Source organism: Mesorhizobium sp. P2_C4 (assembly GCF_056404575.1).
This window is the reverse complement of the sequence record NZ_JBFUDT010000004.1, coordinates 622,499-677,953: the sequence shown is the minus strand read 5'-3', so window position 1 is coordinate 677,953 and position 55,455 is coordinate 622,499. Positions and strand designations below refer to the sequence as shown.

Below are 55,455 nucleotides of genomic sequence, written 5' to 3'. Positions count from 1 at the left end.
GCATTCCTGGCCCCGTGCGAGCGTTGTCTGCCGTATGGACCTGATTGGCTTGGAACGGTTGTTGTCCTCGTAAGATATCTCGACCAGTCGATCGACGACACCTTCGGTGACGAAGGTGCGACTGAATTTCAGAAAATCGTCCACGATCAGAGTTTTGATCTTCACCAATCCCTGGTCAATCGCGGGCGGTGCGATCTTTCCGGCTTCGAGACTGAGTTGTTCGCGTATGCCGATTGATGTCAGAGCCCAACCGCAGAAGAAAAAGACGGGGGCCGCGGCATAGGCAGGCCTGCCGCGAGCAGCTTGCAAGATCAGAAAAACAGCCACGCCGAGCGGCAGAGCAGCGCTGACGAACATGCCAACGCCGCCGAAAATTCCCAGCGTGAAAGCTGTAAGATATATCCCACTGTAAATGCCTATCCAGCAGGCGGCTGCCAGGAGAACGATTCCGATAGCAATTTGAGCGATCCATTTCATGTGAAACGCCTACACTGGAAATAGTTTCAGCTGCGCTAATCGGCTTGGAGCACGTTTAGGGGCATTCGCTTCAGCAGCGCTTCGAGCGTATTTTGCCGGCGCCGGCCATGACAGCCGCGACGACCTCTTGGAGCTTTGGCTATACTCACAGAAGTGCCTAAACAAGACGCGCTTCGGGCACGGCAAAGCACTCCATCGCAATCTTCAATGGCCTGCGGCTGCCTCGGCCTGCTTGCGGCGGCGCGAGGGTGCACCGACGCGCAGCCGGCGGTCCATCAGCGACATCGCGGCACCGGCCATCATCACTAGGCCGCCGCCCCAGATCAACGTCACCAGTGGCTTCCACCACAGGCGCACGACGACGGAGCCGTCGGTGCCCTCGTCGCCAAGCGACAGATAAAGCTGGCTGAACCAGATCGTTTTGATGCCGGACTCGGTCGTCGTCATCTGGCGCACGGGGTAGAAGCGCTTAGCCGAGGTGATTTCGGCCGCGCTGCTGCCGTCGGCGCCGATCAGGACGAAGCGGCCGCGATCCTCGCTGTAGTTAGGCCCTTGCGCCGGATAGAGGCCTTCGAAGCGCAGCGTGTGACCGGACAGTTCCACGGTCTCGCCGGCATGCATCGACAGGATCTTCTCGGTGCCGAAGCACAGCGTGCCGACGATGCCGAGTGTCGTCAGCCCGAGCCCGAGATGGGCGAGCGTGGTGCCGAAGACCGAGCGCGGCAGGCCGGCAAAGCGCCGCAGCATGATGCCGGGCGCGACACTGCCGAAGCCGGATTTGACGGCAAGATCGGTGAGCGCACCGCAGATCAGCCAGAAAGCAAGGCCGGCGCCAAGGGCAGCAAACACCGACGCGCCGTCGATGAACAACCCCGTCACCAGCACGGCCAGGAAGGCTGCCGCGAAAGCCGCCATCAGGCGCTGGGCGACGGCGAGAATATCACCGCGCTTCCACGCCAGCAGCGGCCCGAAGGGAACCATGACCAGAAGCGGCACCATCAGCGGGCCGAAGGTCAGGTTGAAGAACGGCGCACCGACGGAGATCTTGTCGGCAGAAAGGGCTTCGACGACCAGTGGATAGAGCGTGCCTATCAGCACGGTCGCCGCGGCCGTGGTCAGGAACAGATTGTTGAGGACCAGCGCGCCTTCGCGCGAGATCGGATGGAACAGGCCGCCGGCCGTCAGCCGCGAGGCGCGCAAGGCAAACAGCGCCAGCGAGCCGCCGATGAACAGCGTCAGGATGCAAAGGATGAAGACGCCACGCGTCGGATCGGTGGCGAAGGCATGCACCGAGGTCAGCACGCCGGAGCGCACCAGGAAGGTGCCGAGCAGCGACAGCGAGAAGGTCAGGATGGCCAGCAACAGCGTCCAGATCTTCAGCGCCGAGCGCTTTTCCATGACGATCGCCGAATGCAGCAGCGCGGTGCCCGCCAGCCACGGCATGAAGGAGGCATTCTCGACCGGATCCCAGAACCAGAAACCGCCCCAGCCAAGTTCGTAGTAGGCCCAGTAGGAGCCCATGGCGATGCCGCCGGTGAGGAACATCCAGGCGACCAAAGTCCATGGCCGTACCCAGCGCGCCCATGACGCATCGATGCGGCCCTCAATGAGGGCGGCGACCGAGAAGGAAAAGCAGATCGAGAATCCGACATAGCCGAGATAGAGCAGCGGCGGATGGATGGCGAGGCCGAGGTCCTGCAGGATCGGATTGAGATCGCGGCCCTCGATGGGCGCAGGATTGAGCCTGATGAACGGATTGGACGTGGTCAGGATGAACAGGAAGAAGGTGGCGCCGATGGCGCCCTGCACGGCCAGCACATTGGCCCGCAGGCTCGCCGGAAGATTGGCGCCGAAGACGGCGACCAGCGCGCCGAAGAAAGTCAGGATCAGCACCCAGAGCAGCATCGAGCCTTCGTGATTGCCCCAGGTGCCGGTGATCTTGTAGATAAGCGGCTGCAGCGAATGCGAGTTTTCCCATACGCTCGCCACCGAGAAGTCTGAGCTTGCATAGGCTGTCGCCAGCGCGGCGAAGGACAGCGCGGTCAGGGCAAAGCCTGATACAGCGGCCGGGCCGCCGACAGCCATCATCTTCTGGTTACCGGTGCGGGCGCCAAACAGCGGCACCAGCGTCTGCACCAACGAAAGAGCGAACGCCAGGACCAGGGCGAAGTGTCCGGTTTCAACCATTGTTGCGGCACCCGCTATTCACTCTTGCTCTCCTGCCACACGCCCTTGGCCTTGAGGCCGTCGGCCACTTCCTTGGGCATGTAGTTTTCGTCATGCTTGGCCAGCACGCTGTCGGCGACAAAGGTGCCGTCCGGGCCGAAGGCGCCTTCGGTGATGACGCCCTGCTCTTCACGGAACAAATCGGGCAGGATGCCGGTGTAGGTGACCTTGACCGATTTCTGCTTGTCGGTGACGGAAAAGGCAACGGTCGCGCCCTGGCCACGCTCGATCGTGCCCTTTTCGACGAGGCCGCCGAGCCTGATCCGCTGTCCCGGCTGCAGGCTGGCGGTGGTCAGATCGGCGGGCATGTAGAAATAGGAGGCCTTCTGCCCGAGCGCATAGAAGGTGAGACCGGTGGCGGCAGCGAGAAACGCCAGCCCACCGGCGATCACCGACAGTCGTTTCTGCTTGCGCGTCATGGTCTACTCCGTCGCCGTCACGCCGAGCGAAGCGGCAAAGGCGGTGAACTTCTTCGCTTCGTCACTGTCGGCGCCAAACACGGCGATACCGCGATTGAGCGCATCGCGCGCCTGGTCGGCCTTGCCCAGCACGACATAGGAACGAACGAGCTTCATCCATCCTTCCGCGTCGCGTGGATTTTGTTTCAGTTTCTCGTCGAGGCCGGCGACCATGGTGTTGATCATCGCCTCCCTGTCCTGCGGCGACATCGAGGAAGCGGCATCGACATCCGCAGCGTCAGGGCCCTTCGCCGGCTGTCCGGATGCCACGGCACGATTGCCGGATTCCGCCAAGGCCTGCTGCACCGCGCCGCGCCATGGGGAGTCCGGCGGCAGCATGGCGAGCATGGTTTGCCAGGCCGCTATGGCCTTGTCGGTCTGGCCTTCCTGCGCCAGCGCCATTGCCAGATAAAAAGCCGCCTTCGGATTTGCCGGATCGAGCTTCAGCGCCGCCTCGAAAGCACCTTGCGCATCGGCCGAGACGATGCCGCCGGCGGCGTTGGCGATCGCCTCGCCGAGACCGGCCTGGCGGGCGGCGCTGTCGCCGTCAAGGCGAATGGCATTGCGATAGGCCGTCACCGCGTCGGCGAACCGCTGCATGCGCAGATAGACCGGCGCCAGCACGTCCCAGCCGCGGCCATCGCTGGGGTTGGCGGCAAGGTGCGCCTCGGCACGCGCCACCAGCTCGTCCACCGAGCTGTCGGCCGGGTTTTTGGCCAGCCGCTCGCTGAGCGGTTGCGACGGCAGATCGGGCGAGCCTATCTGGCTGTAGAGACCCCAGCTGACCAGGGGAACCACCAGCACGGCAGCGGTTGCGACCAGCCGTGTCATCATTGACGGCTGCCGCGTCGCCGCCTTGTCGGCCGGGCCTATACTGTCCAGGCGAAGGATGCGGCGGGCGATTTCAGCGCGCGCCTCTTCGGCTTCCGCCGGCTGGATCAGGCCGCGCGCCGCATCGCGGTCAAGTTCGGCCAATTGGTCGCGATAGACTTCCAGATCGTGATCGCTGCTGGTCGATGCACCCTTGGCGCCGCCGGCCAGCGGCAGCAGCACCGCCAGGCTTGCGCCCAGCGTGAGGATTGCGGCTATGACCCAGAACAGCATGCTTCATCCAATAGCGGCAGCGCCCTGCCCTGCCAACACAGGCGTACTGCGACGCTTTGACGGCAGGCGCGCCGCACGTCCTTGATCGACATCAACCCGACCCGATCTCAAGCAGAGCCGGCCCGATCCTTCTTCGATGCATCTCGTTGTCCCAAAACCGCTGCGCGTTTTTGGGCGACATGCATCGATCAAGTCAGCGGCGTCCAGCTGCCATCGGCGTTACGGCAGGCGGTTCCGCGCGCGGTGGCGCCGGCGGTGCCGGTAAAAACGGTGTGCGTGTACTGTCGGCAGTCCTGCGAACCGACGCGATAAGGCTGGGCGGCGACGACTTCGCCGTAGTGGGCGGTCCGGTCGCTCTTCCACGTCACCTTCTGGCCGCTCGCCGTATATTCAAGCGCCTTGTATTCCGCCTCCAGCGCGCTGCGCTTTTCGGCGTCGCTCAAGCCTGAGCCGATCGATCCGCCGACCAGGCCGCCGGCCATGGCCGAGATGATCGTCGCCGTGACCTTGGCGCCGGACGGAGGGTTCGTAGCCGGCGGCTCGGTGACCGTGATGTCCGGGCCACCGCCCTTGCTCAACGTCCCGCAGCCGGAAACGGCAAGCAGGGCGGAAACGAGCGCGACGCGAATCTTCATGCCAACAACCAGTTTTTCTTGAGGATGAGCTGGGGGCCGCGTCATCGAGAAAGTCGACGTGGCCATAGTATTGATATTTGTCGGAAATTTGGCCGTGGCCTGTATCACTGAAGGCTCCGCAATCGAACCACCGCCTTCAATCCGCCCATGGCGGAGCGTTCCAGCGCCAGAACGCCTCCATACTCGTTGACGAGGTCGGCGACAATGGCAAGTCCCAACCCCGTCCCCGGCTTTGTCTCGTCGAGGCGCCGGCCGCGCTTCAGCGCCTCGCGCGCTTTGTCTTCGGGAATGCCCGGACCGTCATCGTCAATATCGATCTCGAACAGGTTGGCCGCGCCGTCCTTGCCGGCGACCGGCCTGACGGTAATGGCGACGGTGCTTTTTGCCCATTTCATCGCGTTTTCGAGTAGGTTGCCGAGCAATTCCTCCAGATCCTCGCGCTCGCCGGCAAAGACGATGTCGGCGGCCGGCAGCGACAGCGACAGGCTGGTCTGCGGGTTGAGCTTCTGCAGCACGCGCACCATGCGCTGGACCAGCGGAGCCACCGGCGTGCGGTAGACGACGCTGTCGCGCTGCGCTGCCACGCGGGCTCGCTGCAGATAGTGGTCGACCTGCTTCTGCATCGAGGCCGCCTGCTCGGCGATGAGCTGGCCCTTGGCGCCGCCCAGCGCCCGGCCCTCGTTGATGAGCACCGCAAGCGGTGTCTTCAGCGAATGGGCAAGGTTGCCGACCTGCGTGCGCGAGCGCTCAACGATGCGCTTGTTGTTCTCGATCAGCGCATTGGTTTCGTTGGCGAGCGGTTCGATCTCGGCCGGGAAGCGACCGTCGAGCCTTTGCGCGGTTCCTTCGCGCACCATGGCGAGCGCGTTGCGAACCCGGCGCAACGGCTGCAGGCCAAGCAGGATGGCGATCGCGTTGATGGCGATCATGCCGACGCCGAACAGCGAGAGATAGGTCAACAGCCGGCGCTGGAAGCTGGCGATCTCCTGTTCGAGCTCGCTCTGATTGCCCATGACGCGGAAGCGCGCCGCGCGGTTTTTCGAATCGAGAACGAATTCGCTCTCGAACACTTCCAGCGCCTCGCCTTTGATGCCTTCGCTGGCATAGCTGCGCTGGAAGCTGGCATTGAAAGGAACTTCGGCAATGCTTGGCGACGGAATGGTCTTGGTCATCGAGGACGAATGCAGGTCGCCATGCACGCCTTCCGAGGCCGGTTCCACCGACCAGTACCAACCTGAATTGGGTTCCGAGAAGCGGAGATCGCCAAGGTCGGGGGCGCCGGTCAGCTGGCCGCCTTCGGAGACACCGACGGAGCCGATCAGGTTGAACAGATGCGCCGAAAGCAGGCTGTCAAAACCACGCTCGCTGGCCTGACGATAGAGCGTGGTGATGAGGGTGAAGATGACGACAAGCGTCAGGATCGCCCAGATCGTGGAAAAGGCGATGACGCGAAACGCCAGCGAACGCGGCCAGAACCGCACTGAAAGCGCTTTTGAGGCGGCCAGCTTTGTAGGAAGAGGTTCCGCCTTACGCCTCCGGCTCGCGCATGCGATAGCCCATGCCACGCACGGTTTCGATCATGTCGATGCCCATCTTCTTGCGAAGCCGGCCGACAAAAACCTCGATGGTGTTGGAATCGCGGTCGAAATCCTGATCGTAGAGATGCTCGACCAGCTCGGTGCGTGAGACCACCTCGCCCATATGGTGCATCAGATAGGCGAGCAGGCGGAACTCGTGCGAGGTCAGTTTCAGCGGCACGCCGTTGACGTCGGCCTTGGAAGCCTTGGTGTCGAGGCGCAGAGGCCCGCAGGTCAATTCCGACGAGGCATGGCCGGCGGCACGCCGGATCAGCGCCCTGACCCTGGCCAGAACCTCTTCGATATGGAACGGCTTGGTGACGTAGTCGTCGGCGCCGGCGTCGATGCCGGATACCTTGTCGCTCCAGCGGTCGCGCGCCGTCAGGATCAGCACCGGCATCTTGCGGCCGCCGCGGCGCCAGCGCTCGACCACGCTGATGCCATCCATCTGCGGCAAGCCGATGTCGAGCACGACGGCGTCATAGGGCTCGGTGTCGCCGAGGAAATGGCCTTCCTCGCCGTCAAAGGCGCGGTCGACGACATAGCCGGCGTCGACCAGCGCATCCGATATCTGCCGGTTGAGATCCTTGTCATCTTCGACGACGAGTACGCGCATGCGGGGATCGATACCTGTTGAAGAGTTGGCCTGTTGAAGCGTTTGGGCTCAGATATAGGCCGATTCCGGCGGCCTGGGAAACGGAGGCCTGTAGGATGGAAGATCGGGTCAGTTCTGCGGAACGATGATTTCGGAACGGCGCGGACGCTGACCGTCCTTGCCCGGGACAAGCACAACGATGACGCAGACCGGCTGACCACCGCGCGTCGACTGCGACGCCTTGGCCAGCGTGCCACCGTTCTGCTCAGCAACCTGCTGGCCGATCGCGTAGCAGTCGGACGCGGCCAATACGATCGGCTGGACCTGAGCGGGCACGGCGACCGGCATCGCGGTCGCCTGCGACGCAAACAGTCCGGCCGCGCAGAGCGCCAGTGTCGCGGTTCGGAAATGGGAGCGAAGCGTTGTCATGGTCAGCGTTGTAACGCATCGGTGCTGAACGTGAAATGAACGGTGAAGGCCACTGAAAACATGCCCGCCACACCCCTGCAATGCGAGACATTCAACCTGAGATTTCACCGCCCAACCCGGTGAAGCCGGCGAAAGTCCAGTCTAGACCCCGTTTCACCGATATTGAAAGCGCTCAGGCGTCTTCCCGCGTGATGGCGCGAAAGCGTAGCAGCCCATGATGGACGGCCAGGTCCTCGTCATAACGGGCCTCGGCGAATTCCAGCGACAACCGCGTCTGGCCACGCGGGCCGATGACCAGCACCGCGTCGGCGAGGCGTGCCTTGATGCGGTCCATGATGGCAAGCGTCTCAGCTTCGCCATGGGCCTTTGACCAGACATGCAATGTCACCAGATGATCGGCGTTGCTATCGGCGCCAGTGTCCCAATCAAAAGCGCTGGTCAGGCCGCAGGTCACGTAGGGAAAGGCGACGTTGTCGGTTGCCTGCTCGAGCAGGCCGGCGCCGGCCAGCAGCGCCGACAGCGGCGCATCGCTTTTCAACCTCTGGAACAAGGCCTGCTGCAAATCGCCGGGCGCCGTCATTTTTCGTTCCCCTCGCCCTTCGCCGTTGAGCAGGCCGTGCACCCGTCAACGCGTTCTGCTTCCAGCCTAACCGCGCTGAGGTTCCGGCGCCAGATCACCCGGAGCCCATGTGTCGTCCTTGGCGGCAGCGGTGCCCTGTACGGCCAAGCTGGTTTTTATTTGTATGCAAGCCGTTTGAAAAACGGTGCTATGACGACGCTCGGTCTTCTCCAAAATAGTCGAGGTCATTTTCGTGCGCGAGCCATCGGTGCTGCCTGTCTTCGGAAGGCTTGGGGTCAAGGCGCCGGTGGTGATTGCGGCGCCGACCGCGTCGAAGCGACTGAAGAAGACGATGACCAGCCTGCGGGCGGTCCTGTCTGCACATGGCGGCCTGGTTTTGAAGCTGTCCGTGGTGGTCTGGACGGTCGTTGTGCTGGCGGCCGTGTTCTTCATTACCAAGGCCTGACGCCAGCGACATCGGTCGTATATGGCAATCAAAGGACGCCAGAATGGCAAACCGCTACGCAATGCGCATGGAGCAGCCTGGCAGCTGGACCATTTTCGATATTTTCACCGGCCAGCCCGTCGAACTCAAGCACCAGGTGATGGTCGGCATGGACATGCGCGATGCCGAGGCGATGGTCGATCGACTGAACAGCCGAGACGTCAAGCGGCGGGCGAAGGCGGATCGCGGGACCTGATCACAACCGGGCGGATTGCCATCCGGGGCGCGCGTCGGCCGAATGTTTTACAGATAGGGGATTGCCGTGAGACCGAGCCTGAAACAGAAGGTCCTGGAAGTCTGCGACCGCAAGATCTCGGAGAAAGGCGCCGGGGTCGGCCTGTCGTTCTATGCGTTCTTTGCAAACAGGAACGACGATCCCGAACTTCTCATGGAAGCTGCGGAATGGTGGATCAGAACCCACCGGCTCGACCATTTTGAAAGGGCCGTGAAGATACGGGCCATGGTCGAGGAGATGGACGCCGGCTGATCCTAGATTTTATGCACGTCGTTATCCCAAAACCGCTGCGCAGTTTTGGGCGACGGGCATCAGCCGAAATCAGCAGCGGTCAGCACATACATGCTCCTGCGGGTGCGGGCATAGGCGTTCCGGGCAATGTCATGGATGGAGCTCGACGCGGTGTCGAAGGCCGCCAGATAGGTGGCCTCGGAGGTCGCCGTCCCCGATGGCGCCTTCGAGATGGCGTCGGCGGTGACAGAGAAGGAAATCTGGAACATGCCGTCATGGCCGACGAAACGGATACGCTTGCCCGCCTCGTCATAGCTACGGCTTCGATTGGGAAATGTAAGACTCATGATATTGCTCCCTTTGGCGCGGCGTCGGCTTTCTTGACGGCCGCACGCTTCTTCTTCGGCGTCGGGTTCAAGGCTTCCGCCACCCGGTCCGCCTCTTCCTTGGCCAGCCGCAATTCGCGCAGCCTGGCCGTCTTGATGACGCGAAGCTTGGCTTCGGTCATATACTCGGCGGTCGCCTTGTTGCGCTCGGCGGTTTTCTTCTGCTTGTCGACGAAGCGTGCCTCAGCTTTTTCCATGATGCTTTGAGCGACTTCGGCCATAGATGAAATCTCCTTTTTGAAGCGAGAATGTGAAAATGCGTTTCCCTGTTAAAATAGGCACTCGCAAGCGAAATTTCAATTTTCGGATTATTTTGCGATCTTCGAATTCCCGGAATTGAACCGGTCGAATAATACTATCCAATATTTCTATCATCCCGCGATTAATTTTTGGCACTCCTATCTATCGAGTGCCAACGGGCCTATATGGAGGTAGCGGCCGCCTATGCCGGCCCCAGAAAGAAGTTCCCATGAAATTTCGGCCACTCCACGACCGCGTTGTCATCAGGCGCGCGGAAAGCGACACCAAATCCAAGGGCGGCATCATCATCCCCGACAATGCCAAGGAAAAGCCGCAGGAAGGCGAAGTGATCGCCGTTGGGCCGGGCGCGCGCGACGAAAGCGGCGCGCTGATTGCGCTCGACGTCAAGGTCGGCGATTTCATCCTGTTCGGCAAATGGTCCGGCACCGAGGTCAAGCTCGATGGCGAGGACCTTCTGATCATGAAGGAAGCCGACATCATGGGCATCATCGACAAGAGCGAGACCATCGACAAGACCGTGGCGACCAAGAAAGCCGCCTGACGCTGTCCATGCCTTGCTGCTCTCCAAACGAACTGGATGAAAAATCATGTCTGCCAAGGAAATCAAATTCTCCACCGATGCCCGTGACCGCATGTTGCGCGGCGTCGAAATCCTCAACAATGCCGTCAAGGTGACGCTCGGCCCCAAGGGCCGCAACGTCATCATCGACAAGGCCTATGGCGCGCCGCGCATCACCAAGGACGGCGTCACCGTCGCCAAGGAAATCGAGCTTGCCGACAAGTTCGAGAACATGGGCGCCCAGATGGTGCGTGAAGTGGCCTCGAAGACCAACGACCTCGCCGGTGACGGCACCACCACCGCCACGGTGCTGGCCGCTTCGATCCTGCGCGAAGGCGCAAAATTCGTTGCCGCCGGCATGAACCCGATGGACCTCAAGCGCGGCATCGACCTTGCCGTGACCGCCGTGGTCAAGGAAATCCAGGCGCGGGCCAAGAAGGTCAAGTCGTCGGCCGAGATCGCGCAGGTCGGCACCATCGCCGCCAATGGCGACGCCACCGTCGGCGCCATGATCGCCAAGGCGATGGACAAGGTCGGCAATGACGGCGTCATCACCGTCGAGGAAGCCAAGACGGCCGACACCGAACTCGACGTCGTCGAGGGCATGCAGTTCGACCGTGGCTATCTCTCGCCCTATTTCGTCACCAATGCCGAGAAGATGCGCGTCGAACTGGAGGATCCTTACGTCCTCATCCACGAAAAGAAGCTCGGCAATCTGCAGGCACTGCTGCCGATCCTCGAAGCGGTCGTGCAAAGCGGCAAGCCGCTGCTGATCATCTCCGAGGACGTCGAAGGCGAAGCGCTGGCGACTTTGGTCGTCAACAAGCTGCGCGGCGGCCTCAAGGTCGCGGCCGTCAAGGCGCCAGGCTTCGGCGATCGCCGCAAGGCGATGCTGGAAGACATCGCCGTGCTCACCGCCGGCCAGATGATTTCCGAGGATCTCGGCATCAAGCTGGAAAACATCACCATCGACATGCTCGGCCGGACCAAGCGCGTGCTGATCGAGAAGGACACCACGACGATCATCGACGGCGCCGGCCCGAAGGCGACGATCCAGGCGCGCGTCTCGCAGATCAAGGGCCAGATCGAGGAGACAACCTCCGACTATGACAAGGAAAAGCTGCAGGAGCGTCTGGCCAAACTGTCGGGTGGCGTTGCCGTCATCCGCGTCGGCGGCGCCACCGAGTCGGAAGTCAAGGAAAAGAAGGACCGTATCGACGATGCGCTGAACGCCACGCGTGCGGCGGTTGAAGAAGGCATCGTTCCCGGCGGCGGTGTCGCCCTGCTACGCGCCAAATCGGTGCTCAACGGGCTGACCGGCGCCAATGCCGATGTCAATGCCGGCATCTCGATCGTGCTGCGGGCACTCGAAGCGCCGATCCGTCAGATCGCCGAGAATTCCGGTGTCGAAGGCTCGATCGTCGTCGGCAAGCTCTCCGACAGCAAGGATCACAATCAGGGCTTTGATGCCCAGAACGAGATCTATGTCGACATGATCAAGGCCGGCATCGTCGATCCGGCAAAGGTTGTGCGCACCGCATTGCAGGACGCCGGCTCGATCGCGGCGCTGTTGATCACAGCGGAAGCCATGATCACCGACATCCCGGCCAAGGATGCCGCGGCTTCGGCCGGCGGCGGCATGGGCGGTTACTGACCGGCGCCTGAAGTGCCCGCCCGGCAAAGCCGGACGGGCCAAACCAGAACAACGGCCGTCGGGGGCACTTCCCCGGCGCGCCAAGGATTTCCACCAGTCAGGAAGACTTCCATCAGTCAGCAACGACAGGGAGATCGACACATGATTACCTTCGTACCAAAGCCAAATGGCGTTCCGGCGACCAAGCCAGCCGAGGAAAACCGCTTCGACCGCATCCGCAGGATTGCCGCCGACAAGCACAGACAGACCGATACCGGCACGATACGCCGCGACCCGCAGAAGGCCGGCGACAAGCGCCCGATGTGATGCGCGCCACGTCCCTCAGAGGGGGCGTAGCGGGCTGTCCCAGGGGAGAGGATGATGAAACTACTCATCTTTGGCGCCTCGGGTGCGACGGGGCGCCTCGTCGTCTCGGCTGCTCTGGCAAAAGGCCATGCGGTGACCGCCTTCGTTCGCACCCCGAGCAAGCTTGCCGTAAGCCATGAAAACCTGAGGGTGATTGTCGGAGATGTCGCCGATCAACAGGCAGTGGAGCGCTCCGTTGCCGGGCATGAAGCGGTTTTCACCTGTCTCGGGGTCGGAGTGCCGCTGAAACACGACCCGGCCGTGGTTGCCGGCATCGGCTTCATCGTCGATGCCATGCAGCGGACCGGCCCTGCCCGGCTCATCTATCTTTCGTTCCTTGGCGTGCGCGACAGCCGGCGGCAATTGGGACCGCTGCTCGGCGGTGTCATCGTACCGCTTGTGCTGCGTCGTGAAGTGGCCGACCACGAGGCAAAGGAAAAGCTTATCGTCCAATCCAGTCTCGACTGGACCATCGTGCGGCCGCCCAAGCTCACAAACGGTGCGGCAACCGGTGAATTCCGCCACGGCAATGGTGTTCGGGCGACGTCCCTGCTGCCTACATTGGCGCGTGCCGATGTGGCGGCCTTCATGCTCGGCCAGCTCGACGACACCACCTATTCGCGCAAGGCGGTTGCCATCCTGCACTGACCCTCCCATCGCAGGTCCTTGAAGGCCATTTGAAGCGTAATTATATCAATGACTAAGCGTGCGGTGCACGCGAAACGTAGTGGTTTGGTCAAGCTTCTCTAAGGAGGTTGTCATGGCCAATAAACTCATGGAAGGAAAACGTGGCCAGGATCTGATCAATCTGATCCTTGCCGTTTGCCTGTTCATCTCACCCTGGATAATCGGCTTCGCTGCTGAAACCGCTCCCGCATACAACGCCTGGGTTGTCGGCGTTGTGCTCGGTGCGCTGGCAGTCGCGACTCTCTCCGTATTCGCCGAGTGGGAAGAGTGGGTGAATCTTGTTCTCGGACTTTGGCTGATCGTTTCACCCTGGCTGCTGGGGTTCATGGCCAACGCTGACGCGATGGCGACGCATGTGATCCTCGGCGTGCTGGTGGTTGTCGCATCGGCTTGGGCCGTCTGGGACGTTCGTCACCCGCACGCGCATGCGTGATCGGTGACGACAAAGGAGGGGCCCGGCGCGTGAGCGGCGGGCTCCGCTGATCGCTGAGAGCGATGCGCCGGCCGCACGACCTCACGAGACCGGTGCTGCGCCGCCCTGTTCAGTGCGCCGGGCGATGAATTCGTCGAGAATGCCAGCGGTGGCAGTGGCCGAAGCTGGCGGGTGGAAGTCGGCCAGTATCCGTTTCCAGATGCCGGTGGCGCGCTCGGTCGCGGTCTTTGACCCGGCTTGTGTCCAGTTGCCGAAATTCGACCAGTCGGCCACCAGCGGCTCATAGAAGGCGGTGCGGTAGCGCGCCATCGTGTGCCCGGCCGAGAAGAAATGCCCGCCCGGCTGTACCTCGGCGATGGCTTCGAAGCCGATTGCATCCTCGTCGCCGGGTGTGGCGGCGCACAGTTCGGCGACGGTCTGCACCGCCTCGATATCGGTGATCAGCTTTTCAAACGAGACGCTGAGGCCGCCTTCCAGCCAGCCGGCGGCGTGGATGCACACCGTCGCACCGGCCAGCACCGAACCCCACAGCGCGAACTGCGTTTCATGCGCGGCCTGCACATCCGAAATGTTGGCGGCACTGCCGCCGCCGGAGCGCCAGGGCAAGCCGGTGAAGCGCGCCAGTTGGCCGGCGCCCAGCGTCGCCTTGACATGCTCCGGCGTGCCAAAGGCCGGCGCGCCCGACTTCATGTCGACATTGGACGAGAATGAGCCGTAGACCACTGGCGCGCCCGGCCGCACGATCTGCGCCAGCGCCAACCCGGCCAGCGCCTCGGCATGCTGGAGCGTCAGCGCGCCAGCGACGGTGATCGGCGCCATGGCGCCCGCCAGGCAAAACGGCGTGATGATCAGCACTTGCCCGGCTTTTGCGAAGTCGATGATGCCTTGCGCCATCGGAATGTCGAGCTGGCGCGGTGAGTTGGTGTTGATGATGGTGTAGCAATGGGCGCCAGAACGAAACGCGTCCTCCGACAGGCCGCGCGCCAGCCGCAGCATCTCGAAACCGTCCTCGACCTGCGGCGTGCCGCGGGCGAAGACGAACGGGAACTTGTCGGACAGCGTCAGTTGCGCACGATTGACGGCGTAGTGGCGGAAGCGGTTGTCGACGTCCTGGGGCTCGATGCAAGGCCCCAGCATGTGCAGCACGTCGAAATGCTGCACCAGCCGCATGAGATCCTCGAAAGCGGCAAGTGTTCCCGGCCGCCGGCCGCGCTCGAGATCGGTGACGTTGGGCGCGCCGGCTCCGGCCAGGAACGTCATCGATCCCAGTTCGAGCATGAGGTCGCGGGAACGGTCGCCGGCCAGCGCCCGGATCGATTTGGGCGCCGAGGCGAGTGCGGCCGTCACGATATCGCGGCCGATGCGCACCATCTGGCTGTCTTCGTCGACCAGCGCGCCGGCACCGGCGAGGATGCGCCGCGCTTCCGGCAGCAGCACCTTGATGCCAAGCTCCTCCAGCACGCGCAGCGCCGTGTCATGGATGGCGGCGACCTGGTCGTGCGAAAACACCGGCTGCGGCAGGAACGGGTTTTTCAGCGAACGATAATCCGGCCGGCGGCTAGACTCGCTGCCGGCTTCGCCGGTTCGTCCGCGTCGGCGCTCGCGCCTGACTTCACGTGCGGCATCATCGACCATGGCCTGTCCTCCTCATTGCCGCATCGCCTTGCCTTGCGCGTCGTAGGGCGAGGCGGCGATGACGCGCGCCGGCCGTTCGACGCCGACAATGTGCACGGAAAGCGCGGTCCCCTGCCCGGCGAAATCGTCGTCCAGCAGCGCCAGCGCGACGCTCTTGCCGATCGTGTAGCCATAGCCGCCCGAGGTGACGAAGCCCACGCGCCGGCCCTTGTGCCAGACCGGCTCGAAGCCGCTGGCGTCGGCGTCGACGGCGTCGATTTCCAGCGTCACGATCCGTCGCGAGGCGCCGGCGTCGCGTTCCCTCAGCGCCGCCTCACGGCCGATGAAATCGCCCTTGTCGAAGGCGATGAAGCGGTCGAGGCCGGTCTGACCCGGCGTATAGGCCTGGGTGAATTCGCGCGACCAGATGCCAAAGCTCTTTTCCAACCTGAGCGCGTTCAGCGCATAGAAGCCGATCTCGGCAAGGCCGAGATCCTCGCCGGCGGCAAGCAGTGTTTCGCGCAATGTGGCATGCATGGTGGCGGGACAGTTGATCTCGAAGCCGACTTCGCCGGCGATGGAGAGGCGGGCAACCCGCGCGCGCACCATGCCGATGTCGAACGCGCCGCAGGCCATGAACGGCAAGGCATCGGCCGAGACGTCCTGATGCGTCGTGCGCGCCACGATGGCCCGCGCATTCGGCCCGGTGACGAGAAACCCGGTCATGATGTCGGAGAGGTCTATGACCGAAACGCCGTCGGCCGCATGCGCCTCGAACCAGCGCATGTGGAATTCCCTGAGATAGTAGGAGCCCATGATCCAGTATTGGCCGTCGCCCCAGTTGAAGACGGTGAGATCGCCCTTCAGCCGGCCATCATGGCCCAGCATCGGTGCGAGCTTGGCCTGCCCCGGTTTCGGCAGCCTGCAGGCGAGCAGGCGGTCCAGCCAGGCCTCCGCGCCTGGGCCTGACACCGCGTAGCGCGAAAAGGCTGAGGTATCGACGAGGCCGGCGGCACGGCGCACCTGCAACGCCTCGTCGCCGACGATGTCGAAGGCGTTGGAGCGCTTCAACGTGGTGTTTTCGCGAAAGCCCATCGGCGCGAAATAGGCCGGGATTTCCAAACCCCAGGACGACGTCCATTCGCAGCCTGCCGCCGTCATACCGTCATAGGCGCCGGGCCGTTTCAGCGGCCTTCCGGCCGGCAGGCGCTCATTGGGAAAGGTCATGACGAAGCGGCGCGAATAGAACTGGCGCGTCGTCTGCTTGAGATATTCGCGGTTGGCGGCAAAGGCGCCATAGCGGGCAATGTCCATCCCAAAGATGTCGGCTTGCGGCTCGCCGTAAATCATCCACTCGGCCAGCGATTTGCCGACGCCGCCGCCCTGGCTGAAGCCGGCCATGACGCCGCAGGCGACCCAATAGTTTCTGAGACCACGCACCGGGCCGACGATCGGATTGCCGTCCGGCGTGAAGGTAAAGGCGCCGTTGACCCATTTGCGGATACCGGCCTTGGCCAGGCACGGAAAGCGCTCATAGGCTTTCGTAAGCTCCGGGCTGATGCGGTCGATATCCTCGGGGATCAGCTCGATGCCGTAATCCCACGGCGCACCGTCCATGTTCCAGTGTTTCGGGTTCTGCTCGTAGACGCCGAGCAGCACGCCCTTGCGCTCCTGCCTGAGATAGGAGAAGCCGTCGAGGTCGACGGCAAGTCCCAGTTCCTTGTCGAGTGCGGCGACCTCCGGAATGTCCTCGGTGATGAAATAGTGGTGCTCCATCGGCGTCACCGGCAGGTCGACGCCGGCCATGCGACCCACCTGCTTGGCCCACAGACCACCGGCATTGACGACATGCTCGGCAATGATCGTGCCTTGTTCGGTCAGCACGTCCCAGCCGCCGTCGGCGCGCGGCTTGAGGTCGAGCACCCGGTTGCGCAGGATGACATCGGCGCCGCGCTTTTTGGCGGCGCCGGCATAGGCATGGGTGGTGCCGTAGGGGTCGAGATGGCCTTCGTTGGAATCGTAGAGGCCGCCCAGCACGTCGCTGACATTGGCGATCGGACAGATTTCCTTGATCTCTTCGGGGGTCACCAGCCGGGCGGTCTCGATACCGACCGACTGGAACACCGCCCAGGCCGATTTCAACCACTCCCAGCGGGCGGGATCGCTGGCCATGTTGACGCCGCCGGTCATGTGCAGGCCGGCATTGTGGCCGGATTCGGCCTCGATCTCGCGGTAGAGCTTGATCGTGTAGTCCTGAAGTGCTGCGACATTGGGATCGGCGTTGAGCGCATGGAAACCGGCCGCTGCGTGCCAGGTCGAACCGGCGGTCAGCTCGGCGCGCTCGATCAGCGCGACATCGCTCCAGCCGAACCGCGCCAGATGGTAGAGCACCGAGGCTCCCACCACCCCGCCCCCTATGACGACTGCCCGATAGTGCGACTTCACGAGCCTCTCCCTCTCGTTTGACGTCCTCACGATACATGGACTGTACATATGTGTCTAGACACTTATGTCCAGAGCTTGCGCGATGCTTCGCGCCATGCCACTTGTGGGTCCATGGTGATGAATGCTCCTCAGGACGAACTGGCGCCCGGCAACATCAAGGCGACCCGCTCCGACTGGATCAATCTGGCGCTGCAGACGCTGATCTCGGACGGCATAGAGAGTGTGCGGGTGCTGACGCTCGGGCAGAAGCTCGGCGTGTCGCGTTCCAGCTTCTACTGGTATTTCCAGAGCCGCCAGGACCTGCTCGACCAGCTGCTCGCCCACTGGCACGACACCAACACCAAGGCGATCGTCGAACGCGCGCAGCGGCCGGCGGAATCGATCATCATGGGCGTCATGAATGTGTTCGAATGCTGGGCCGACGAGCGGCTGTTCGACCCCAGGCTCGACTTCGCCATCCGCGAATGGGCGCGCCGCTCCGACGATGTGCGCCGGGCCATCGACAAGGCCGACAATGATCGGCTGGGCGCCATCCGCGAGATGTATCGCCGCCACGGCTATGACGAGGAGGACGCCTTCATCCGGGCGCGCGTGCTCTACTACATGCAGATCGGCTATTACGTGCTTGACCTCAAGGAGCCGGTCGAGGCGCGGGTCAGTCATCTCGCGGCCTATTTGCGCAGCTTTACCGGCCTGGAGCCCAGCGAGGCTGATGTCGCGCATTTCATGCGCTTCATCGCGGCACGGTGAGATCTGCCTGAAGATACCAGAATCGAAGCCATCTCTGCCCGGTCAACAAACCGTGCTGTGTGGCTTCGCCGCCCTTGTGAGCGGTGCTAAAATGGACGAATAGTCTTGCTTGGTGCGCCGCCCTGAAATAGCCCGCATGCGGCTTTCAGGTAACGGCGTGGGGCGGAATTCTGGAATGACCAGTCCTTTGGAACCGCGCAAGAGAAGAGGCCCGATCGCCGCAGCACTGCTGGCGGTGGATGCGTGGCTCGATTCCTCGCTCTACGAGATCGGCTTCAAGGCCAGTCAGTTCTGGGAAACAGCCACCATCTTTTTCCGGCGCTTCCGCGTGACCGGCTGGCGCCGCGGCATCATCGAAGTGTTGAGCGAAGGTTTTACAATGGGCGCCGGTGGCATCGTCGTCCTTTTGGCGCTTGCCTTGCCGGCCTTCCAGATCACCACCGGCGACTGGCGCACGCAGGGCGACTTCGCCGTCACCTTCCTCGACCGCTACGGCAACGAGATCGGCCAGCGCGGGATCATCCAGCGCGATTCGGTGCCGGTTGACGAGATGCCCGACCATGTCATCAAGGCGGTGCTGGCCACCGAGGACCGGCGTTTCTTCGAGCACTACGGCATCGACGTGCTCGGCCTGTCGCGCGCCATCTTCGAGAATGTGCGGGCGAACTCCGTCGTGCAGGGTGGCTCCAGCATCACCCAGCAACTGGCCAAGAACCTGTTCCTGTCGAATGAGCGGACCTTGCAGCGCAAGATCAAGGAAGCCTTCCTGTCGCTCTGGCTCGAGGCCAATCTGTCGAAGAAGGAAATCCTGCAGCTCTATCTCGACCGCGCCTATATGGGTGGCGGCACTTTCGGCATCGAGGCGGCGGCCGATTTCTATTTCGGCAAGAGCGTCAAGGACCTCAACCTCGCCGAGGCGGCGATGTTGGCCGGCCTGTTCAAGGCGCCGACCAAATACGCGCCGCACATCAACCTTCCAGCCGCACGCGCACGCGCCAATGTGGTGCTGTCGAACCTTGTCGATTCCGGCTTCATGACCGAAGGCCAGGTGCTGCAAGCGCGGCTGCACCCGGCCGAAATCGTCGACCGCGGCGAGCAGAAGAGCCCGGACTATTATCTCGACTGGGCCTTCGACGAGGTCAAGAAGATCGCCGCCAAGACCGGCCAGCACTCGCTGGTCGCCCACACCACCTTCGACGCCAACATCCAGAAGGCGGCGGAGGAATCGATGGAATTCCACCTGCGCCAGTTCGGCAAAGAGTACAACGTCACCGAGGGCGCGGTGGTCGTCATCGAGACCAATGGCGCGGTCAGGGCCATCGTCGGCGGCCGCGACTACGGCGCCAGCCAGTTCAACCGCGCCACCAAGGCGCTGCGCCAGACCGGCTCCTCGTTCAAACCCTATGTCTATGCCACGGCGATGGAACACGGCTTCACCCCGGACTCCGTTGTCTCCGGCGGGCCGATCACCTGGGGCGGCTGGTCTCCCAAAAACTACAGTGGCGGATCGGCCGGCAACGTGACGCTGCTCACGGCGATCGCCAAATCGATCAACACCGTACCGGTGCGGCTGGCCAAGGACCATCTCGGCATCGGTCCGATCAAGGCGATGGCCGAATCATTCGGCGTCGAATCGCCGCTGGAATCGCACAAGACGATGGTGCTCGGCACGTCGGGCATGACGGTGATGGACCAGGCGACAGGTTACAGCGTGTTCGCGCAGGGCGGCTTCGTCGGCTCGCGCCATGGCGTCACCCAGCTGGTCACCCGAACCGGCGAGGTTGTCTACGACTTCGCCAAGGATGCGCCGCCGCCGCACCGGGTGCTGTCGGAACAGGCGCTCATCTACATGAACACCATGCTGGCGGCGGTGCCGGTGATCGGCACGGCCCGGCGGGCCCAGCTTCCCAACATCGTCGTCGCCGGCAAGACCGGCACCACACAGTCCTACCGCGATGCCTGGTTTGTCGGCTTCACTGGCAATTATACGGCCGCCGTCTGGCTCGGCAATGACGACTTCACCCCGACCAACAAGATGACCGGCGGCTCGCTGCCGGCGATGGTGTGGCAGCGGCTGATGGTCTATGCGCACCAGAACATCGACATCAAGCCGATCCCCGGCCTCGAACACCCCTTCGTCGACGCCGAGATTGCGGCCAAGGCCGAGGAAGCGGAGAAGAAGAATGCCGATCAGGCAGCAGCCGACGCCGCCGCCGAGCGCCCGGCGGTGCTGTCCAGCCGGACCACGCAGACGCTGCGCGACATGACCAGACTGTTCCAGTCGGCGCCGGTGCTCCAGACCCCCGCGGCGCCGGAGACCCTGTCGGCGCTGTGACCAGGCAATTCCGCTCCGCCCGCTTGCCACATGCCCCTGCGCCGCGATATCCCCGAACGGCAATCCTGCTTGTCCCCGGCCTTTCATGCTCAAGAACGCCTTCCTGACGCTCGTCGCGCTCGTCATAGCCATCGGTGGTGGCGGCGGCAGCGTCTGGTATGCGCTGAAGGTGCAGGACGGTGTCGGCGCCATCAGGATCGGCCAGTGGACGGCCTTCCCCGACATTGGCACGCAAGGCGCGGACCCCTATTCGAAGGCGCGCGTGGCGCGCGAGGGCGTGCTGGCGCTCGGACAGGCCGAAGGGCTGTCCTTCATTGCCGAGCGCGATGCCGGCGGCGACCAGCTGAAGCGGGAATGCGCCTACAGGATCGAAGGCCGATTTCCCACCGCCCGCTTCTGGACCCTCTATGCCGCCGACCAGTCTCTTGGCGTGGTCGAGACCGGCAAGTCGAGGTTGGCGGCGCTGCAATCCTACCAGGTGCTGCGCCAGCCCGACAATTCGGTGATCATTTCCGTCGGCAGCCGCCCCACGCCCGGCAACTGGCTGCTGACCGATGGTTTTGGCCGGATGTATTTCGTGCTCACCTTCTACGACACGCCGATCGCCTCAAGCACCGGGCTTTCGGATGTGACGCTGCCGAAGATCATGAAGGTCGACTGCAATGGGTAGGTTGCTGCATGCCATCCTGCTCGGCCTGGTCGGCGCCGGCATTGTCCATATTGTGGTGCTGCTGTTGGTGCCGGAGTTTTCCGAACGCGACGCCTGGTCGCGACTGGCCATGGCCTCGGACCTCTACAAGATGACCAGGCTCGATGCCGAGGCCGGCGGCGCGCCAGTGGTCAAGTCCGTCGATCCGCTATTCTACGCGGTGGCCTGCCGCTTCGATCTCGCCGAGGGGATGGTGCGGGTCAAGGCGCCGGGCAACGTGCCGTTCTGGTCGGTGTCGGTCTATGACCGCAATGGTCACAATTTCTATTCCTTCAACGACCATACCGCGACCGGCGGCGTGCTCGATACCGTCGTCCTGACGCCGGCGCAGATGATCGAGGTGCGCAAGGAACTGCCAGAGGATCTGCAGGGAGCAATCTTCGTCGAAGCCCCGATCGACGAAGGCATATTCGTTATCCGCTCGTTCGTGCCGGACGACAGCTGGAAGCCTGTCGTATCGCGGTTTCTCGAGCAGAGCTCCTGCGAGCTGCAGGATTTCTAAAGCCTACCCCGAAGCCGGCTCAGTGATGCGGTACCGGCATCGTCCCCGACGAACCCGGCATCGCCCCCGGCGAGCCCGGCTTGTCCGGACCGACGCCGCCTGGCCTTGCCTCGCCTGTCAGCGGCGGCTGTTCGTAGCGGACGCCGGGGAAAATGATGACCGCCGCCGGCGTGCCGGTGGTTTGACTTGCTCTATTGCTTGCCGCCGTTCGCGGCACGAAAGACAGGACCATGCCCATGGTTCGCGTATTCCTCTCGGTTGCCCCGGAGCACAACGCAACGCCTCCAAATGTGATTAAGGCAGGTAGAGGGTTAACGGAGCGCTAACGGATCAGCGCTAACTTGATCTTTGTTCTAGGCAAACGCGAAACCGACACAGTCCCGGTCGAGCGTGGTCCAGATTGTGTCGAGTGTCGGGCGTATCCTTCGTGTCAGCTTCGGATTTCAGGCAAATCGCTATACGGGCTGAATCGGGAAAGGCCGAAAGGCTGTTCCGCGCCGTGGTCTCGGCGTTCTGTTGCCTGACCCGTCCGTCGCGCCGCGAAATCGCCCAGCTCGAGGATCTGACGCTGCCGCTGTTCGACAATGTGTCGGTCGAATCGCGCCGCTACGTCGCCGCCGCCCTTTCCGAATGCGAATATGCCCCGGGCGCATTGGTGCGGCGGCTTTGCGAGGAGCCGGTCGACATCGCCGCCCCGTTGCTCATCCGCTCGCGCGCGCTCGGCGACATCGACCTCATCGCGCTGATCGGGCGGCACGGCCTGCCGCATGCGCGCGCCATCGCGCGCCGCAAGGACCTCAACCCGACCATCGCCCAGCTGATCAAAGTGCTTGAAAAGCCGACGCTGGTGCGGGTGCGGCCGCCAGAAGCGGTCGTGAAACCAGCAACCGAAAGCGTTGAAGCCACGACTGTCGAGCCCGACCGGCAGGATACCTCAGGCGTTGCCGCCGAAAACGCCCGGCAGCGGCTGCGTTCGATGATGCGTGCCGACGCTGTGAGTGGAGGGGCTGCCGCCAATGCGTTCGTCGGTTCCAGCACCTATGCCAGGCTGCGCGAAACGGCGCTGACCGGCAATGCGGCCTTCTTCCAGACCGCGCTTGCCGATGCGCTCGAAATCGACTTTTCGACGGCGCGATCGCTGACGGAAAGCTCTACCTACGCCTCGCTGCTTGCCGCCCTGCGGGCGCTCGACCTCAGCGAAGACAGGGCATTCCTGATCACGGTTGCCGTCTATCCCAATGCGTTTCCGCACCCGCAGGCCATTCGCGCCTTCCTCGACCGCTACCATCTGCTGCATCACGAGGCGGCACTGGACAAGGTCCGCAATTGGAAGGCCGAGACGCTGTCGAGGGCGGTTCGCGCCACCGCGAACGCCGACGCCCGCAAGGCGTCGAACAGCGACGACGCTGCCGGCAGCCTCAAGGCGTCTTGACGGAGAGAAGCTCCTCGACCGGAACCGCGCCGGCCTCGATCTCGACCACCCAGATGTCGGGATCGAATTTCTTTTCCCGTTCCAGCCTGGCATCGAATAGAGCGGCGTCATCACCCGTGCCGAGCAGGCTGAAAAACCGGTCGTCGGGCTTGGCCTGCTCGTAGCTCGTCTGCGGCGCCGGACCGAACAGGGTGATTTCGCCCAGCCTGCCTCGCGCCAGCACAAAGACGGCGCCAGCCTCGGTGGCGCCGCGCTTAACGACAGCGGCAAAACCGCCGGCGCCGAAAACCCGGCGCAGCAAAGCCGACACCCAAAGATCGGTGGTCACGCGCATGGCAGGGCTCCGGACGACATGCGACGGGTCTTAGCGGGATTTTCGCCGGTCCGCGAGCCTCGTTTCGACCGTCAGTTGGTCAGGCCGATCTCGCGCATCTTGACGTAGACGACTTCGTCGGGCTCGCCGGTCTGCGGCAGGCCGAACAGCGACTGGAATTCCTTGATCGCTGCCTTGGTGCGGGCGCCGACGACGCCATCGAGTTGCATGTCGTCATTGCCGAAGGCCTTCAGCCCGGCCTGGATCTTGACGATGCGGGCATCAGGCGCCTGAGCAGATGCGGGCGCCGAGACCGGGATGGCAACCGGTGCAGTCGCTGGCGCGGCGGCAGGAGCAGCGGCCATATCCACTGGGCGCGGGATCGGATGCGGTATGCCCGCTGTCGTCTGCTTGGCGCCGAGTTGGTCGAGCAGAACGGCGTCGATCTCACCGGACGCCGGCAGCCCGACCTTCTGCTGATAGGCCTGGATGGCCCTGCGCGTGTTGGGGCCGGAAATGCCGTCGACAGTGCCGGAATAGAAATCGAGGTCCTTCAATATGCCCTGGACCTGTTCGACGACCGGGTCGCTTTTGACTGCGCCTGGCCGCACGATGTTGATGGTGGTTTCGGGTTCGTCGCTGCCCGCCCGCGAAAAGCTCTCGATGCTCCTGGTGGCGAAGAACGCGCCGGCATGCGGAAAAGGCTGGTACCACAAGGCATTGGCCGAGACATAGAACAGCGTCACCAGGAATGCGGTAGAGCCGCCGACCAGGACCGGGTTCTGCGAGATCAGGCTGCCTACAGCCATCGCCCCGTCCTCGAAGGCGTTGCTGCGGCGCTTGACCGCCTTAAGCTGTTTTGCGGAGCGAGCCATTCCTGTCCCCTTTCGCTTCCCCCTTCGTCCTGGCTTTGGGCATCGGCAACACGCCGGTCTTGTCGGCCGAGCGATCTTTCGGTCCGTTCACCGGAAAGCTGATCGCTACCGTGGTGCCCTCGCCCGGCATGCTTTCGATCGACATCGTGCCCTCGTGCAGCGCCACCAGCCCCTTGACCAGTGACAAGCCGAGCCCGGTCCCTTCGAAGCGGCGCGTATAGTCGTTCTGGATCTGCATGAACGGCTTGCCGAGATTGGCAAAGTCTTCTTCGGCGATGCCGATGCCAGTGTCCCTGACCCAGAAATGCAGCCGCGAGCCGATGCGCTTGGCGCCGACGACGACATCGCCGCCATCGGGGGTGAACTTGATCGCATTGGAGACGAGGTTGATGAGGATCTGCTGCACGGCGCGGCGGTCGGCGTTGATCTCGCCGGCGTCCGGCGCAATCTGCGCCTGCAGATCGATGTGCTTTGCCTCGGCCTGGAGCTGCATCATCGACTGGCACATTTCGACGGCGTCGACGAAGCGGAACGGCTCCGGCTCAGTCGCGTAGGCGCCGGCCTCGATCCTGGATACGTCGAGGATCGAAGTGACGACGGCAAGCAGGTGCTGGCCGGAATCCCGGACCAGGCCGACATATTCCTTCTGGCGCGGATCCTTGAAGCCGCCGAACATCTCATGCAGCAGCATGTCGGAAAAACCGATGATGGCGTTGAGCGGCGTGCGCAGCTCATGGCTGACGATTGCCAGGAACCGTCCCTTCGCCACCTCGGCCGACGCGGCGGCGTCATTGGCAGCGGCGAGGTCCTCGCGCAACCGGGCAATTTCGCCATCCTCGCGCAGCACCAGCGTGAAGATGTCCTGTTGCAGTTCGCCCCGCACCAGTTCGAGAAAAAATGGCCGGTAATTGTCGGCCGTCGGGCCGTCGCCGTTCTGCGGCAGCCGGACGCGAAGATCGAGCCGGCGCGAAGGCGCGCCATCGCGCATGTCGGCGAGCGCGCTGAGATAGGCGACGCGATCGGATAGATGGATACGATCGAACAGGCCGGTGCCAAACAGCAGCTCCGGCGGCAGCTTCAGGATCGTGCGCGCCTTTGCCGACACGTCGATGACCTCGCCTTGCCTGGTGATGCGCAGGACGACGGCGTCGATCGTGTCCTCGAGCCGATCGCTTGCGGCCAGCGCGGGCTGCGCCTGCGCGGCATCGCCGAAGGCCGCAAGCCGGGAGACCAGCGTCAGCGCCCAGGCCAGCGGCAGCAGCCAGTGCCACGCACTGATTTCCGCGGAACCGAACGGCAGGACAGAGCCGGCAAAGGGTTGCAGCAGCGCAGCGAGCAGCGCGCAGACACCTCCCCAAAGCACGGCGCGCCGCGAGGCGCCGATCCACCAAGCTTCGAACGGCAGCGCCAAGGCAAGCAGGGCGACCGGCGAGGCCAGGCCGCCCGCAGCTGCAATGACGGCGGCAAGCGCAAGACCGCCCAGGCCAAGCGCAACCTGGCTGGCGAGCGCCATCTTGCCCGAGGCCGCCACCAGCAAGGCGGCGAACCAGCAAAAGCCGAAAGCGGCGAAGATCGTTGCGACCGTGACGGCAGCGCCCATGCCCGAAGTGACTAATGTGACTGCGGCACCAGCGGTGAAGAACGGCGCGGCCAGCATGACGCCGATGAAGCGCTGTTGGCGCAGGCGGTCATCCTGCCCGATGATGGTTGGATGAACCATACGTTCACAGCTGGCAGCCAGCGCGCCAGGCAATCCAACGTATTTGGCCGCAATCGAACTCAATGCAACGCACTCGCACCCGGTCGTGAACTGCCCTGCTTCGCAGGTGGCTTTTGTTGATTTGAAACTCGCATCCAGCGTTTAAGGAATGGATAAGGCTGAACCGACCAACGCCCGCCCTGCGGCAAATATTGTGGCGCGGTGCGATGAAATCCCAGGCAAATGCCGCCATAGTAAACGGAGCGTTATCCGCGCGGAGCGCCCTGATGCTGGCAACGGCCAGCGCTCGCGCTTCGCCATTTTCAGAAATACATATAAAAAACAGATAGATAGATGGTTACTGATTGTTGAAAGAAAACCGGCGGTCTTTGAGGCAAATCGAATGCAAAACGTAACGTTTCGAATTTGCCTAAAATTTGCGGAAAATTCTCGCTGTCTCCGCAAGCCGTCCTTTGCGCGTCTGTGTCAGTATCGTGTCCATAAAAGAGGTCGTGCCGCATGGATGCATGATCCGGTTACCGACGAGAGGGCAGACATATGGGCTTTCTGATAAGAATGGCTTTCTGGTTTTCGCTGGTGCTTCTGGCGCTGCCGCTGACCGTCGGTCCCGACGAGGCAGGCCGCGAGAGTGTCGGCCCGCTCCAGGCTCTGTTTGCGGCTCGTGAAGCTGTCGGCGACATCGCCGGCATCTGCGAACGCAAGCCCGATGTCTGCGAGACCGGCAAGTCGGCGATGCACACAATCACCGCCCGGGCCAAGGAGACCGCCAAGATCGCGGCCGCCATGCTGGACGAGAAGACAGCCGCCGAACCCGACACATCTGTTTCCACCGGCAGCGTGACCGAGCAGATCGTCCTGCCCGCAACAGTCAACATTCCGGCGAAAAACTGAGACAGCTTTCAGCCGTGTCTATGGCTACACCGCAGGCCCGACAGACCTCTCGGCGCCTGCGGTGCTTTCTTCTTTTTCCGTGACGCGGCGACGCTGGATGACTATATCCGGCGTGATGACGACGACGATCCAGACGATCCGCGACGATTTTTCCCTGCTCGACGAGTGGGAAGACCGCTATCGCTATGTGATCGAACTGGGCGAGGCCCTGCCGCCATTTCCCGACGCGGAACGCAATCCGGCCAACAAGGTGCCCGGCTGCGTCAGCCAGGTCTGGCTGACCACCGAACAGGGAGCAGGTGCCGACCCGGTCATCACCTTCACCGGCGATTCGGACGCCCATATCGTTCGCGGGCTGGTCGCCATCATGCTGGCGCTGTTTTCGGAACAACCGGCCAGCGAGATCCTGAAAACCGACGCGGAAGCCACGCTGAAGGGACTCGGCCTTGACGAACACCTTTCACCGCAGCGCGCCAATGGCCTGCGCTCGATGGTCAAGCGCATCAAGCGCGACGCCGAAGCGGCGCTGAAACAGACCGCCTGATCAGACCCTGACGCAAAGGATGATCGGCGCGCGATTGCCCGTCGGCAAAAAAGCAAAAACGGCGCCCACAGGCGCCGTCGATGGTCGAAACCTTGAAGCAACGAAGCCGGTATCAGCGCCCCTTGCGCTTGCGGCCAAGACCCATCTTCTTGGCAAGCTGCGAGCGTGCAGCTGCATAGTTGGGCGCAACCATGGGATAGCTTGCGTCCAGGTTCCATTTTTCACGGTATTCGTCGGGCGTCAGACCATAGTGGGTCATCAAGTGACGCTTGAGCGACTTGAACTTCTTGCCGTCTTCAAGACAGACGATGTAGTCGTCATGAACCGAGCGTTTCGGGTTTACCGCAGGCTTCTGCTTGTCGGCAGGAGGCGCTTCGGCGGCCCCACCCACGCGCCCGAGAGCGGCATGGACATCGGCGATAAGGTTCGGCAGTTCGCCGACGGGCACGGGATTGTTGCTGACATAAGCGGCCACCACATCGGCGGTCAGTTCGATCAGCGCATCGCTATTTCGGGCAGGCGTTTCGGCGATATCCATAGTGTTTCAAGACCCCAACGAGGTTGTTTCTGTCTGCGCCCCTTTTCTAGAAGCGGGCATCGCGCGAATTTCAGGCAGGAAGAACCTCCACGATTCGCGTCGGGGCATCTTAATGAGCCAGTCAACCAAGTAAGTCAATTCGCTTGTTGCGCTATATTCAACGATATTAGTCAAACATTCCGCGTTCAGCTTCAACCTTCGGTGCACTGTGTAACTTTGCGATATTTTTCTGGTCAGACCAGCAGCGGCTGACGCTGCGTCACATCCACCTTTACATCGGTGACGCGAGGTAAAATGGGTTGAATGCTTCGGCTATGCTTGGCCGCGCCACGGGCTACCCGGCTATCAGGCTCTAATGAAATCACAGGTTGAAAAACATTACTGAATGTTCATGAGCGGATATGCCGGGGCCACCAAGGCGAGCCTCATCAGTAAGGGGTGATGTACTTTCCATACACCCAGCCGGTCGTGAAATTGCCGTTCTGCGCTGGATCGTGCCAGACTTCGCACCAGCGATAGCGGATTGTCTGCTCCTGCTTCCAATGCGGCTGACTGGCGATATCGAGCAGGTTTGTTCCGCCGGTGCACTTGCCGGTCATCTGCAGAACCGTCCCGTTGGGATAGGCGGCCTGCTTCTGGGATGTGCCCGACGGGTATTTGCGCACGTTGAGCGTATCGCCAAACGGCACGCCGGTCACTTGCCAAGCTGAGAACGCAGTTGCATGAGACTGGCCAGTGAAGGCCAAAACTGTCGAAGCGACGGCCAAAGCCGCAGCGGTGCCAACATAGAACTTCATCATTTCCTCCTCCCGCCCCTCTGCCTGGAGCCCGACAATGCCAGTAGAGCCCGGCTCTTGAACCCGCGCTGATCGGCGTGTTCATTCGCCATTCAAGATTTCTGCCACAGCGAGACACAATGACCAAATCTCCAGCATTCCCGACCGCCAGCCCGCCACAGCCGGAGAAGCGGCCGGTCTTCGACACCCATCACGGCGTCACCCGCAGCGACGACTACGCCTGGCTGAGGGCCGACAACTGGCAAGAGATGTTCAGGGATCCTTCCCTGCTCGATGGCCAGATCCGTGCCCAGCTCGAAGCCGAGAACGCCTACCAGGCGACTCTGATGGCCGACACCGTTCCGCTGCAGAAGCAGCTTTTCACCGAGATGAAGGGGCGCATCAAGGAGGATGACTCCACGGTGCCGATGAAGGATGGACCATACGCCTACGGCTCCTCCTTCAAACTTGGCGGCGAGCAGCCGCGCTATTTCCGCATGCCGCGCGACGGCGGCGACGAGCAGATCCTGCTTGACGGCGACGCCGAGGCCGAAGGCAAACCCTATTTCCGCCTCGGCGAGGTCGACCATTCGACCGATCACGGCAGGCTGTTGTGGGCATTCGACGACAAGGGCTCCGAATTCTTCACGCTCAGGGTGCGCGACCTCGCCAGCGGCGAAGAGTTGGCCGACATCATCACGGACACCGGTGGCGGTGGCGTCTGGAGTGACGGCAATGACGGGTTTTTCTACACACGCCTTGATCCCAATCATCGTCCGTCCAAGGTGCTGTTCCATGGCCTTGGCGACCAGCCTGAAAACGATCGGCTGATCTACGAGGAAACCGATCCGGGCTTCTTCATGAGTGTCGGCGGCACGCGTTCGAACGAATGGATCATGATCGGCATCAACGATCACGAAACATCGGAGTATCGGCTGATGCGCGCCAGCGAGCCGTTCGCCGAACCCAAGCTGGTCGCAGCGCGCGAGACCGGCCTGCAATACGACCTTGAGGAAGGCGGCGACATCTTCTTCATCCTCACCAATGCCGACGGCGCCAAGGACTTCAAGATCATGACGGCGCCGGCCAGCGACCCGGTGCGCGCCAACTGGCAGGAACTGGTGCCGCACGAGCCGGGCCGGCTGATCCTCTCGGTGATCGGTTTCAGGGATCACATGGTCAGGCTCGAGCGCAAGGAAGGCCTGCCGCGCATCGTCGTGCACGACCGCAAGAGCGGCGAAGAGCACCTCATCTCGCTCGACGAGGAAGCCTTTTCGCTCGGCCTGTCGGGGTCCTACGAATACGACACCGAGATCATGCGCTTTTCCTATTCGTCGATGACGACGCCGGCGCAGGTCTTCGACTACAACATGCGCAGCCGCGAACGCGTGCTGCTGAAAACCCAGGAAGTCCCTAGCGGCCACGATGCGAACCACTATGTCACGCGCAGGCTGATGGCGCCCGCCACTGACGGCGAACTGGTGCCAATCTCGCTGATCCATCACCGGCAGACGCCGCTCGACGGATCGGCGCCTTGCCTGCTCTATGGCTATGGCTCCTACGGCATCACCGTGCCGGCCGCGTTCAACACCAACTGCCTGTCGCTGGTCGACCGCGGCTTTGTCTACGCGATTGCCCATGTGCGTGGCGGCAAGGACAAGGGCTATGGCTGGTACGACGAAGGCAAACGGGCGCAGAAGATGAACACGTTCACCGATTTCATCGCGGTCGCCCGTCACCTCGTCGCCGAGCGCTACACCGCCCATGACCGCATCGTCGCGCAAGGCGGCTCGGCCGGCGGCATGCTGATGGGCGCGGTCGCCAACATGGCGCCGGAGTGTTTTGGCGGCATCGTTGCCGAGGTTCCCTTCGTCGATGTGTTGACCACCATGCTGGACTCCACCTTGCCGCTGACGCCGCCGGAATGGCCCGAATGGGGCAATCCAATCGCCTCGGAAGAGGACTACCGGGCGATCGCCGCGTACTCGCCCTATGACAATGTCGCAGCACTCGATTACCCGCCGATCCTGGCGCAGGCCGGCCTCACCGATCCGCGCGTCACCTACTGGGAGCCGGCGAAATGGGTGGCGCGGCTGCGCGAGCGCAAGAGCGGCGACAATCCGGTGCTGTTCAAGATCAACATGGACTCAGGGCACGCCGGCGCATCGGGCCGGTTTTCGAGGCTGGAGGAGATCGCCTTCACCTATGCCTTCGCGCTCAAGGTGACGGGGAAGGCCGATACTGTCCCGCCGGCATCGAGCGGCTGAAGCGCCATTGCGTTGCGAACAGTGGCATGGTTTTGATTGGCGACAGCCATGGAGGCCCCTGGGATGGTCGATCTGACCACGTTGATGACCTATGTCGCGGTCGTGCTCGGCTTTGTGTTCATTCCAGGCCCCGCCACACTGCTGACAGTGGCAAGGGCAACGAGTTCCGGGACAAGGGTCGGCATCGCGACAGGCGCCGGGATAGCAGCCGGCGACATGTTTCACACGTTGATGGCGATGGTCGGCATCTCGGCGATCGTCGCCACATCGGCGATGCTGTTCAGCATCATCAAATATATCGGCGCGGCCTATCTCGTTTATCTCGGCATCCGCGCGATTATCGAGAAGACACCGACCGAGCCGGCAGCCGGCGCGCTTGCGATCCCAGCCGGCAAGGCGTTCCGCCAAGCCGTGCTGACGGAGATGCTCAACCCCAAGACCGCGCTTTTCTTTCTCGCATTCCTTCCCCAGTTCGTGCGGCCCGAAAACGGATCGGTCATGCTCCAGTTGGCGACACTGGGCGTAATTTTCGTGCTGCTCGGCCTTTTCAGCACGGTGGTTTTCGCGATGGGCGCGAGTGGGCTCGGCACTTTCCTGCGCCGCAACCCTGCCGTTCAGAAATGGCAAGGCAAAGTCGTCGGCGGCATCTATTGCGCCTTGGGTGTCCGCATCGCGCTACAGCAGCGCTGACCTTTTCATCCCTGCTCAAAGCAACGTCGCCGTCGGCCAGCGGAACGGGTCGCGAACCGACCGCCCCGCTGTTTCCCAATGGATTTCCAAGGTCATAAATTTTTGATTTGCGTATGATCTTTTCCGAGGCTTCATTTCGCGGTCAGCGCCGCGATTTTCTGCTCGCAATTGCCACCATCGCGCGCTACCCAATGCCCGGCTTTTTCAATGCCGCGACTACCAGTTGCCATCTCGCAAGGGTCCGCCATGCTGCTCGTTGACGTCTATCTCGACAAATCGTCCATCCAGGGCATCGGTGTGTTTGCGAGGGGTCACATTCCGCGCGGCGCGCTGATCTGGAAACTCGACCCGAGATTCGATCGGATCATCGACGTGGAGACCTATGAGAGTGAAAGCGGATCGGTGAAGAGCTATCTCGACCGCTATTCCTATCCCGACCGGCGCGACCCGAACTACATCGTCTTCGAAGCCGACGATGCGCGCTTCATGAACCATGCCGATGAGCCGAATTGCGACGTCTCCTCACCTGAGGAAACATTCGCCTTGCGAGACATCGCGCCCGGCGAGGAACTGACCTGCGACTACAATCATTTCTTCGAGACCGGCTTCGACTTTCTCGGCGACCGCCATTTGTCGCCAGAAAACTAGCTCGCCGGCTTCTTACGCGGCGGATAGCCGTTGGGATGCGGCGGTATTGCCTTCAGATAGGCTGCGATCGCCGCACGGTCGTCGGGCGTCAGCTCGGCCATGTTTTTCTGCACATCGACCATGGCACCGCTCGCGGAATCGAACTCAGGCGTAAAGCCGGTTTCGAGATAGTTGGCAATGTCGGCCTCAGACCAGTTGCCGATGCCGCCCTCGCCCGATGTGATGTTCGACACGATGCCACTGCCTTCGGCGGCCGCGGCGCCCGCCAGCCACTGGTTTTTCTTGCTGCCGCCGGTGAAGGCGCGCGGCGTATGGCATTCGCCGCAGTGGCCCGGCCCTTCGACCAAATAGCGGCCGGCCATCACCGGATCCGGCGTGCCATAGGGAAAGGGAACGACCGGCTGGTCACTCAGATAGAGGCGTTTCCAAAGCCCAAGACCGCGTCGGATGTTGAAGGGAGAACTCAAGGAATGGTCCGGCGCCTTGCCGGCGACCGCCGGAAGCGTCTTCAGGAAGGCGTAGAGATCGGCAATGTCCGATGGTTTCATGCGCGCATAGGAGGCATAGGGAAAAGCCGGGTAAAAATGCTCGCCGGTCGGTGACACGCCCTTCAACATGGCGTTGGCCAGGTCTTCGACCGACCAAGCACCGATACCGTCCTTGGCATCCTGCGAGATGTTGGGTGGCACGAAGGTGCCGAACGGCGTCTTCAGTTCGAGTCCGCCGACCAGTTGAAGACGGGCATCGCCTTTCGAGCCCGGCTTCGAATGACAGGATGTGCAGCCGCCGGCGTTGAAAATGCGCTTGCCCCTGGCGGCATCGCCGGGGCCGAGTTTTGCTACGGTCTCGGCGTCCAGCCTGACCGGCGCCGACAGGAGCCAACCGGCAATCGCGCCGACGCTACCCAGAACAAGGGCGGCGCCGACGAGTTTTTTCAGCAAGGGCATTGCCCGCGATCAGCCCTTTTTGATCCTGTAAGTCTGATGGCAAGTGCCGCAATCCGAGCCGATGGTGTTGAACTGCGCCTTCAAGGCGTCGACATCCGCAGGTGCGGCTGCGACTGCAGCCTTGACGTCAGCGAGATACTTGGCATGAACCGTCTTGAAACCGGCCATATCTTCCCAGATCTTGGGAGCAGCCGTGGTGTCGCCAGCGTCGCTGCCAGCCGGAAAAAGAGCGTCAATATCCAATTTCTCGGCATTGGCCTGCAGCGCCTGCAACGCGGTCAGCACCGCCGCTGCCTCAAAGGGTTCCTGGCCGTTGACCACTTTCGACAAGCCGCCGGCAATCTTGCCACGTTCCTTCATCAGAAGCTGCCGATCCAGGATGGGGTCGGCAAAGGCCGCCGAGCCGACGAGGGCGAGCATAGAGATGGCGAGGACAAGCTTTCTCATTCAATTGGCTCCATGGTGAAGATATTTCGAGACAGAACGATAACGGTGCGGATGGTGCGAATATTCCCCTTATGCGTGGGTAATTCCGGTCGGCGATTGTTCAGTGCCAGACGCTTTGGCACGCAAAAGAAAAGCCCCGGTCGTGCCGGGGCTTTTCAGAAGAGCGATCAGGCCTTTTCGTAGAGTTCGAGGACATGGTCCCAGTTGATGAGACTGTCGACGAAAGCTTCGAGATATTTCGGCCGGGCGTTGCGATAGTCGATGTAATAGGAGTGCTCCCAGACATCGACGCCCAGGATCGGCGACGCGCCGTGGACGAGCGGGTTCTCACCGTTCGGCGTCTTCGAGATCGCCAGCTTGCCGTCCTTGACCGAAACCCAGGCCCAGCCCGAGCCGAACTGGGTGGTGCCGGCGGCAATGAAGTCCGCCTTGAACTTGTCGTAGCCACCGAGGTCGCTGTCGAAAGCCTTCTGCAGTGCGCCCGGAAGCTTGGTGCCACCGCCGCCCTTTTTCATCCACTTCCAGAAATGGATGTGGTTGTAGTGCTGGGCGGCATTGTTGAAGAGGCCGGCATTCTTGCCGAATGACTGCTTCACCACATCTTCGACCGAGAGATCGCCGAGGCCCGCTTCCGCGGCCAGCTTGTTGCCGTTGTCGACATAGGCCTTGTGGTGCTTGTCGTGATGATACTCCAGCGTCTCCTTCGACATGTAAGGCTGCAGGGCCTCGTAGTCGTAAGGCAAGGCGGGCAATTCAAAAGCCATCGGTCATACTCCTCGTGGAAAAATCCGGTGTCGATACCGGATTAACATAGGTCTGGATTGATCTGGAACAACTCCGGGATGAAGCGCCGGTTCCCTTTTTAGCGGGTCAGCCAGCGGAAGTCGAATGCGCCCAATCCCAATAAAGTTCACGCGCCTTCTTGGCCACCGGCCCAGGCTGCAGGTTGCGATCCTCGATGCGGGTGATCGGCACGACTTTCGAATGGTTTCCGGTCGAGAAGATTTCGTCCGCTTCGAGGAAATCGCGCACCGACAGCGTCTTTTCGGTGGTCTTGAAGCCGTATTCGCCAAGCAGCGTCATCGTCCTGGAGCGGGTGATGCCGGACAGGAAGGTGCCGTTCGGCGCCGGCGTCAGCACATGACTGTCCTTGACCAGGAAAATGTTGGAGCTTCCGGTCTCGGCTACATTGCCCAGCATGTCGAGCACCAGCGCATTGTCGAAGCCGCGCATCTTGGCTTCGAGGATGGCCCGCCCATTGTTGGGGTAGAGGCAACCGGCCTTGGCATTGGTCGGCATGGTTTCGATGGTCGGCCGCCGGAACGGCGACACCGTGACGGAAAAACCGGTCGGCGAGATCATCGGCGATTCGTAGAGGCAGAGGCAGAAACGGGTCGAGGCCGGGTCGGCCGCCACGCCCATATAGCCGCCATGCTCGGCCCAATACATCGGCCTGATGTAGACCGCCGTCTTGCCGTCGAACTTCTTCAGCCCGTCCCAGGTCAGCCCGACGACCTTGTCAGGGCTCATGGTTGGCTTGAGGCCAAGCGCGATGGCCGAGGAATTCACCCGCGCGGCGTGGAGATCGAGGTCGGGCGCCACACCTTCGAACCAGCGGGCGCCATCGAAGACGCTGGTGCCGAGCCACATGGCATGGCTACGCGGCCCGAGAATGGCGACGTTGCCTTCATACCAGTCGCCGTCGACGAAGGTCCATGTCGCTGAGAGCGCCGCTGCCGCCAGTGTCATTGCTTGGTTCCGTTCCGGTCCTGTCTCATCAGGTCATTGGAAGATGCTTTGGCGGGCGCCGTCAACCGGCTTGAGCCAGATTTTGTTGAGGCCAGCGGAGCTTAGCTACAATCAGCGCTTGCACCTTGCCTTGCCTCGCCTCAAGACTGTTGCCATGCACCATGCAGCCTATGTTTTCGACGCCTACGGCACTCTGTTCGACGTGCACGCCGCCGTGCGCCGTCACGCCGACCAGATCGGGCCGGACGGCCAGCTGCTGTCGGAGATCTGGCGCGCCAAGCAGCTGGAGTATTCCTGGGTGCGGACGCTGATGGGAGCGTACTCCGATTTCTGGCAGCTCACCGAGCAGGCGCTCGACTTCGCCTTGCTCAAGGTTCCCTCGGCGGACAAGGGGCTGAGGGCCAAGCTGCTCGAGGCCTATTGGCGGCTGGACTGCTATCCAGAGATACCGGCCGTGCTCAAGGCACTCAAGGCCTCGGGCTCTAGGCTGGCGATCCTGTCCAACGGCTCGCCGGAGATGCTGGAAGCGGCAGTCAAATCCGCAGCGCTCGACCAGGTTCTGGATGACATCTACTCGGTCGACGCGGTCAGGCGCTTCAAGACCGACCCGTCGGTCTACGAGATGGTGACCACGGGCTGGCGCCTCTATCCGAGCGCGGTGTCGTTCCAGTCATCCAATCGCTGGGATATTGCCGGCGCCACCAAATTCGGTTTCCGGACAGTCTGGATCAACCGCTCAAACCAGCCTGAGGAATACCGAGATTTCCCGCCGGCCCTGATCCTGCCGTCGCTGGAAGGGCTCTTGACCGGCGGCTGAACACGTGTTGCCCCTAGGCAACAGTGGCGGAGCCGCCACAGCTTTGCCTTTGTTTGCCCACCCTCAGGCCAGAATCGGAACCGCCTATCGCGCCAGGCATTGGTAGGGCTAGCGCCATACCGGTCAGCGTATTCACGCTTTGTTTCGACTTGAGACTTCATAAGGCAACCATGTTCACAACCAAAATCGATTCGTATCGCCTGAGCCGTCGCGGCTTTCTCAATGCCGCAGCGCTCGGCGCCGCCTCGGTTGCGGTTTCCGCCTGCGCCACGGTGGCGCCGCCGGTCGCGCCGCCGCCGCCGGTTTATGAAGAACCGCCCCTCGGCGACTATGCGACAATGTACGGCCCGATGTCGGACAGCGGCTTCGACCTGCCGCCCATCCCGATCAAGAAGATGGACCCGCAGTTCCTGCGCCAGATCGTTCCTGACCCGACCGGCCAGCGGCCCGGCACTATCGTCGTCGATACGACCAACCATTTCCTCTATCTGGTGCGTGAGGGTGGCCAGGCCATCCGTTACGGCGTCGGCCTCGGTCGCGCCGGCTTCGAATGGTCAGGAGACGCCGTTGTCCAGTGGAAGCAGAAATGGCCGAAATGGACGCCGCCGGACGAGATGGTTGCCCGGCAGCCAGAACTGGAGCAGTACAGCGCCAAGAATGGCGGCATGCCCGGCGGGCTGAAGAACCCGCTCGGCGCGCGCGCGCTCTATCTGTTCCAGGGCGATGTCGACACACTTTACCGCCTGCACGGCTCGCCGGAATGGAATTCGATCGGCAAGTCGGTGTCTTCCGGCTGTGTTCGCCTGATGAACCAGGACATTATCGATCTGTTCGATCGCGTGCCCTCGAAGACGCCGGTGATCGTCACCGCCAATGTCGGTCAGGACATGGTGGCGACGGCAAACCGCAGAGCCATTCCGATCGATGCCGGCGTGCCGGAAGGATCGACCCTGCTTGGCCCGGCAAACTGATCGGCGAACTCGATTTTCTGATGGGGCGAAAGTAGCGAGCGGCGGGCCTTCGCCGCTCCGGCTTTCTCAGCGTCCTCGTGAGAGGCTCCCCAATATACCGCGAACGATGGCGCGGCCGACGGACGAGCCGACTGAACGCACCACCGCTTTGATCGCGGCTTCAGCGACGGTCTGGCGGTTGGAAGGCCTTGGCGCCGGCGCGCGGCGGCCACCGGATTGCGGCGGCGAATCGTCATTGCCGAAGCCGGGGATGGTCCAGCGCGAGCGGCCGCTGTCGGCCTGCTGTGCCTGCTCTTCAGCCTCCTGCGCTCCCTTGGCCTTCTTCTGCAGCATCTCAAAGGCCGATTCACGATCGATGGTCTGGTCGTACTGGCCGGCGACCGGGCTCTGGTCGATCAGCTTGCGGCGCTCGTCCGCCGTAATCGGGCCAAGCCTGGACGACGGCGGCCGGATCAGCGTCCGCTGCACCATGGACGGCACGCCCTTGGCTTCCAGCGTCGAGACCAGCGCCTCGCCGGTGCCGAGCTGCGTGATGGCCGTGGCGCAGTCGAAGTCGGGATTCGGCCTGAACGTTTCGGCGGCCGTCTTCACCGCCTGCTGCTCACGCGGGGTATAGGCGCGCAGCGCGTGCTGGACGCGATTACCGAGCTGAGCCAGAACCTTCTCAGGGATATCCAAGGGGTTCTGCGTGACAAAATAGACGCCGACGCCTTTCGAGCGGATCAGGCGGACGACCTGCTCGACGCGGTCGATCAGCACCTTCGGCGCCTCGTCGAACAGGAGGTGCGCCTCGTCGAAAAAGAAGACCAGCTTCGGCCTGTCGGGGTCGCCGACCTCGGGCAATTCCTCGAACAGTTCCGACATCAGCCAGAGCAGGAAGGTGGCGTAGAGCCTGGGGTTCATCATCAGTTTGTCGGCAGCCAGCACGCTGATGGCGCCGCGGCCGTCGCGGGTGGTGCGCATGATGTCGGCGATGCGCAGTGCCGGCTCGCCAAAGAAATGCGCAGCACCCTGCTGTTCCAGCACCAGCAGGGTGCGCTGGATGGCGCCGACGGAGGGCTTGGTGACATTGCCGTAACGCGAGCTGATCTCGTCGGCGCGCTCGGCGATGTTGGCCAGCAGCGCCTGCAGATCCTTCATGTCGAGCAGCAGCAGGCCGTCCTCGTCGGCGATGCGGAAGGCGATGTTCATGATGCCTTCCTGCGCCTCGGACAGGTTCATCAGCCGCGACAGAAGCAGCGGCCCCATTTCCGAGACGGTGGCGCGGATCGGATGACCCTGCTCGCCGAACAGGTCCCAGAAGATGACCGGGAATTCCTGGAAATCATAGGGTTCGAGCTTGACCTGCGCGGCGCGCTTGACCAGGAAATCCTGGGTCGTGCCCATCATGGCGATACCGGACAGATCGCCCTTGATGTCGGCGCAGAACACCGGCACGCCGGCATTGGAGAAGCCCTCCGCCAGAATCTGCAGGGACACGGTCTTGCCGGTGCCGGTGGCGCCGGTGATCAGGCCATGGCGGTTGCCATATTGCAGCAACAGCTGTTCGGCGCGCTGATAGCTGTCATCGGGCTTGCGGCTGGCGCCGAGGAAAATGCTGGTGTCGTCAGCCATATGTCGGTCTCCGCAAAGCTGATGGCATCGAATGCCCTGATCTTTTGAAGGCCCGATCTTTTGAGGGCATAGGGCTCGCCGCAGCTATAGTGAGGCCATTGCGCAGCGACAATGGCCATCATCGAAAATGGCCTTTTGCCGCTTGCGGATTTTGCGCATGTTTGGCAATCGGTTGCTGGTTCGCCATCACAGCAAGCATGTTGCATTGTGATATCGCACCGGGGACCGTAGACTGACGTTTCAGGCTGTTGCGGCCGACAAAATGAGGAATGCGGATGGGCGCCGGCGCCTTGACCAGGGATGACGACCTTCCGAACGCTGACCGGCAGCGATGGCTGGCGCTGGCGGAGAAGGCGCTCGCCGGCGGCTCGTTCGAGGAAAAGCTGGTCTCCCATACCGACGACGGCATCCGCATCGAGCCGCTCTACGATCGTTCGCTGACGGCAGAGCCGTTGGTGCGGGCCAATCCAAGATCGCCGTGGATCGTCAGCCAGCGCATCGACGATCCGGATGTCGGCCGTGCCAAAGCTCAGGCGATGGACGACGTCGCACAGGGCGCCACGGGATTGTCGCTGGTCTTCGAGGGCGCGCCGAACGCGTTCGGTTACGGCCTGCCGCGGACGGCGAAGGCGCTGGAAACGGTGCTGGACGGTGTGCCGCTCAACCGCGTCCAGGTGCGCATCGACGCGCATCCGTGGAGCCGCGCCGTGGCCGACTGGCTGGTGGCGTTCCTCGGTAAGCGCCGCTCCGACCCAGCCAAGCTCAACCTCTCCTTCGGCATCGATCCGGCGGCGATCTTTGCCGGAACCGGCCGGCTGCGCATGTCGATCGAGGCCTTGCAGGCATCGATGCCGCAATCGCTGGCGCATTTCTTCTCGATGGGCGTGCCCGGCGTGCTGCTCGAGGCGGACGGGCGGGTGTTCCACAATGCCGGCGCCACCGAGGCGCAGGAACTCGGCACCATGCTCGCTTCGGCGGTCTCCTATCTCAGGATGTTCGAGCAAGCGCGCCAGCCGCTGGTCTATGCGGCCCCGCATATCGGTTTTGCGCTGAGCGTCGACCAGGATCAGTTGCTGTCGATGGCCAAGGTCCGGGCGCTGCGCCGGTTGTGGGCGCGGATCCAGGAGACTTGCTCGATCCCGGCCTCGACCGCCAACATCCATGCCGAAACGTCGTTCCGCATGATGACAATGGCGGATCCGGAGACGAACATCCTGCGCACCGCGATCGCCGCTTTTGCGGCTGCGGCCGGCGGGGCGGATTCGATCTCTATCCTGCCGCACACGATCGCGCATGGCTTGCCCTCCGGCTTCGCCCGCCGCGTCGCCCGCAACGCGCAACTGATCATGGCCAATGAAAGCCATATCGACCATGTCGCCGACCCCGCCTATGGTTCCGGCGCCGTCGAGGCGCTGACTTTGGGCCTCTGCGAAGCCGCCTGGGACGAATTTCAGAAGATCGAGGCGGAAGGCGGCGTGCTGTCCAGCCTGAGCCAAGGCCATATCCAGGAACGGATCAAGGCGGCTGCCGCCCGCCGCAACGCCGCCTATCTGGCCGGCGAAAGGGCGATCATCGGCACAACGCTCTACCCCCCGACAAGCGAACGTCCGGTCGAGACGCTGGCAGCGGAGCGGCGGCCCGCCTTCACCGAAGGCGTGGCGGTGTGCGAGCCGCTGTTTCCCATCCGCATCGACCAATCGATCGGAGCCGCATCTTGATCCCGGATTTCTCAGAGATCGGCTGGGTGCCGCCACGCCGCGCGCCGGTCGAAATCAAGGGCCAGCGGCTGACGCCGGAAGGCCTGATCGCCAAGCATCTGTACAATCAAAGCGACCTCAAGGGGTTGCCGAACCTCGATACCTATCCGGGCATACCGCCCTTCGTGCGCGGCCCCTATCCGACCATGTATGTCCAGCAACCCTGGACGATCCGGCAATATGCCGGCTTCTCGACCGCGGAGGAATCCAATGCCTTCTACCGGCGCAATCTTGCCGCCGGTCAGAAGGGACTGTCGGTCGCCTTCGATCTTGCCACGCATCGTGGCTATGACAGCGACCATCCGCGCGTTGCCGGCGATGTCGGCATGGCAGGTGTCGCCATCGATTCCATCCTCGACATGCGCCAGCTGTTCGACGGCATCCCGCTCGACGAGATGACGGTGTCGATGACCATGAACGGTGCGGTGCTGCCGATCATGGCGCTCTTCATCGTGGCGGCCGAAGAACAGGGCGTTGCGCAGAAGGATCTCGCCGGGACCATTCAGAACGACATTCTGAAAGAGTTCATGGTGCGCAACACCTACATCTATCCGCCGAAGCCATCGATGCGAATCGTGTCGGACATCTTTTCCTACACGTCGAAGCACATGCCGAAGTTCAATTCGATTTCGATCTCCGGCTATCACATGCAGGAAGCGGGCGCGACGGCCGACCTGGAGCTCGCCTACACGATCGCCGACGGCATCGAATATGCCCGCGCCGGCGTCGCCGCCGGCCTCGACATCGACCGTTTCGCGCCGCGGCTGTCCTTCTTCTGGGCGATCGGCATGAACTTCTTCATGGAAGTCGCCAAGCTCAGGGCGGCGCGGCTTTTGTGGTCGAGCCTGATGCAGAAGAACTTCGCGCCGAAGGACGAGCGCTCGCTGTCGCTGCGCACCCATTGCCAGACGTCGGGCTGGTCGCTGACGGCGCAGGATCCCTACAACAACATCATCCGCACCATGATCGAGGCGATGGCGGCGACCCAAGGCCATACGCAGTCGCTGCACACCAACTCCTTCGACGAGGCGATGGCGCTGCCGACCGACCATTCGGCCCGCATCGCCCGCAACACGCAGCTCATCCTGCAGAAGGAATCCGGCACCACGCGCATTGTCGACCCGTGGGGCGGCTCGGCCTATCTCGAACGGCTGACGCATGATCTGGCGGCGCGCGCGCTTGCCCATATCGAGGAGGTCGAGAGCCTCGGCGGCATGGCCGCCGCGATCGAAAAGGGCATACCCAAGCTGCGCATCGAAGAGGCGGCGGCGCGCACGCAGGCACGCATCGATTCCGGCGAGCAGATGCTGGTCGGCGTCAACGCGCATCGCCCCGAGAACGACATCGACGTCGATGTGCTGAAGATCGACAATGCCGAAGTCAGGGCGCGGCAATTGTCGAAGCTGCAACGGCTGAAAGGCACACGCGATGTCGCTGCCGCCGAGAGCGCGCTCGATGCCCTGACCCGCGCCGCGGAGAGCGGCGAAAATCTGCTGGAATTCGCCATCCGCGCCGCGCGCGCCAACGCCACCGTCGGTGAAATCTCGCTGGCGCTGGAGAAGGTTTTTGGTCGCCATGTCGCCTCGGTGCAGACGATATCGGGCGTCTACCGCAACGCGCTCGGCGACAGCCCGGTGGTCGACCGGCTGCAGGAAAAGATCGAGGCTTTCGAGAAGACATCCGGCGGCAAGCCGCGCATCCTCGTCGCCAAAATGGGACAGGACGGCCACGATCGCGGCCAGAAGGTGATCGCCACCGCCTTTGCCGATCTCGGCTTCGACGTCACCGTCGGGGCGATGTTCCAGACACCGGAAGAGATCGCAAAGCTCGCGGTCCAACATGACGTCCACATCATCGGCGCGTCGTCGTTGGCGGCGGGTCACCTGACGCTCATTCCGCAGTTGAAGGACGCGCTGAAGAAGCTCGGCCGCGATGACATGCTGATCGTCGCCGGCGGCGTCATCCCGCCGCAGGATTACGACGCGGTGCTGCAGGCCGGTGCGGCGGAAATCTTCCCGCCGGGCACGGTCATTCCGGAAGCGGCGGACCGGCTGATGGACCGGCTGCTGGCGAGCTGAGCGAACAGTTGCAATGCCTATCTGAGTTGCGCCATACTGCACGACGCAACCTACGGTATAGGCATGAATACCATCATTCACGGACTTGACGACGGATCGGGCGTGGTAATCTTGCCGCGGGAGATGCTCGATAGCTTGGGCCTGCAAGTGGGCGATGAACTCAAGATCATTGAAACCGATGACGGCATCATTCTAAGACCGGTGCCGTGTGACGACCTCGAAAGGCAGATGCGCACTGCTCGCGATGTCATGGACGAGTATGAGCCGGCGTTGCGAAAGCTGGCTGAGCAGATAGAGTCGGCAGGCGTCAGCCGTCCGAGAGCTTGACGATTTCCCATTCCTTGCCGTTGACCACGGCGACGTCGCCGACCTTCTTGCCGTATAAGGCCAAAGCCATCGGCGAGACGTGGGAAATGCTGCCCTTGGCAGGATCGGCTTCGTCCTCGCCGACAATCTTCCAGTGCACCTTCCTGTCGTCATCGCCTTGCAGCGTGACGCCCATGCCGAAGCGCACCAGATCGCTGCCCGGCTCCGGTAGGGAAAGCTCGGCGCTCTCACGCCGCGCGGTCCAGTAGCGCAGGTCGCGCGACACCAGCGCGATGCGCTCGCGATCGGCGTCGGTTTCAGCCTTGGTGATATCTTCGCGCAAACCGGCGAGTTCTGCGTCGATCATCGCCAGACCGTGTTCCGTCACGAGATTGCGGTGCTGACTGACCGGCCGCTCGCCGATGCCGGCGATGGCATTTTCGCTGTCTTCCTCGCGGGTGAAAGCTCTGCTCATCCATGGAATTTAGGCGCGTCGGTGCAACTGCACAAGCCATTGCCGGCAAGCTGGCGGCGCCTGGCACAAATCCTGCGATTCCACGACCGGATGCCAGGATACTGTGCCGATGTTGAACAGACGAACGCTGCTGACGCAGACCGCCGGCTTTGCCGTGATCGGCCTCTCGCTCGGCAAGGCAGCCGCTGCCAGCCTGCCCGGCATCGAGAGAGCCTCGATGCGCGGTTCAATCAACGCCACAGATCTCGGCCTGCAGCCCGGTGCGCTTGACGACCAGAGCAAGGCCTTCGCCAAGCTGCTTCGCGACGCCAGCGAGCGCGACATGCCGGTATTCCTGCCGCCAGGCGCCTATGTCGTGTCCAACCTCACCTTGCCCGCACGTGCCAGGCTTTCCGGCGTGCCGGGCGCGTCGCGCATCGTCTATGGGGGTGACGGCCATTTGCTGATGACCGAACAGGCCGAACACCTCGAATTCACCGGGCTGGTGTTCGACGGCGCCAACCGCTGGATGGCCGACTATACGCAAGGCCTGCTCGACCTGCGCCGCATCGCCCACCTCGTCGTCGACAATTGCCAGATCTCCGGCAGCGGCAAGCACGGGCTGGCGCTCGAGCACGCGTCGGGCCGCATCGAGCGCTCCGAAATATCCGGGGCGGCGGACGCCGGCATCTACTCCGTCGAGGCCGCCGGCCTGGAGATTTCTGATAACACCGTGTCCGACTGCGGCAATGGTGGCATTCTCGTGCATCGCTGGCAGGTGGCCGAAGACGGCACCATCGTCAGCGGCAACCGCGTGCAGCGCATTGCCGCACGCAGCGGCGGAACCGGCCAGAACGGCAACGGCATCAACGCCTTCCGCGCCGGCAATGTCTCGATCTCGGGCAACATCGTCGCCGACTGCGCATTCTCGGCGATCCGCGCCAACAGTTCCAGCAATTTGCAGGTCTCCGGCAACACCTGCTCGCGGTCGGGTGAAACGGCGCTCTATTCCGAACTTTCCTTCGAAGGGGCGATCCTCAGCAACAACATCGTCGACGGCGCCGCCAACGGCATTTCGATCGTCAATTTCAACGAAGGCGGCCGCATGGGCGTGTGCCAGGGCAACATCGTGCGCAACCTCTCGACGACAGGCCCCTACCTCGCCGATGCGCCCGGCTTCGGCGTCGGCATCAGCGTCGAGGCCGACACCACAGTTTCCGGCAATGTCATCGAGAACGCGCCGCTCTACGGCATGCAGATCGGCTGGGGCGCCTATATGCGCAACGTGGTGGCGACCGGAAACATCATCCGCAAGGCCGGAACCGGTATCGCCGTCACCGTGGTCGAAGGCGCCGGGTCGGCAGTCATTTCCGACAACGTCATCGATGGCGCGAAAAACGGCGCCATCATCGGCCAGCGCTGGGCCGAACCGGTGACTGGGGATCTCGCCTCGCTAGGCAATGCCGGCTATGCACATTTGACCGTCGAGCGGAACCACGTCAGCTAGGAATTCGGGTGAGGCCGGCCTGCAAATGGTGGCTCCCTCCGCTTCCGGTACTCACGTACCAAAGTACGCTCCGTTCCGGTTCTCGGAATCCACCATTTTCGGATCGGCCTGACCCGAATCTCAACGCACCCTGCACACGCATCCTAGTCTAGCCGAACGCCGCCGTCGGCCGGAGCGCACCGACCTTGGCGCCGATCCGGCTTGCGATGGCTGGATTTGCCTGTTCGGTCAGTGTCGCGGCGAGAACTGTGTCGGTCCGTAGCAGCTTGGCCAGCACGGCGGCGATCATGACTTCGGCGGCGCGGCCGGCGCCGTCATCGCATTTGAGCGCGATGCCGAGGCCAAGCTCGGGAAGTGCTGCGCAATAGACGCCTTCGGCGCCGGTCTTGACGAAAATCCGACCGGGCGCGGCCTGCATCAGCGCGACATCCGCCTTGCCGGCGCCGGCGACCAGAAAAGGCTCCGCCATGCAGGCCGCCAGCAATCGTTTTGCCGCCTTGGCGCGGGCCGGCCCAAAACCCCTGCCGGTCGCCATGCGGGCAAAGCCGAGGGCAAAACTGCGCAGCGGCACGGCGTAGGTCGGGATCGAGCAGCCGTCGGTGGCCCAATCGTCGGCACCGTGGGTGGCACCGGTCACCGCTTGCATCGCGTCGCGCACCATCTCCTGGAAGGCATGGCCCGCCTTGACGTAGCCGTGGTGCTCGATGCCGGTGTGGACGCAGGTGCAGAGAAAACCCGAATGCTTGCCGGAGCAATTGTTGTGCAGCGGGTTGGGCGAGCCGCCGGCACGGGCGAGTGCAATCTCGGCGTCGTGACTTGACGGCCAATGCGCGCCGCACTCGAGTGCTGACTTGTCGAGGCCGGCCTTGGCCAGCATCGCCTGCGCCAGTTCGACATGCGCCGGCTCGCCGGAATGCGAGGCGCAAGCCAGCGCCAGTTCGCGGTTGCCGAAGCCGTAGGCATCCGCCGCACCACTTTCGATCAGTGGCAGTGCCTGGATCGCCTTGACCGCCGAGCGCGGGAACACCGGCCGTGCGGTATCGCCGATTTCCAGGAACGGCTTGCCATCGGCATCGAAGACCGCGACAGCGCCGCGATGCGCGCTCTCGATGATCGCGCCGCGCAAAACCTCGACGAGAACCGGATTTGTCATGTCACCTCCCGTAAGCGCATGACCTCGAAAATCGGAACCCGATTTGCGAGGTCATGCGCCAAATCAAAGTGTTACAGCGTCCTTTGCGCGCCCCTAAAGGCGCGCGGCGCTGTAATGCGGGCGGTTTATCTGATCCGGTCGAGAATGGAAACGTAGTTGGCGACTGCGGCACCGCCCATGTTGAAGATGCCGCCGAGTTTTGCTCCCGGCACCTGGATGCCGCCGGCCTCGCCGACAAGCTGCATGGCGGTCAGCACATGCATCGACACGCCGGTAGCGCCGATCGGGTGGCCCTTGGCCTTCAGCCCGCCCGAGGGATTGACCGGCAGCCGGCCGTCCTTGGCAGTCTCGCCACTCATGGCCAGCTTCGCGCCCTCGCCCGGTTTGGCCAGCCCCATCGCCTCATACTCGATCAGCTCGGCGATGGTGAAGCAATCATGCGTCTCGACGAAGGACAGATCGTCGAGCGTGACGCCGGCCTGTTTCAGCGCCTGGTTCCAGGCCTGTTCGCAGCCTTCGAAGGTCAGGATGTCGCGCTTCGACATCGGCAGGAAATCCTGCACATGCTGGTTGGCGCGGAAGGCAACCGCGCGGCGCATCTTCAGCGCCGTTGCGGTGTCGGCAAGGATAAGGGCGGCGGCGCCGTCGGAGACCAGCGAGCAGTCGGTGCGCTTCAGCGGACCGGCAACGAAGGGGTTCTTCTCGCTCTCCTGGCGGCAGAACTCGTAGCCGAAATCCTTGCGCATCTGCGCATAGGGATTGTCGACGCCGTTCTTGTGGTTCTTGGCGGCAATCATGGCGAGCGCATCCGACTGGTCGCCATAGCGCTGGAAATAGGCGTGCGCGATCTTGCCGAAGACGCCGGCAAACCCCGCCGGCGTGTCTCCGTCCTCGGGCAGGTACGAGGCCTTGAGCAGGTTCTTGCCGATCTCGGGACCAGGCGTCGTCGTCATCTGCTCGGCGCCGACCACCAGCACGATGCGGGCGGCATTGGCATCGATGGCGCGGATGCCTTGCCGGACCGCGGCCGAACCGGTGGCGCAAGCATTCTCGACCCGCGTCGCCGGCTTGAAGCGCAGCCGGTCGTCGGCCTGAAGAACCAGGCTGGCAGTAAAATCCTGGGCCGAAAAGCCGGCATTGAAGTGGCCGAGCACGATCTCGTCGACCTCGTCCGGGCCAATGCCGGCATGGTCGAGCGCGTCCGTTGCGACCTTGACGATCAGGCTCTCCAGCGTCTCGCCTTCGAGCTTGCCGAAGCGCGAATGCGCCCAACCGACGATGCATGCTGTCATCTCAACCTCCATCCTCGACGCCAGCCTAGCACGTCCTGCGGCGCCCGCGCTTCGAATATTGTTCAATCATGAACCGATTTTCGGGTCGCGTGAAGAGCCAGAAACGCCTGTCGTTGGGTCACCTGATCTGCGCATCGAAATCGTGCTGGATTTTTGTTGATTGATCCGTCAATAAAAAATAATCATGGCGGCAAGAGCCGGGAACAAGAATGCCGAAAGTCGGAATGGAGCCATTGCGCCGCCGGGCGCTTATCGACGCGACGATCTCGGCGATCGGCGAGCGCGGCTCGCTTGACGTGACCATGTCGGAAATCGCCGGCCGCGCCGGTGTGTCGTCGGCGCTTGCCCATCACTATTTCGGCGCCAAGGACGAACTCTTGCTGGCGACAATGCGCTACATCCTGGCCGAGCTGACCGCCGACACGTTGCGCGCCCTGGGTTCGGCCACTACGCCGCGTGAGCGTGTCTCGGCGGTGGTCGCGGTCAATTTCTCCGAGGTCCAGTTCCATCCGCAAACGATTGCCGCCTGGCTCGCCTTCTATGTCGAGGCGCAAAAATCGTCGGCGCTGCGCCGGCTGCTCAAGGTCTATGCGCGGCGCCTGCACTCCAATTTGTTGAGCGGGCTGACCGGCATCCTGCCGCGCAGCGAGGCCGACCGCGTTGCCGAAGCGACAGCGGCAATGATCGACGGACTCTACATCAGGCGCGCGCTGAAGGACGGCGTGCCCGATGCCGCGACGGCGATCGCCTTGATCGAGGACTATCTGGAAACCAAACTTAGCGGGCGGCAGCAGCAGTGACAGCCAAGCAACCCAACTTCCTGATCGTCATGGTCGATCAGCTCAACGGCACGCTGTTCCCGGACGGGCCGGCGGAGTTCCTGCATGCGCCGCATCTGAAGGCGCTGGCCGCCCGGTCGGCGCGTTTCAAGAACAACTATACGGCGTCGCCGCTTTGTGCGCCGGGCCGCGCCTCGTTCATGAGCGGGCAGTTGCCGTCGCGCACCGGGGTCTATGACAACGCCGCCGAATTCGTCTCCTCAATCCCCACCTTCGCCCATCATTTGCGCGCCGCCGGCTACTACACCTGCCTGTCGGGCAAGATGCATTTCGTCGGGCCGGACCAGTTGCACGGTTTCGAGGAACGGCTGACCACCGATATTTATCCCGCCGATTTCGGCTGGACGCCGGACTATCGCAAGCCCGACGAGCGGATCGACTGGTGGTATCACAATCTCGGTTCGGTGACCGGCGCCGGCGTCGCCGAGACCACCAACCAGATGGAGTATGACGACGAGGTCGTGTTCCTGGCCACGCAAAAACTCTATCAGCTTTCGCGCGAACAGGACGATGCGAGCCATCGACCCTGGTGCCTCACGGTCTCGCTGTCGCATCCGCACGATCCCTATGTGGCGCGCAAGCAGTATTGGGATCTCTACGAGCATTGCCAGGCGCTGGACCCGGAAACCGGGTTCATCGCCTATGACGAACAGGACACGCATTCGCAGCGGCTGTACCGCGCCAGCGACTATGCGTCCTTCGAGATCACCCCTGAGCGGGTGCGTCGCTCGCGGCGCGGCTATTTCGCCAACATTTCCTATGTCGACGACAAGCTCGGCGAGCTTGTGGACGTTCTCAAGCGCACGCGCATGCTCGACGACACCATCATCCTGTTCTGCTCGGACCACGGCGACATGCTCGGCGAGCGCGGCCTGTGGTTCAAGATGAGCTTCTTCGAGGGCTCGGCGCGGGTGCCGCTGATGATCGCCGGCAAGGGTGTTCCAGCCGGGCTGATCGAGGCGCCGGTCTCCAATCTCGACGTGACGCCGACGCTTTGCGACCTCGCCGGCATCGACATCGGCGCGATCGCAGCGTGGACCGACGGCCAGTCGCTGTTGCCGCTCACCGCGGGCGGGCCGCGCACGGCACCGGTGTTGATCGAGTATGCCGCGGAAGGCTCGTCCGCGCCGCTGGTGGCGATCCGCGACGGCAAATACAAATTCGTCCATTGCGAGCTCGACCCGCCGCTTCTGTTCGACCTCGAAGCCGATCCGCTCGAGCGCAACAACCTCGCAGCCGATCCAGCCCATGCATCTCTGGTGGCCGCGTTCATGGACAAGGTTCGGACACGCTGGGACATGGCCGGCTTCGACGCCGCCGTGCGCGAGAGCCAGGCGCGCCGCTGGGTCGTCTATCCCGCGCTGCGCAACGGCGCCTATTACCCCTGGGATTTCCAGCCGCTGCAAAAGGCATCGGAGCGCTACATGCGCAATCACATGAACCTCGACAATCTCGAAGAGAGCAAACGGTATCCGCGAGGCGAATGATGACAAATCTTGTTCCCACCCTCGACCACCTCAAGCAGGCCTATGCCGTTACCTCCAAGGCGACGCAGATCACGCCGCTGCTGGAATCGACAGCACTCGCCCGCGAGACCGGTGCGGCGCGCGTCTTCATCAAGCCGGAATCGCTGCAATGGGCCGGATCGTTCAAGGTGCGCGGCGCCTATTGGCGGCTGAAGAAGCTGTCGGCTGACGAAGCCAAAAAGGGTGTCGTCGCCTATTCCTCCGGCAATTTCGCGCAAGGGCTGGCCGCCGCCGGCCAGGCACTCGGCATCCCTGTCACCATTGTCATGCCGATCGATGCGCCGGCGGCCAAGCGCGATGCCACGGCGGGCTATGGCGCCCGTGTTGTGCTGACCGATCATGGCGAGCGCGCGCGTGAGGAGGTCGCGGCGGCCAAGGCGCGCGAGATCGCCGAGACCGAGGGCCTGGCGCTGCTGCATCCGTTCGACGATCCCGAGATCGTCGCTGGCCAGGCCGGAGCCGGGCTGGAAGCGCTCGAGCAGCTCGGGGCCAAGGGCGCCAGCGCCGATCTGCTATTCTGCTCGGTCGGCGGCGGCGGACTGATCGGCGGCGTTTCGCTTGCCTTCCACTATCTGTCGCCGAGGACACAAATCATCGGCGTTGAGCCGGAAGGCTTTAACGGCATGGGTTCGTCGCTGGCGCATGGCGCCATTGAAACTATGCCGATCGCGCCGAAGTCGATCTGCGACGGGTTGATGTCGCGGCGGCCAGGCGATGCGCCGTTCGCGGCGGTGAAAGCCGCCGGCGTTCGCGGCATCACCGTCGACGACGCCTCGGTGCGGCGGGCAATGAAGATCGCCTTCGAGCGGATGAAGCTTGTGCTGGAGCCGTCGGGCGCCGCGTCGCTCGCGGCACTGCTCGGCGGCAAGGTGGATGTGGCGGGTAAAACCGTCCTGGTTGTGGCTACCGGCGGCAATGTCTCGCTGGCCGATTTTATGGCGCATATGAACCATGCTTGAAGCAGATTTCGTCATCATTGGCTCCGGCTCGGCCGGCTCGGCCATGGCCTACCGCCTGTCGGAAGACGGCAAGCATTCGGTCATCGTCATCGAGTTCGGCGGCACCGATATAGGCCCATTGATCCAGATGCCGTCGGCGCTGTCGATCCCGCTCAATATGAGCCTTTACGACTGGGGCTTTGCTAGCGAGCCGGAGCCGCATCTCGGCGGCCGCGTCCTGGCGACGCCGCGCGGCAAGGTCATTGGCGGCTCGTCGTCGATCAATGGCATGGTCTATGTGCGTGGCCATGCGCGCGACTTCGACCACTGGGCCGAAGAGGGTGCGACCGGCTGGGGCTTTGCCGATGTGCTTCCCTACTTCAAGCGCATGGAAGACTCGGACGGCGGCGAGGATGGCTGGCGGGGCAAAAGCGGGCCGCTGCATGTGCAGCGCGGCCCCAGAAGAAATCCGCTCTACGACGCCTTCGTCGAGGCAGGCCGCCAGGCCGGTTTCGAACTGACCGACGACTACAATGGCTCCAAGCAGGAAGGCTTCGGGCCGATGGAGCAGACCATTCGCGGCGGCCGTCGCTGGTCGGCGGCGAGCGCCTATCTGAAGCCGGCTTTGAAACGCAAGAATGTCAGTGTGGTCAAGGGCTTCGCCCGGCGGGTGATCATCGAGAATCAACGCGCCATCGGTGTCGAGATCGAAGCTCACAAACAGATTCAGGTTGTTAAGGCGCGACGCGAAGTGATCGTCGCTGCATCGTCGATCAATTCGCCCAAAATCCTGATGCTGTCCGGTATCGGTCCGGCCGAGCATTTGCGCGAGAACGGCATTGCCGTGGTGGCCGACCGGCCCGGCGTCGGCCGCAATCTGCAGGACCATATGGAACTCTACATCCAGCAGGAATCGACACAGCCTATCACGCTGAACTCGGTGCTGAACCCGTTCTCCAAGGCACTGATCGGCGCGCAGTGGCTGTTCTTCAAAACCGGGCTCGGCGCCACCAACCATTTCGAGGCGGCCGCCTTCGTGCGCTCGCAGGCCGGCGTCGACTATCCAGATATCCAGTATCACTTCATCCCGGCGGCGGTTCGCTATGACGGCAAGGCGGCGGCGAAGTCGCATGGCTTCCAGGCACATGTCGGGCCGATGCGGTCGAAGTCGCGCGGCTCGGTAACACTGCGCTCGCCCGACCCGAAATCGAAGCCGGTGATCCGCTTCAACTACATGTCGCATCCAGACGACTGGACCGAGTTCCGCCACTGCATTCGGCTGACCCGCGAGATCTTCGGGCAGAAGGCATTCGATGCCTATCGCGGCAAGGAAATCTCGCCGGGTTCGCACGTCCAGTCGGACGATGATCTCGACGTCTTCATCCGCGATCACGCCGAAAGCGCCTACCATCCTTGCGGCACCTGCAAGATGGGCCGTGCCGACGAGATGATGAGCGTCGTCGATCCGGAATGCCGCGTCATCGGCGTCGACGGGCTTCGGGTCGCCGACTCCTCGATCTTCCCGCGCGTCACCAATGGCAACCTCAACGCGCCGTCGATCATGACCGGCGAGAAGGCCGCCGACCACATTCTGGGCCGCACGCCGCTGGCGCCGTCCAACCAGGAGCCATGGATCAATCCGCGCTGGCAGGCGTCGGACAGATAGAGCATGATCCCCCCAACAGTTTGAACCGCCGATAGATTGAGCCGCCCATCTGGGGCGAAGACGACTTGGAGACCTCCCATGCGCGCCCAGCCCACGGCATCGCACTATGTCAATGGACGCTACATCGAGGACGAAGGCGGTGCGCCGCTGCCGGTCATCTATCCGGCGACCGGCGAGACCATCGCCATGCTGCGTTCGGCGACGCCGAACGTGGTGGAACTCGCCATTGAGGCCGCGCGGGCAGCACAACCGGCCTGGGCGCGGCTGAAGCCGGTGGAGCGTGGGCGCATCCTGCGCCGCGCCGCCGACATATTGCGCGCCCGCAATGCCGACCTCGCCCGCATCGAGACGCTCGACACCGGCAAGGCGATCCAGGAGACGCTGGTCGCGGATGCGCCGTCGGCAGCGGATTGCCTCGAATATTTTGGCGGCGCGGTCGCTGCCTACAATGGCGAATCCGTCGACCTCGGTGGGCCCTTCGCCTACACGCGGCGCGAGGCGCTTGGCGTCTGCGTCGGAATCGGCGCCTGGAACTACCCGATCCAGATCGCCGGCTGGAAATCCGCCCCGGCGCTCGCCATGGGCAATGCCATGGTGTTCAAGCCATCGGAGAACACGCCGCTGTCGGCGCTGGCTTTGGCCGAAATCTACACCGAAGCCGGCCTGCCCGATGGGCTGTTCAACGTCGTGCAAGGTTTTGGCGATGTCGGCGCCGGGCTTGTCGGCCATGATGTCGTCGCCAAGGTCTCGGTGACCGGCTCTGTGCCGACCGGTCGCAAGGTGCTGTCGCTTGCCGGTTCGAAGATGAAGCACGCCACCATGGAGCTTGGCGGCAAGTCGCCGCTGATCGTCTTCGACGACGCCGATCTCGAAAACGCCATCGGCGGCGCCATGCTCGGCAATTTCTATTCGAGCGGCCAGATCTGCTCCAACGGCACACGCGTCTTCGTCCAGAGCGGTATCCACGACCGCTTCGTCGAACGGCTGGTCGAGCGGACGAAAAAGATCCGCATCGGCGATCCGCTCGATCCCGAGACGCAGATGGGGCCGCTGGTCTCCAAGGCGCAGCATGAGAAGGTGGTCGGCTATATCGAGATCGGCAAACAGGATGGCGCTACGCTCGCCTGCGGTGGCGGCGTGCCTTCGCTGCAGGGTTTTGGCGGCGGCTTCTTCGTCGAGCCGACGGTGTTCACCGGCGTCACCGATAGCATGCGCATCGCGCGCGAGGAGATTTTCGGGCCTGTGATGAGCGTGTTGAAATTCGACGGCGAGGACGAGGTTATCGACCGCGCCAACGACACCGAATTCGGCCTCGCCGCCGGCGTGTTCACGCGCGACCTGCCGCGCGCCCACCGCGTCATCGCCGAGCTGCAGGCCGGCACCTGCTGGATCAACGCCTACAATCTGACGCCGGTGGAAATCCCGTTCGGCGGTTTCAAGCAGTCGGGCATTGGGCGCGAGAACTCACTGGCAGCGCTGGCGCTCTATTCGCAGCTGAAGTCGATCTATGTCGAGACCGGGGATGTGGCGTCGCCATACTGAGAAGTCGGCRGGACAGCGCCCCCCTCTGTCCTGCCGGACATCTCCCCCTCAAGGGGGGAGATCGGATGTCATCAATGCTTTCGCCAAACTCCAACGTCGCAAAAGAGGCGCTGCCGGCGAAGCTGCCAATCTCCCCCCTTGAGGGGGAGATGTCCGGCAGGACAGAGGGGGGCGTGAAGGAATGAGGCGGTCGGCTCCTGGGCCTGCTGCCCTCACCCCTTCTCAGCCGTCCTATCCAGATACTGCGTCAGCGCGCAGACCAGGTGATAAAAGATGCTGGCCGGCACGTCCGACGCCAGCGAGCGGCCGCGTTCGTCGATGCGGTCGATCCACAGGCCGAGCGGCGCCGGGTCGATGTGCCAGCGGAACAGCCGGCCGACACGCGCCTCGATCTCGGGCTTGAGGTCAGGTCCGCCCGAACCGTCCAGCGCAATCGCTGCCTTCACCGCTTCGGCCTGCGGCCAGCTGCGCGATAGCAGGTCGAGCGGCAGGGCTTGCCGCGACACAGCGCCATAGGCGAGGCCAGTGGCGCGGTTGAGGCCGTTAGCGATGGCCGAGGCGTAGAGCTTTCGGGCAAAGCCGGTCAGTTCGCTCTGGCCGCTGCGCGCGGCGAAATCGACCAGCAGCGAGGCCCATTCGAAATGGTGGCCGGGCTCCGTCCATGAGCCTTTCTCGCCAGCCGCCGGTTTCCATTCGGCGTCGAAATATTCGCCGAGCGTCCAGCTCTCCGGGTCGAAGAAATGGCTGCGGAACAGGTCGATGATGCGGGCGGCGCGGCGCAGATAGGTGCGCTCGCCGGTCGCCTGATGCCAGGCCAGGAAGGCCTCGAGCAGGTGCATATGCGGGTTGGAGCGCCGTTCGCCCTCGCCGTTCGATGTCTCGAGGAAACCGGTCATGCGGCTGTCCTCCAGATGGGCGTCGAGGAAGGCGAAGGTTGCCTCACCAAGCCGCAGTGCATCCGGATTGCCAGAGAGATGGGCGTGCGCCAGCGCCAGCAGCACGCAGGAATGATCGTAGGCATCTTCCGTGGCGTCGGCGACGCTGCCATCGACATTGAGCGTGCGCACCCAGCCGCCCCTGCCGGTGCGGCCCTTGCCGGCGATGAAGTCGATGCCGTGGCCGATCAGCCGGTCGGCGGGACCGTCCCAGCCGTGTGCCTTGGCAACGGCGAAGGCATAGATCTGGCGGGCCTGGGTCCGCATGCGCTTGGGCTTCATCAGCGGCGTGGCGTCGAAGCCCAGCGCCTCGTGGAACCCGCCATGGCGCTCGTCGACGCCAACCGTCGACCATAGCGGCAAGGTCTCCTGAAACAGCCAGTGACGGACGCGGCGGCGCCAGGCGCCACTCTCGATGACGCGGTCATGCGCCGGCGTGAATCGTGTCTCCAGCCGGCCGGATTTTTCCAACTGCTCGACGATTTTCTTGACGTGCTGGCTGTGGCTGACCG

57 protein-coding genes (2 of these 57 only partly in view) are annotated in these 55,455 nt (G+C 63.2%); 29 read left to right on the top strand and 28 right to left on the bottom strand.

Annotated features, from left to right (window positions below):
• The 9 genes from AC1DX6_RS19620 to AC1DX6_RS19580 all read right to left on the bottom strand — a co-directional run.
• Positions 1–477, bottom strand: the 5' end (the start) of a protein-coding gene (locus tag AC1DX6_RS19620; RefSeq protein WP_477316266.1) for a hypothetical protein. Its footprint begins 1,179 nt before the window's first position; the window shows 477 of its 1,656 coding nt (coding positions 1–477); the start codon lies at positions 475–477; the stop codon falls past the left edge of the window.
• 204 nt (positions 478–681) lie between these two features.
• A complete protein-coding gene (locus AC1DX6_RS19615; RefSeq protein WP_477316264.1) occupies positions 682–2,664 on the bottom strand; it encodes a heme lyase CcmF/NrfE family subunit in 1,983 nt (660 codons plus the stop codon).
• Positions 2,665–2,678: 14 nt separating this feature from the next.
• Positions 2,679–3,122, bottom strand: coding sequence for a cytochrome c maturation protein CcmE (gene ccmE / locus AC1DX6_RS19610; protein WP_477316262.1), 444 nt, complete (start codon positions 3,120–3,122; stop codon positions 2,679–2,681).
• A 3-nt stretch (positions 3,123–3,125) separates the two neighbouring features.
• Positions 3,126–4,265 carry a c-type cytochrome biogenesis protein CcmI gene (gene ccmI, locus AC1DX6_RS19605; RefSeq protein ID WP_477316260.1) on the bottom strand — a complete coding sequence of 380 codons (1,140 nt, stop codon included), beginning with the start codon at positions 4,263–4,265 and terminating at the stop codon, positions 3,126–3,128.
• Positions 4,266–4,453: 188 nt separating this feature from the next.
• Entirely contained in the window at positions 4,454–4,900 is a 447-nt protein-coding gene (locus tag AC1DX6_RS19600; RefSeq protein ID WP_477316258.1) for a hypothetical protein, read from the bottom strand.
• 104 nt (positions 4,901–5,004) lie between these two features.
• A complete protein-coding gene (locus AC1DX6_RS19595) occupies positions 5,005–6,381 on the bottom strand; it encodes an ATP-binding protein (RefSeq protein ID WP_477316256.1) in 1,377 nt (458 codons plus the stop codon).
• Between the two features lie 46 nt (positions 6,382–6,427).
• Positions 6,428–7,093 carry a response regulator transcription factor gene (locus tag AC1DX6_RS19590; RefSeq protein ID WP_015318627.1) on the bottom strand — a complete coding sequence of 222 codons (666 nt, stop codon included), beginning with the start codon at positions 7,091–7,093 and terminating at the stop codon, positions 6,428–6,430.
• A 108-nt stretch (positions 7,094–7,201) separates the two neighbouring features.
• Entirely contained in the window at positions 7,202–7,501 is a 300-nt protein-coding gene (locus tag AC1DX6_RS19585; RefSeq protein ID WP_477316254.1) for a hypothetical protein, read from the bottom strand.
• A gap of 172 nt (positions 7,502–7,673) precedes the next feature.
• Positions 7,674–8,081 (bottom strand): DUF3168 domain-containing protein, encoded by a 408-nt coding sequence (locus AC1DX6_RS19580; protein ID WP_477316252.1) that lies wholly within the window; start codon positions 8,079–8,081, stop codon positions 7,674–7,676.
• 232 nt (positions 8,082–8,313) lie between these two features.
• Between AC1DX6_RS19580 and AC1DX6_RS19575 the strand changes: the two genes are divergently transcribed.
• From AC1DX6_RS19575 to AC1DX6_RS19565, 3 genes are all read left to right on the top strand, one after another.
• The gene (locus AC1DX6_RS19575; protein WP_477316250.1) at positions 8,314–8,526 is read left to right on the top strand and encodes a hypothetical protein; all 213 of its coding nucleotides are present in this window, start codon (positions 8,314–8,316) and stop codon (positions 8,524–8,526) included.
• Positions 8,527–8,569: 43 nt separating this feature from the next.
• Positions 8,570–8,761 (top strand): hypothetical protein, encoded by a 192-nt coding sequence (locus AC1DX6_RS19570; protein ID WP_477316248.1) that lies wholly within the window; start codon positions 8,570–8,572, stop codon positions 8,759–8,761.
• A gap of 66 nt (positions 8,762–8,827) precedes the next feature.
• A complete protein-coding gene (locus AC1DX6_RS19565; RefSeq protein WP_477316246.1) occupies positions 8,828–9,052 on the top strand; it encodes a DUF6500 family protein in 225 nt (74 codons plus the stop codon).
• 59 nt (positions 9,053–9,111) lie between these two features.
• On the opposite strand, the gene AC1DX6_RS19560 is transcribed toward AC1DX6_RS19565, so the two are convergent.
• A complete protein-coding gene (locus AC1DX6_RS19560; RefSeq protein ID WP_477243788.1) occupies positions 9,112–9,378 on the bottom strand; it encodes a DUF1488 family protein in 267 nt (88 codons plus the stop codon).
• On the bottom strand, positions 9,375–9,638 hold the full coding sequence (locus AC1DX6_RS19555; RefSeq protein ID WP_477316244.1) for a hypothetical protein: 264 nt from the start codon (positions 9,636–9,638) through the stop codon (positions 9,375–9,377). The genes AC1DX6_RS19560 and AC1DX6_RS19555 overlap by 4 nt, the downstream gene beginning before the upstream one ends.
• Positions 9,639–9,886: 248 nt before the next feature.
• Here AC1DX6_RS19555 and AC1DX6_RS19550 point away from each other — a divergent pair, with 248 nt between their 5' ends.
• From AC1DX6_RS19550 to AC1DX6_RS19530, 5 genes are all read left to right on the top strand, one after another.
• Positions 9,887–10,219, top strand: coding sequence for a co-chaperone GroES (locus tag AC1DX6_RS19550; RefSeq protein ID WP_477316242.1), 333 nt, complete (start codon positions 9,887–9,889; stop codon positions 10,217–10,219).
• Between the two features lie 46 nt (positions 10,220–10,265).
• Entirely contained in the window at positions 10,266–11,891 is a 1,626-nt protein-coding gene (groL, locus tag AC1DX6_RS19545; protein ID WP_477316240.1) for a chaperonin GroEL, read from the top strand.
• Between the two features lie 141 nt (positions 11,892–12,032).
• On the top strand, positions 12,033–12,197 hold the full coding sequence (locus AC1DX6_RS19540; RefSeq protein WP_477316238.1) for a hypothetical protein: 165 nt from the start codon (positions 12,033–12,035) through the stop codon (positions 12,195–12,197).
• A 54-nt stretch (positions 12,198–12,251) separates the two neighbouring features.
• Complete coding sequence (locus tag AC1DX6_RS19535; RefSeq protein WP_477316236.1) at positions 12,252–12,884, top strand: NAD(P)-dependent oxidoreductase; 633 nt, start codon at positions 12,252–12,254, stop codon at positions 12,882–12,884.
• Between the two features lie 112 nt (positions 12,885–12,996).
• Positions 12,997–13,356 carry an SPW repeat protein gene (locus AC1DX6_RS19530; protein ID WP_477316234.1) on the top strand — a complete coding sequence of 120 codons (360 nt, stop codon included), beginning with the start codon at positions 12,997–12,999 and terminating at the stop codon, positions 13,354–13,356.
• 81 nt (positions 13,357–13,437) lie between these two features.
• On the opposite strand, the gene AC1DX6_RS19525 is transcribed toward AC1DX6_RS19530, so the two are convergent.
• Together AC1DX6_RS19525 and AC1DX6_RS19520 are read right to left on the bottom strand one after the other, a co-directional pair.
• Entirely contained in the window at positions 13,438–14,991 is a 1,554-nt protein-coding gene (locus AC1DX6_RS19525; RefSeq protein ID WP_477316232.1) for a trimethylamine methyltransferase family protein, read from the bottom strand.
• Positions 14,992–15,003: 12 nt separating this feature from the next.
• A complete protein-coding gene (locus tag AC1DX6_RS19520) occupies positions 15,004–17,415 on the bottom strand; it encodes a GcvT family protein (protein WP_477316230.1) in 2,412 nt (803 codons plus the stop codon).
• A 111-nt stretch (positions 17,416–17,526) separates the two neighbouring features.
• Here AC1DX6_RS19520 and AC1DX6_RS19515 point away from each other — a divergent pair, with 111 nt between their 5' ends.
• The 4 genes from AC1DX6_RS19515 (at position 17,527) to AC1DX6_RS19500 (ending at position 21,711) form a co-directional block, all read left to right on the top strand.
• Entirely contained in the window at positions 17,527–18,165 is a 639-nt protein-coding gene (locus tag AC1DX6_RS19515; RefSeq protein ID WP_477316480.1) for a TetR/AcrR family transcriptional regulator, read from the top strand.
• A 175-nt stretch (positions 18,166–18,340) separates the two neighbouring features.
• A complete protein-coding gene (locus AC1DX6_RS19510; RefSeq protein WP_477316228.1) occupies positions 18,341–20,500 on the top strand; it encodes a transglycosylase domain-containing protein in 2,160 nt (719 codons plus the stop codon).
• A gap of 85 nt (positions 20,501–20,585) precedes the next feature.
• Positions 20,586–21,170 carry a DUF1214 domain-containing protein gene (locus tag AC1DX6_RS19505; RefSeq protein WP_477316226.1) on the top strand — a complete coding sequence of 195 codons (585 nt, stop codon included), beginning with the start codon at positions 20,586–20,588 and terminating at the stop codon, positions 21,168–21,170.
• Positions 21,163–21,711, top strand: coding sequence for a DUF1254 domain-containing protein (locus tag AC1DX6_RS19500; protein WP_477316224.1), 549 nt, complete (start codon positions 21,163–21,165; stop codon positions 21,709–21,711). Before AC1DX6_RS19505 ends, AC1DX6_RS19500 begins: the two co-directional genes overlap by 8 nt.
• Positions 21,712–21,730: 19 nt before the next feature.
• On the opposite strand, the gene AC1DX6_RS19495 is transcribed toward AC1DX6_RS19500, so the two are convergent.
• Positions 21,731–21,949, bottom strand: coding sequence for a hypothetical protein (locus AC1DX6_RS19495; protein WP_477316222.1), 219 nt, complete (start codon positions 21,947–21,949; stop codon positions 21,731–21,733).
• Positions 21,950–22,138: 189 nt separating this feature from the next.
• Between AC1DX6_RS19495 and AC1DX6_RS19490 the strand changes: the two genes are divergently transcribed.
• Positions 22,139–23,143, top strand: coding sequence for a hypothetical protein (locus tag AC1DX6_RS19490; protein WP_477316220.1), 1,005 nt, complete (start codon positions 22,139–22,141; stop codon positions 23,141–23,143).
• Here AC1DX6_RS19490 and AC1DX6_RS19485 read toward each other — a convergent pair.
• From AC1DX6_RS19485 to AC1DX6_RS19475, 3 genes are all read right to left on the bottom strand, one after another.
• Positions 23,130–23,477, bottom strand: a complete 348-nt coding sequence (locus tag AC1DX6_RS19485) for a DUF1491 family protein (RefSeq protein WP_477316218.1) — start codon at positions 23,475–23,477, stop codon at positions 23,130–23,132. The two genes, AC1DX6_RS19490 and AC1DX6_RS19485, sit on opposite strands and share 14 nt — an antisense overlap.
• 71 nt (positions 23,478–23,548) lie before the next feature.
• Positions 23,549–24,331, bottom strand: a complete 783-nt coding sequence (locus AC1DX6_RS19480) for a peptidoglycan-binding domain-containing protein (protein WP_477316216.1) — start codon at positions 24,329–24,331, stop codon at positions 23,549–23,551.
• Positions 24,306–26,051 (bottom strand): PAS domain-containing sensor histidine kinase, encoded by a 1,746-nt coding sequence (locus tag AC1DX6_RS19475; RefSeq protein ID WP_477316214.1) that lies wholly within the window; start codon positions 26,049–26,051, stop codon positions 24,306–24,308. The genes AC1DX6_RS19480 and AC1DX6_RS19475 overlap by 26 nt, the downstream gene beginning before the upstream one ends.
• A gap of 537 nt (positions 26,052–26,588) precedes the next feature.
• Between AC1DX6_RS19475 and AC1DX6_RS19470 the strand changes: the two genes are divergently transcribed.
• On the top strand, positions 26,589–26,942 hold the full coding sequence (locus AC1DX6_RS19470) for a DUF5330 domain-containing protein (RefSeq protein ID WP_477316212.1): 354 nt from the start codon (positions 26,589–26,591) through the stop codon (positions 26,940–26,942).
• Positions 26,943–27,057: 115 nt separating this feature from the next.
• A complete protein-coding gene (locus AC1DX6_RS19465) occupies positions 27,058–27,486 on the top strand; it encodes a SufE family protein (RefSeq protein ID WP_477316478.1) in 429 nt (142 codons plus the stop codon).
• Between the two features lie 112 nt (positions 27,487–27,598).
• On the opposite strand, the gene AC1DX6_RS19460 is transcribed toward AC1DX6_RS19465, so the two are convergent.
• A complete protein-coding gene (locus AC1DX6_RS19460) occupies positions 27,599–28,024 on the bottom strand; it encodes a Ros/MucR family transcriptional regulator (RefSeq protein ID WP_477316210.1) in 426 nt (141 codons plus the stop codon).
• Positions 28,025–28,452: 428 nt separating this feature from the next.
• Positions 28,453–28,824, bottom strand: coding sequence for an SH3 domain-containing protein (locus tag AC1DX6_RS19455; protein ID WP_477316208.1), 372 nt, complete (start codon positions 28,822–28,824; stop codon positions 28,453–28,455).
• Positions 28,825–28,940: 116 nt separating this feature from the next.
• On the opposite strand from AC1DX6_RS19455, the gene AC1DX6_RS19450 reads away from it, so the two are divergent.
• From AC1DX6_RS19450 to AC1DX6_RS19440, 3 genes are all read left to right on the top strand, one after another.
• The gene (locus AC1DX6_RS19450) at positions 28,941–31,067 is read left to right on the top strand and encodes a S9 family peptidase (protein ID WP_477316206.1); all 2,127 of its coding nucleotides are present in this window, start codon (positions 28,941–28,943) and stop codon (positions 31,065–31,067) included.
• Between the two features lie 63 nt (positions 31,068–31,130).
• Complete coding sequence (locus tag AC1DX6_RS19445) at positions 31,131–31,757, top strand: LysE family translocator (protein ID WP_477316204.1); 627 nt, start codon at positions 31,131–31,133, stop codon at positions 31,755–31,757.
• 246 nt (positions 31,758–32,003) lie between these two features.
• Entirely contained in the window at positions 32,004–32,405 is a 402-nt protein-coding gene (locus AC1DX6_RS19440) for an SET domain-containing protein (RefSeq protein ID WP_477316202.1), read from the top strand.
• On the opposite strand, the gene AC1DX6_RS19435 is transcribed toward AC1DX6_RS19440, so the two are convergent.
• The 4 genes from AC1DX6_RS19435 to AC1DX6_RS19420 form a co-directional block, all read right to left on the bottom strand.
• Positions 32,402–33,352: a cytochrome c gene (locus AC1DX6_RS19435; RefSeq protein ID WP_477316200.1), complete on the bottom strand. Its 951-nt coding sequence runs from the start codon at positions 33,350–33,352 to the stop codon at positions 32,402–32,404. The two genes, AC1DX6_RS19440 and AC1DX6_RS19435, sit on opposite strands and share 4 nt — an antisense overlap.
• Before the next feature lie 9 nt (positions 33,353–33,361).
• Positions 33,362–33,799, bottom strand: a complete 438-nt coding sequence (locus tag AC1DX6_RS19430) for a c-type cytochrome (protein ID WP_477316198.1) — start codon at positions 33,797–33,799, stop codon at positions 33,362–33,364.
• A gap of 167 nt (positions 33,800–33,966) precedes the next feature.
• Complete coding sequence (locus AC1DX6_RS19425) at positions 33,967–34,563, bottom strand: superoxide dismutase (protein ID WP_477316196.1); 597 nt, start codon at positions 34,561–34,563, stop codon at positions 33,967–33,969.
• Between the two features lie 106 nt (positions 34,564–34,669).
• Positions 34,670–35,548, bottom strand: coding sequence for a branched-chain amino acid aminotransferase (locus AC1DX6_RS19420; RefSeq protein WP_477316194.1), 879 nt, complete (start codon positions 35,546–35,548; stop codon positions 34,670–34,672).
• Positions 35,549–35,702: 154 nt separating this feature from the next.
• Between AC1DX6_RS19420 and AC1DX6_RS19415 the strand changes: the two genes are divergently transcribed.
• Positions 35,703–36,365 carry a haloacid dehalogenase type II gene (locus tag AC1DX6_RS19415; RefSeq protein WP_477316192.1) on the top strand — a complete coding sequence of 221 codons (663 nt, stop codon included), beginning with the start codon at positions 35,703–35,705 and terminating at the stop codon, positions 36,363–36,365.
• A gap of 170 nt (positions 36,366–36,535) precedes the next feature.
• On the top strand, positions 36,536–37,336 hold the full coding sequence (locus tag AC1DX6_RS19410; RefSeq protein ID WP_477316190.1) for a L,D-transpeptidase: 801 nt from the start codon (positions 36,536–36,538) through the stop codon (positions 37,334–37,336).
• A gap of 66 nt (positions 37,337–37,402) precedes the next feature.
• On the opposite strand, the gene AC1DX6_RS19405 is transcribed toward AC1DX6_RS19410, so the two are convergent.
• Positions 37,403–38,950 carry a helicase HerA-like C-terminal domain-containing protein gene (locus tag AC1DX6_RS19405; RefSeq protein ID WP_477316188.1) on the bottom strand — a complete coding sequence of 516 codons (1,548 nt, stop codon included), beginning with the start codon at positions 38,948–38,950 and terminating at the stop codon, positions 37,403–37,405.
• Positions 38,951–39,225: 275 nt separating this feature from the next.
• Here AC1DX6_RS19405 and AC1DX6_RS19400 point away from each other — a divergent pair, with 275 nt between their 5' ends.
• The 3 genes from AC1DX6_RS19400 (at position 39,226) to AC1DX6_RS19390 (ending at position 43,112) form a co-directional block, all read left to right on the top strand.
• Positions 39,226–40,668 carry a methylmalonyl-CoA mutase subunit beta gene (locus AC1DX6_RS19400; RefSeq protein WP_477316186.1) on the top strand — a complete coding sequence of 481 codons (1,443 nt, stop codon included), beginning with the start codon at positions 39,226–39,228 and terminating at the stop codon, positions 40,666–40,668.
• A complete protein-coding gene (gene scpA, locus AC1DX6_RS19395; RefSeq protein ID WP_477316184.1) occupies positions 40,665–42,785 on the top strand; it encodes a methylmalonyl-CoA mutase in 2,121 nt (706 codons plus the stop codon). The genes AC1DX6_RS19400 and scpA overlap by 4 nt, the downstream gene beginning before the upstream one ends.
• A 63-nt stretch (positions 42,786–42,848) precedes the next feature.
• On the top strand, positions 42,849–43,112 hold the full coding sequence (locus tag AC1DX6_RS19390) for an AbrB/MazE/SpoVT family DNA-binding domain-containing protein (protein ID WP_477316182.1): 264 nt from the start codon (positions 42,849–42,851) through the stop codon (positions 43,110–43,112).
• On the opposite strand, the gene greA is transcribed toward AC1DX6_RS19390, so the two are convergent.
• Positions 43,093–43,566 (bottom strand): transcription elongation factor GreA, encoded by a 474-nt coding sequence (gene greA, locus AC1DX6_RS19385; RefSeq protein ID WP_477316180.1) that lies wholly within the window; start codon positions 43,564–43,566, stop codon positions 43,093–43,095. The two genes, AC1DX6_RS19390 and greA, sit on opposite strands and share 20 nt — an antisense overlap.
• A gap of 109 nt (positions 43,567–43,675) precedes the next feature.
• On the opposite strand from greA, the gene AC1DX6_RS19380 reads away from it, so the two are divergent.
• Positions 43,676–45,052 (top strand): TIGR03808 family TAT-translocated repetitive protein, encoded by a 1,377-nt coding sequence (locus AC1DX6_RS19380; protein ID WP_477316178.1) that lies wholly within the window; start codon positions 43,676–43,678, stop codon positions 45,050–45,052.
• A gap of 148 nt (positions 45,053–45,200) precedes the next feature.
• Here AC1DX6_RS19380 and AC1DX6_RS19375 read toward each other — a convergent pair whose 3' ends face one another.
• Positions 45,201–46,205, bottom strand: a complete 1,005-nt coding sequence (locus tag AC1DX6_RS19375; protein WP_477316176.1) for an asparaginase — start codon at positions 46,203–46,205, stop codon at positions 45,201–45,203.
• Positions 46,206–46,330: 125 nt separating this feature from the next.
• Positions 46,331–47,497, bottom strand: a complete 1,167-nt coding sequence (locus tag AC1DX6_RS19370) for an acetyl-CoA acetyltransferase (RefSeq protein ID WP_477316174.1) — start codon at positions 47,495–47,497, stop codon at positions 46,331–46,333.
• Positions 47,498–47,706: 209 nt separating this feature from the next.
• Between AC1DX6_RS19370 and betI the strand changes: the two genes are divergently transcribed.
• The 5 genes from betI to betB all read left to right on the top strand — a co-directional run bounded on the left by betI (position 47,707) and on the right by betB (position 54,008).
• Positions 47,707–48,297: a choline-binding transcriptional repressor BetI gene (betI, locus tag AC1DX6_RS19365; protein ID WP_477316172.1), complete on the top strand. Its 591-nt coding sequence runs from the start codon at positions 47,707–47,709 to the stop codon at positions 48,295–48,297.
• Complete coding sequence (gene betC, locus AC1DX6_RS19360) at positions 48,294–49,823, top strand: choline-sulfatase (protein ID WP_477316170.1); 1,530 nt, start codon at positions 48,294–48,296, stop codon at positions 49,821–49,823. The genes betI and betC overlap by 4 nt, the downstream gene beginning before the upstream one ends.
• Positions 49,820–50,821, top strand: a complete 1,002-nt coding sequence (locus tag AC1DX6_RS19355) for a threonine/serine dehydratase (RefSeq protein ID WP_477316168.1) — start codon at positions 49,820–49,822, stop codon at positions 50,819–50,821. Before betC ends, AC1DX6_RS19355 begins: the two co-directional genes overlap by 4 nt.
• Positions 50,814–52,466 (top strand): choline dehydrogenase, encoded by a 1,653-nt coding sequence (gene betA / locus AC1DX6_RS19350; RefSeq protein WP_477316166.1) that lies wholly within the window; start codon positions 50,814–50,816, stop codon positions 52,464–52,466. The genes AC1DX6_RS19355 and betA overlap by 8 nt, the downstream gene beginning before the upstream one ends.
• A 78-nt stretch (positions 52,467–52,544) precedes the next feature.
• Complete coding sequence (gene betB, locus AC1DX6_RS19345) at positions 52,545–54,008, top strand: betaine-aldehyde dehydrogenase (protein ID WP_477316164.1); 1,464 nt, start codon at positions 52,545–52,547, stop codon at positions 54,006–54,008.
• A gap of 212 nt (positions 54,009–54,220) precedes the next feature.
• Here the strand turns inward: betB and AC1DX6_RS19340 are convergent, their stop codons facing one another.
• Positions 54,221–55,455, bottom strand: the 3' portion of a protein-coding gene (locus tag AC1DX6_RS19340; RefSeq protein ID WP_477316162.1) for a mannose-1-phosphate guanylyltransferase/mannose-6-phosphate isomerase. The gene runs 1,003 nt beyond the window's last position; the window shows 1,235 of its 2,238 coding nt (coding positions 1,004–2,238); the start codon falls outside the window, past its right edge; its stop codon occupies positions 54,221–54,223.

Bases quoted from the DNA above. Each gene is read 5' to 3' on its own strand.
- AC1DX6_RS19615 (WP_477316264.1), bottom strand. From the start codon at position 2,664: ATGGTTGAAACCGGACACTTCGCCCTGGTCCTGGCGTTCGCTCTTTCG.
- ccmE (WP_477316262.1), bottom strand. From the start codon at position 3,122: ATGACGCGCAAGCAGAAACGACTGTCGGTGATCGCCGGTGGGCTGGCG.
- ccmI (WP_477316260.1), bottom strand. From the start codon at position 4,265: ATGCTGTTCTGGGTCATAGCCGCAATCCTCACGCTGGGCGCAAGCCTG.
- AC1DX6_RS19600 (WP_477316258.1), bottom strand. From the start codon at position 4,900: ATGAAGATTCGCGTCGCGCTCGTTTCCGCCCTGCTTGCCGTTTCCGGC.
- AC1DX6_RS19590 (WP_015318627.1), bottom strand. From the start codon at position 7,093: ATGCGCGTACTCGTCGTCGAAGATGACAAGGATCTCAACCGGCAGATA.
- AC1DX6_RS19585 (WP_477316254.1), bottom strand. From the start codon at position 7,501: ATGACAACGCTTCGCTCCCATTTCCGAACCGCGACACTGGCGCTCTGC.
- AC1DX6_RS19580 (WP_477316252.1), bottom strand. From the start codon at position 8,081: ATGACGGCGCCCGGCGATTTGCAGCAGGCCTTGTTCCAGAGGTTGAAA.
- AC1DX6_RS19570 (WP_477316248.1), top strand. From the start codon at position 8,570: ATGGCAAACCGCTACGCAATGCGCATGGAGCAGCCTGGCAGCTGGACC.
- AC1DX6_RS19560 (WP_477243788.1), bottom strand. From the start codon at position 9,378: ATGAGTCTTACATTTCCCAATCGAAGCCGTAGCTATGACGAGGCGGGC.
- AC1DX6_RS19555 (WP_477316244.1), bottom strand. From the start codon at position 9,638: ATGGCCGAAGTCGCTCAAAGCATCATGGAAAAAGCTGAGGCACGCTTC.
- AC1DX6_RS19550 (WP_477316242.1), top strand. From the start codon at position 9,887: ATGAAATTTCGGCCACTCCACGACCGCGTTGTCATCAGGCGCGCGGAA.
- groL (WP_477316240.1), top strand. From the start codon at position 10,266: ATGTCTGCCAAGGAAATCAAATTCTCCACCGATGCCCGTGACCGCATG.
- AC1DX6_RS19540 (WP_477316238.1), top strand. From the start codon at position 12,033: ATGATTACCTTCGTACCAAAGCCAAATGGCGTTCCGGCGACCAAGCCA.
- AC1DX6_RS19535 (WP_477316236.1), top strand. From the start codon at position 12,252: ATGAAACTACTCATCTTTGGCGCCTCGGGTGCGACGGGGCGCCTCGTC.
- AC1DX6_RS19530 (WP_477316234.1), top strand. From the start codon at position 12,997: ATGGCCAATAAACTCATGGAAGGAAAACGTGGCCAGGATCTGATCAAT.
- AC1DX6_RS19525 (WP_477316232.1), bottom strand. From the start codon at position 14,991: ATGGTCGATGATGCCGCACGTGAAGTCAGGCGCGAGCGCCGACGCGGA.
- AC1DX6_RS19515 (WP_477316480.1), top strand. From the start codon at position 17,527: ATGGTGATGAATGCTCCTCAGGACGAACTGGCGCCCGGCAACATCAAG.
- AC1DX6_RS19510 (WP_477316228.1), top strand. From the start codon at position 18,341: ATGACCAGTCCTTTGGAACCGCGCAAGAGAAGAGGCCCGATCGCCGCA.
- AC1DX6_RS19505 (WP_477316226.1), top strand. From the start codon at position 20,586: ATGCTCAAGAACGCCTTCCTGACGCTCGTCGCGCTCGTCATAGCCATC.
- AC1DX6_RS19500 (WP_477316224.1), top strand. From the start codon at position 21,163: ATGGGTAGGTTGCTGCATGCCATCCTGCTCGGCCTGGTCGGCGCCGGC.
- AC1DX6_RS19495 (WP_477316222.1), bottom strand. From the start codon at position 21,949: ATGGGCATGGTCCTGTCTTTCGTGCCGCGAACGGCGGCAAGCAATAGA.
- AC1DX6_RS19485 (WP_477316218.1), bottom strand. From the start codon at position 23,477: ATGCGCGTGACCACCGATCTTTGGGTGTCGGCTTTGCTGCGCCGGGTT.
- AC1DX6_RS19480 (WP_477316216.1), bottom strand. From the start codon at position 24,331: ATGGCTCGCTCCGCAAAACAGCTTAAGGCGGTCAAGCGCCGCAGCAAC.
- AC1DX6_RS19475 (WP_477316214.1), bottom strand. From the start codon at position 26,051: ATGGTTCATCCAACCATCATCGGGCAGGATGACCGCCTGCGCCAACAG.
- AC1DX6_RS19470 (WP_477316212.1), top strand. From the start codon at position 26,589: ATGGGCTTTCTGATAAGAATGGCTTTCTGGTTTTCGCTGGTGCTTCTG.
- AC1DX6_RS19465 (WP_477316478.1), top strand. From the start codon at position 27,058: ATGACGACGACGATCCAGACGATCCGCGACGATTTTTCCCTGCTCGAC.
- AC1DX6_RS19460 (WP_477316210.1), bottom strand. From the start codon at position 28,024: ATGGATATCGCCGAAACGCCTGCCCGAAATAGCGATGCGCTGATCGAA.
- AC1DX6_RS19455 (WP_477316208.1), bottom strand. From the start codon at position 28,824: ATGATGAAGTTCTATGTTGGCACCGCTGCGGCTTTGGCCGTCGCTTCG.
- AC1DX6_RS19450 (WP_477316206.1), top strand. From the start codon at position 28,941: ATGACCAAATCTCCAGCATTCCCGACCGCCAGCCCGCCACAGCCGGAG.
- AC1DX6_RS19445 (WP_477316204.1), top strand. From the start codon at position 31,131: ATGGTCGATCTGACCACGTTGATGACCTATGTCGCGGTCGTGCTCGGC.
- AC1DX6_RS19440 (WP_477316202.1), top strand. From the start codon at position 32,004: ATGCTGCTCGTTGACGTCTATCTCGACAAATCGTCCATCCAGGGCATC.
- AC1DX6_RS19435 (WP_477316200.1), bottom strand. From the start codon at position 33,352: ATGCCCTTGCTGAAAAAACTCGTCGGCGCCGCCCTTGTTCTGGGTAGC.
- AC1DX6_RS19430 (WP_477316198.1), bottom strand. From the start codon at position 33,799: ATGAGAAAGCTTGTCCTCGCCATCTCTATGCTCGCCCTCGTCGGCTCG.
- AC1DX6_RS19425 (WP_477316196.1), bottom strand. From the start codon at position 34,563: ATGGCTTTTGAATTGCCCGCCTTGCCTTACGACTACGAGGCCCTGCAG.
- AC1DX6_RS19420 (WP_477316194.1), bottom strand. From the start codon at position 35,548: ATGACACTGGCGGCAGCGGCGCTCTCAGCGACATGGACCTTCGTCGAC.
- AC1DX6_RS19415 (WP_477316192.1), top strand. From the start codon at position 35,703: ATGCACCATGCAGCCTATGTTTTCGACGCCTACGGCACTCTGTTCGAC.
- AC1DX6_RS19410 (WP_477316190.1), top strand. From the start codon at position 36,536: ATGTTCACAACCAAAATCGATTCGTATCGCCTGAGCCGTCGCGGCTTT.
- AC1DX6_RS19405 (WP_477316188.1), bottom strand. From the start codon at position 38,950: ATGGCTGACGACACCAGCATTTTCCTCGGCGCCAGCCGCAAGCCCGAT.
- AC1DX6_RS19400 (WP_477316186.1), top strand. From the start codon at position 39,226: ATGGGCGCCGGCGCCTTGACCAGGGATGACGACCTTCCGAACGCTGAC.
- AC1DX6_RS19390 (WP_477316182.1), top strand. From the start codon at position 42,849: ATGAATACCATCATTCACGGACTTGACGACGGATCGGGCGTGGTAATC.
- greA (WP_477316180.1), bottom strand. From the start codon at position 43,566: ATGAGCAGAGCTTTCACCCGCGAGGAAGACAGCGAAAATGCCATCGCC.
- AC1DX6_RS19380 (WP_477316178.1), top strand. From the start codon at position 43,676: ATGTTGAACAGACGAACGCTGCTGACGCAGACCGCCGGCTTTGCCGTG.
- AC1DX6_RS19375 (WP_477316176.1), bottom strand. From the start codon at position 46,205: ATGACAAATCCGGTTCTCGTCGAGGTTTTGCGCGGCGCGATCATCGAG.
- AC1DX6_RS19370 (WP_477316174.1), bottom strand. From the start codon at position 47,497: ATGACAGCATGCATCGTCGGTTGGGCGCATTCGCGCTTCGGCAAGCTC.
- betI (WP_477316172.1), top strand. From the start codon at position 47,707: ATGCCGAAAGTCGGAATGGAGCCATTGCGCCGCCGGGCGCTTATCGAC.
- AC1DX6_RS19355 (WP_477316168.1), top strand. From the start codon at position 49,820: ATGATGACAAATCTTGTTCCCACCCTCGACCACCTCAAGCAGGCCTAT.
- betA (WP_477316166.1), top strand. From the start codon at position 50,814: ATGCTTGAAGCAGATTTCGTCATCATTGGCTCCGGCTCGGCCGGCTCG.
- betB (WP_477316164.1), top strand. From the start codon at position 52,545: ATGCGCGCCCAGCCCACGGCATCGCACTATGTCAATGGACGCTACATC.